Genomic DNA, 57671 nt, shown 5'->3' on the forward strand with positions numbered 1-57671 from the left:
TGGTTCCGCCAGTTCAGCGCGTAGAGCCGGGCGCACTCAGCCAGTTAAAAATACAGACCTTGCCTGCGGTGAGCCAGTTGGCGCAAGACCGTGAGACGCTGTACTACTTTAACCTGCGTGAAATTCCACCACGCTCGGACAAAGCCAACACCTTGCAAATTGCACTGCAAACTCGCATCAAGCTGTTTTACCGTCCAGCCGGCATCGTGCCACAAAAGGCTGATATGGCGACACCTTGGCAAGAAAAAGTGCAGTTGACCCGTCAGGGCGATCGCTATCAGGTGAATAACCCGACGCCGTATTTCATCACGCTGGTGGATGCCAGTGAGAGTAAAAATGGCAAAACAGCCGCAGGCTTCAAACCGCTGATGATCGCGCCAAAATCTCAAGGCATGTTGGATGTCAGCGCGGGCGCACTGGGCAGCAAACCGGTACTGACTTACGTCAATGATTTCGGTGGCCGACCAAAAATGATCTTTGGCTGTACTGGCAGCACCTGCTCAGTGGTCGAAAGTATTAAATAACCACTGTATTTCGAAATAACAATGTATCTCGGTACGGTTTTAGCTGAGCACATGAGCCGACAGCGCGGATGTCAGACTGAACGATGAAAAAGGAATATGGGATGACTGTTGTTTTTAGTAGCTCAATTTGTCGCAACTCAGTTTGTCACAACACGGCTATCCGGCTGGCACCGATGGTTATGATGGCTTTCATCGGCGCGACGACATTATTCAGTAGCTCTGCATGGGCGCTGAATAAAGTGGCGACGGTCAATGTCACGGTCAATATTTTTGCTGCGCCACCTTGTGTGATTAACAGCAACAGCATGATTACCGTCGATTTTGGTGATGACCTGCTGACTTCGCGTATCGACGGCGTGAATTACATGAAGCCGGTGAACTATAGCTTGAACTGTACTGCGGCAGCATCCAATGCCATGAAAATGAGTATCAAGGGCGACGGTGCCACGCTTGATGCCAGCTACTTAAGAACCAGCAATACCGGTTTAGGGATCAAATTGATGAACAGTGGGCAGCCATTTGCCCTCAATACGGCACTCAACTTTACCTATCCGGCTGTCCCTGTGTTGCAGGCTGTACCGATAAAACAGACCAGTGCTGCGCTGGCGACCGGTCTTTTTACCGCAGCGGCCACCATGGTTGTGGAGTATCAATAATGAAAAATAGCGCATTGATATCGCACATTTCTGTTGCGGTGGTACTGGCACTGAGTAGCTCACTGGCCTATGCCGAGAATATGACTTTTTCGGGCACATTGATTAATCCTCCACCTTGTGTGATCAGCGGGGGGAGCACCATCGATGTGGCTTTCGGGGAGAATCTGGGGGTGAACAAGATTAATGGCATCAATTACACCCAGAATGTGCCTTACACCGTTATCTGTGATACGCCTGTGGGCGGTTCGGCATTGGGCCTGACGATCATTACCGGGTCAGTGACCACCTTTGATCCCGCAGCGGTCCAAACAGACACCCCGGATCTGGGTATTCGAATCCTGAAAAACGGCACCGCTTTTACCCTGAATACGCGTGTTGCCTATGACAATCATAACCCGCCAGTGCTTCAGGCGGTGCCGGTTCAAGCGCCGGGTGCGACATTAACTGAAGGTGCCTTTGAGGCCACCGCTACATTATTAGTGGATTATCAATAGGATCAAATGATGGCTAATTTAAATCTACTGATACGCCCTGACCGAATTATTTTTAGCATTTTGATGCTGACTATTTTTGGGGCTATGCCGACATGGGCCGTGGATAATATGCGCTTTCACGGCGCATTAGTTGCCGAGCCTTGCACAATACGCCCCGGCGACGAAGCAATTAGCTTGAACTTTGGTACGGTGGTCGATAAATACCTGTATTCGAATCAACGTACTTTAGGTAAGCAATTTCAAATTCATCTGGTTGATTGTGATATCAGCTTGGGTAATACCGCCAAAATCATGTTTACCGGTAATAACAACCTTAAATTACCGGGGTTATTAGCGGTCACTGATACCGAGATGGGTATCGGCATTGGTATCGAAACATTGGCGGGTAGAGCTTTACCACTTGACCAAGCCAGTGAAGATATTTCGCTTAATGCGGATAGCAATATTATTACGTTGAAAGCCTATGTTCAGGGTGAGCCAGAGGCGATTACTCAGCGCACAATTAAGCGCGGTGAGTTTAATGCTGTTGCCACCTTTAGCTTGCAATACTATTGAGCGGTGAATTACCCCGCCTGATTTATTTCAATACCAATGTGTTACTACGGAAACTTATTATCAACAGCACCAATGCTGATAGGACAATGGAACTTAAACAGATGGAACAGCCTAATATGCGATCCAATAATGGATATTTCTGGCTAATAGCTTGCGTGCTGTTCTTATTGCCGCTCTATAGTCAAGCCAGTGCCTGGGTTTCGACCCAAACGCGCGTGGGAAATCAATATCAAGGGACATTTTCTTGGCCGAGCGAGGAGATGCAGGGGGTACTTTGTACTGCTGCATCTTGCTCTGTAGCAATATGTCACTACTCGACAGCACCCAATGCCGAAATATGTGGTAACCCATCGAGTGCTTTGACGCGCGTTATTGTCCCTCAGGGGGCGACGGCGGAGATGATGAGAACCGCTTTTGTGGCTAAAAATGGAGTTTCAAAGGATTGGGCCACGGTGACACTTGATCCATTACGTGCTGTGGGTAGCTGTTTTGGCGTGATGTATTGGCAAGGGGCAAATGACGGGAATACCACTGGTAGGGTTATTCCTGGTTCCTACTGCGGCGCGGTTCCTCCTACACCAGAAACCTGTGAGATTACGGGTGATGTCAATATCAACTATGGCTCACTGAGTCAGCAAGCGGTTGATGGTGCTATAAAAAGTGAGCCACTGAACATTAATTGCACCCTCAGAACCTCAGTGATATTGACACTGGTGGGTGGTAAAAGTATCAACCTTGGACAAAATGGGAACCTGACGTCGACATTGAAAGTGGCTGGGCAAGACCTTGCCAGCACCAACGGTGTCACGGTAACTCCTAATGCGGGGAATAACGCCTTCCCGATTGAATCAACACTGCATTCGGTAGGATTACCTGACGCGGGAACATTTAGCGGCAGTGGAGTTGTGATTATGTCATACCTCTAAATAGAAAATAATATGCACTTTAATCTGAGTGCATGATTATTATGAAGATAAAATAGCGTTTTAAAAACGCTATTTTAATATTCATAAATAGAGATGTTTTACTGTTATTTAAATATAGCAGCGAACTCTCTCGGCATTTATTTATATATTATTTTAAAATAAATAAATGTTGTTTTTAGGTTGTAATTTGTTGCGTTAATATAGTATAAATCCACTGTGTTTTGGTGGTGGATTATTAAGGTTTAAATCTATAACTAAAAACGCATACTTCAATGGGCTATTAAATAATAGGCTGTAACTTTTTATTTTCTCTTTAAGGAATTTATCATGAAAAAAATGAATATGGCTGATGCCAATACAATCGTTGGCGGTACTGGTGTTACTTGTAAAGATACTTACGAGTGGTTGACTGGTAGCACCACTTTAACTTGTCAGGCAATCACTACTTGTACTGACAAACACGGTAAAGTGACTAGCCGTACTGTTGCACCTTCTAATGTTGCTAACTGCAAATAAGAAGTCAGTTTAAGTATCTGTTAACTTATCTTGATATTTAACGATACCTTGGCAAGCACAGGGTGAATAACTGTGCTTGCCTGCTTTAATTTGATTAATACGAAATTGATTTTAAGATTCAAGAATTTTCGCATTAACTGAATGTTAAACAATACGTTTTTAAGTGGGCATAAATGTGATTTAACATTTGTTTATGTCTTTACCTGAACCCTGAATGTGAATACACCTTTATGTCTATCAAAAACGAGATGTCGATAAAAAACAGTATATTTAGAAATAAGGGATTTTTTATCGGTTACACACTGTTGGTTATCCTTATTTCTTCACTGATAACAACAGCCTGTTTCCACTATTTCGTGCTTAATCAGGACACACAGGAAACGCTGTTTTCTGTCAGCGACGGTGAAATCGCCAACAGCCCGATCAAAGACGACAAAACAATTATTGAGATCTTCTCTTACGGTTGCCACTACTGCGCCATCAACGAAGAGAATGTCGCTCAGTTAGAAAAGCGCATGCCAGAGGGCAGCCGCTTTATCCGCCTGCATATTAGCAGTGATAGAACCAGCGGATTAGGGCGCTTCGCCCCGATGTTTGCCACATTATCGGTGATGGGCATTGAGTCGCAGCACCGCCAAAGTGCCTACAAAGCGGTACTCGAAGATAACGTCGATTTTAGTGATAACAGCCAACTTGAGAACTGGTTAAAAGCCAATGGCATTGATGTCGCCAAATATCAGCAAGCGAGCCAGTCAGCGGAAGCTAAAGCGCTGATCGCCTATATGACGGCCGTCACGGCGCACTACAAAATTGATGCCACCCCGACCTTTATTGTCGGCAAGAAATGGATCGCGTTACAGGATCGTGAATTCCCTGCGTTCTCCGATCACCTCTTATCACTCCTCGAACACGATAAGGCGCTGGAGAAATAATGAGACTGCTAGCCGTATGGAGTTATTTCGCCTGGAGAAATCAGCTGGATAAGCTGGCATTCAGCGGGCGAGCACTCATTCGCTGGCAGGCCCAACTGGCTATCTGGCTATTACGGTACGGTGATTATCGCTTCTTACTGATGCTCGGCGCTTTGCGCCGGGCTTTCGGTTTGGTGTCACGGCGGCAGAAGAATCTGGCGCGGGTGGCGGCAGCCAATAGCCAATGTTTGTTGGGGGGCAAAAACAGCCCGTCGGCACGGAGTTTTATCCGCACCGCACAACGGCGTCAGGTGCTGGAGTTGGCGGCAACTTATGGGCAGAGTCGGCGCGTTTTAGCACAGTTGGCCGCCTGTACTCAGCAGTTGGACAGTCATGTCAGCGCACTGCACGATGCCGGCTCGGCGGTTGTTTTAGCGCCACTGCACATGGTCTCTGATGTGCTGGCGGGCATGGTCGGTGCAGGGGCTTATCCGGGGCAGGCGACGGTGGTGGTTTCGGCCAGCGCCGAGGTGTATGAGGAGCAGGCGCGGCAAATGGGCGGAGTGAATATCTCTTACTGCTCCATTCATGCTGATAGCCGCGCGATTGCCGGTAACCTGATGGATGCCATTATGGAAGCGGCTGAGCATAAGCGAAATATCATTGTTTTTCCGGATATTACGCCTGATTACACCGTCAATAACCAGATGGCGGAAACGGCCAAAATGTCCTGCCAACTGTTTAACCGACCCGCCAATTTACACAGCGGCATTATTCGCATCGCCAGAGCACTGTCGGCGCAGGTGGTTTTTTATTACCTGTATTACGACAAAGGGATAAAAATTCATATTTACCCTGCACTTAGCGCGCGAGAAGTGAAAAAACAATTACCCGAATTGATTGAAACATCAATGACGCAGCATCCACAAGATTGGCTGTTATGGCACTCGCATTCGTTATTTTTTATTAATGAATAAAGTCACTCATCAAGAATAGTAGACAATGGAAAAGATAATCCCGACACAAGTTTTTCAAAGCGAAACCAATGAATGCGGCTTGGCCTGTATCTCGATGCTGGCCCAGACGCAAGGCATCAACGCGCCCTTGGAAAGCTTGCGGGAGCGCTATCCTGCCTCACAGCATGGCACCTCACTGGCCACGTTGTGCACTATTTTGTCTGAGCTGGCGATCCCGGCTTACCCGGTGGTATTTGAACATCAAGAGCTGTCGGCCATCCCGTTGCCGGCTATCTTGCATTACGGTGCTAACCACTATGTGCTGCTCGCTTACCGTAAAGGTAACTACGTCTGTGTGATGAATCCGGCGATCGGGCAGCAGTTGTTGCCGATGGATGCGCTAAAAGCCGAGATCAGCGGCTATGCGCTGGTGTTGGACCCTGAAACCCCCGCCGATCCTGATGCCGTGAAGAAGATGGAGCACAGCAAGCGGCTCAGCGCGCTCGACTGCATGAGCCTGAAAGAGACCGCGAGTGTGCGTGGCATCTACTGGCTGATGACCTTGGCGTTTTTGATCTCGCTGACGCTTTTTATCATGCCGACCATGGTCAGCAGCGCGATCAATGACGTCTTCTCCTCGGTGGGTGATAAAGATTTCCCCTATTTCTATTTTTTGCTGGCCTTTGTGGTCTCCACCTCACTCGCTTTTTGTGTGCGCTACATCACCGAGCGCTACATCAAGCAATTTGTGGTGCTCAATAGCGTCGCGGGTTTTGCCCGCTTGCTCAGCCATTCGCTTAACTTTTTTGATAAGCGCGCGCCCGGTGACATCTTTAGCCGCTTCTCGAACTGGCAAATGGCCGCCACCCAAAAAATTGAGCTGGATAACGGCCTGCGCACCGACTGGATTATTGGCGCGATTGCGCTGGCGGTGATGTGCTACATGAGTCCGCTACTGGCGATGGTCTCTGCGGTTGGCGTGATGCTGATGGGACTTATCAGTATTTGGGCCATCTACCGCGACCGCTATTACACCCAGCAGTTGCAGGTCAAAGGCGCTGAGCAGAGTGATTTCATTCTTGAGACCATTCAGGGCTTCTCGACCATCAAATCTGCTGGTTTAGCCAGCCAACGCCAAGGGGTGTTTGCCGGGCTGGCGCTGTCACTGTTCAGCGCATTACAGAAGAAAAAAATCTACGATCAGGTCAAAAACAGCCTTTATCAGCTGATCGGCAGCCTCGAAATGGTGTTCTTTATGCTGCTGGCGCTGCCGATGTTGAAGCAGGGAACACTCAGTCTGGGCGAGTTTTTTGCTTACAGCTTTGTACGCGAAATTTTCACCTCGTATATCACCAAGATTTTCTATGCGATCTTGCAGAAAAACCAACTGCATGTGATTGATATTCGTGCTCGCGATCTGTTCCCGGCCGGGCAGCCGACGCCGCCTGAAAACAGCTCGGTGATCCCTCCGGCGATCCCAGCGTTTACCCGCCAGTTGGAGTACCAGAATATCCGTTTTGCCTACGATGCCAGCCAGCCGGTCCTGCGCGATTTGTCGCTGTCACTGACCCGTGGGCAGAGTGTGGCGATCATCGGCGAGTCCGGTGCCGGGAAAAGTACCTTGCTGAAAGTGATGGCCGGTTTGATGCCGCCACAGCAAGGGCAGGTGTTGGTGGATGGCGAGCCGGTTGATTTTCAGCAGGCCCACGCGCTGTTCTTCCTGCAAAGTCAGGAGGACATCCTGTTCAACGCCTCGGTACTGCAAAATATCACCCTGTTTGATGGGCAGTTGGATGCCGAGAAGCGCCAGCGTATTGAGCGCTCCCTGCAAGGGTTGCAACTCACCTCGGTCATCGACAAATTACCGGGCGGCCTCAGTGCGCTGGTGCGTGAAAGTCATGCCGCGCTCTCTTTGGGACAGCGCCAACGGTTATTACTGGCCCGCGCGATGTACAGCGATTGCCCGGTTTTGGTGCTGGATGAACCCACGGCCAATCTGGATGAAGAGACTGCTCATCAGGTGATGCAGACCTTATTGGCCCATTGCCGTGAATACCAGAAAACGCTGATCACCGTGACCCACAGTGAGAGCGTGTTGCCGATGTTTGACCGGGTTTTCCGCTTGAACGACGGCCAACTGGTGCGTTTTTCTCAGTCGGTGACAGCCCATCACCTCACCCCTGCGGCGGTTAACTGATGCGTATCAACATGACGAGCAGGACTCGACGTTTATCACTTCTGCTGCTGATCACCCTACTGTTGGTGATTGGCGGTGGGGTGGCGCTGTGGTTATCGGATAGCCAGCAAGATGCGGCCCCCGTGACTGAAATCATTGGTCGCGGTGATATTGAAAATAATGTCATGGCAACCGGCAGCTTAAAACCCTCATTGCAGGTCAATGTCGGTGCGCAGGTCAACGGGCAGCTAACCAAGCTTTATGTGAAGCAGGGTGACCGCGTGACCCGAGGCCAATTGCTGGCAGAAATCGACCCCACGCTACAGCAGAACGAATTGCGTAAAACCGGGGCTGAATTAGAGAGTGCGCAGGCGCAGAAGCAGGCCGCGCAGGCACTGTTGCGCCAATACTCACTGGAACTTCGCCGCCAGCAGACTTTGATCAAAGAAGGCTCCGGTATGCAGAGCACACTGGAGAAAGCGCAGGCGCAATATGAGAGCCAAGTGGCGCAGGTACGTGTGAATGACGCCTTGATTGTGCAGAGCCAAACGGCGATGGAGACCGCCAAAGCTAATTTGGCCTTTACCCGCATCATGGCACCCATTGATGGTGAAGTGCTGGGCATCGTCACCAAAGAGGGGCAGACCATTGTCTCCTCACAAAGTGCACCGACGATTTTGGTCTTGGCGAATGTCGATACCATGACGGTACACACCCGTATTTCCGAAACTGATATTCTCAAAGTCAGTGTCGGGCAGCCGCTATGGTTCTATGTGGTGGCCAATCCTGAGCGCCGTTACGACAGCCAAATGGATGCCATTCAGGAAGCTTCGGCGGAGAGTTTACGTGAAGATAATGCCGGACAGCAGGCCAACCAGCAGCCCTCCGCCATCTATTACAACGGCATGTTTAACATCGCCAACCGCGAGCGGCTGTTGCGCACCTCAATGACGGCGCAAGTGTTTATTATCACCGCGCAGGCGAAGAATGTGCTGCGGGTACCTTTGTCCGCACTGGGTGAACAGCAGCCGGATCAGCGCTATCGAGTGCAGGTGATCAACGGCAAACAGACCGCGATCCGCTGGGTCTCCCTTGGCCTGCGTAATGGTCAATATGCCGAAGTGAAAGAGGGATTAGCGCAGGGCGATCAGGTGGTGCTAATGGCTGCGCCAGCAGGGGCGGCCAATGAGCCATAACACGACTCATGTTGGCATAGCTGATGTTGACACGGCTGATGCTGAGTCGCGTCCGCTGATCCAGCTTAAGGGCATTTATCGCCACTTTGCATCTGGCGCACAGTCTGTCGCGGTGCTGAAGAACATCTCACTGTCGATTCACAGCGGCGAAATGGTGGCGATCATCGGTGCATCGGGTTCGGGCAAATCGACACTGATGAACATAATCGGCTGTCTGGATAAGCCGACACAGGGCGAGATGTCGATTCATAACATCCCGACAGGTGAAGCCAGCAGTGAACAACTGGCGCAATTAAGAAGCCAGTACATCGGTTTTATTTTTCAGCGCTACCACCTGATGCCCTACTTAACCGCCAGCGAAAACGTGGTTATTCCGGCACTCTACACCGCGATGACCGCCGCCGAGCGCCAAGAACGTGCCGTTTACCTGTTGCGCCGTTTGGGGCTGGGCCAGCACCTGTTGCACAAACCGGCGCAGCTCTCCGGCGGACAACAGCAGCGGGTGAGTATTGCGCGCGCACTGATGAATGGCGCGGGCATTATTCTGGCGGATGAGCCGACGGGGGCGCTGGATCGCGCCAGCGGGCAGGAGTTGATGGGGATTTTGCATGGCCTGCATCAGTCCGGCCACACCATTATTATCGTGACCCACGATCGCAATGTTGCTAATCAGGCCCAGCGCATCATTGAGATCAGTGACGGCGAGATTATCGCCGATCGCCAAAACGATGTGGCCGAGAGTGCCGCCGTTCATGCGGCGTTACCCGCTACCGTGGCCACTGGCCGCCCCCACTGGTGGTTGAGTGTCAGAGAGGCGATCAAAATGGCGTGGCGCTCACTGCTTGGGCACCGCATCCGCGCCTTTTTATCGATGCTGGGCATTATTATCGGCATCTCCTCAGTGGTCTCCTCGATGGCCGTGGGAGAGGGGGCACGCCAAGAGATCCTCAGCGAAATCAGCCAGCTAGGAACGAGCACACTGGATATTCGCCCCGGATTGGGCTGGGACAAACCGCGCCCGGATCTGGAGCGCTCCCTCACGCAGGCGGATGTTGAGTTACTCAGTCAGCAGCCTTACGTCGATAGCTTGTCACCGGTGGTCAGCAAAATGGTGAGCGCAGTACGTGGCGAGAAAAAAGTGATGGTCAATCTGGCGGGCGTCGGCAGCGGCTTCTTTCAGGCGGAGGGGCTGAGTTTTATCAACGGCGCGGGGTTTAACCCCAACCATGTCAGCACCCGTGAGCCGGTGGTGATCCTGCAACCGGAACTCAGTGACACCCTATTTGCGGGCGGGCAGAACCCGATTGGCGAGATTGTGCAACTCGACGGTATTCCGTTACGGGTGGTCGGGGTGGCTAAGCGCGCAGGGATGCAATTCGGTGGATTACTCAGCGCGTGGATGCCCTACACCTCGCTGACGGAGCGCATCTCCGGCGATATTCCGCTGGAGTCAATCACCCTGCGGGTGCGCGACGGTTACGAGCTGAATGCGGCGCAACGTCAGGTCGAGGTGCTGCTGGATCAGGCCCATCGTCAGCGCGACTTTTTTATTCTGAGCAATGATGAGATGAGCAAAGCCATCCAGAAAACCTCTGATTCGATGACGCTACTGATCACTGCCATCGCCGCTATTTCGCTGCTGGTCGGCGGGGTGGGCGTGATGAATATCATGCTGGTGTCAGTGACCGAGCGCACCCACGAAATCGGCATTCGCCTATCAGTGGGCGCACGGCAGAGTGACATCATGCTCCAGTTCCTAATTGAAGCGGTAGTGATCTGCACCCTCGGCGGTTTGATTGGCATTGCTGGATCCGCACTGGCTGGGGTGGTTTTCTCGTGGGTGACACAGACCTTCACCATGATTTTTACTTGGCAGCCGTTGGCGCTGGCTTGCGGTTTCTCTGCACTTATCGGGCTGGGATTTGGTTTTTTCCCCGCTCGCAATGCCGCCCGTTTGCATCCGACCGAGGCGCTGGCTCGAGAATGAATAAATTAATTAATGCCGGGCTTATCACCCTGCTGCTCACCGGTTGTGGCTCGCTGCTGAAAAGTGATTATCAGCGGCCAATGTTGTCGGTGCCTGACGAATGGCGAGTGAAAGAGAGTGGCGGCGGCTACCTGAAGCACAGTGTGCACTGGTGGGAGAATTTCGATGATCCGCAACTCACTGACAACATCAACCGCATGTTGGTCAGCAATAACGATCTGGCGGCGGCTGGGCTGAAGTTACAGCAAGCGCGGCTTACCGCAGGGCTGACCAATACCAATATGACCCCGAATGTCACATTGACGGGCGGGGGCAGTAACACGCGTTCGCTGAATGAAAATACCGAACCGCGAGAGAATTACAGCACCTCGCTGGGCTTGAGCTACGAGCTGGATCTGTGGGGCAAACTGGCCCGCGCCCGTGAACAATCGGCGTGGCTAGTGAATGCCACTGAACAGGATCGCCAAGAGACTGCGCTCTCGATGATTGGCACCACGGCGGATCTCTATTGGCAGATTGCCAAATTCAATCAGCAGTTGAGCTATCAACAGGCGGCATTGGCTATCTCGCAAGACACTCTAAAGATGGTGCAATCACGTCAGGCGGCAGGGGATGCCAGTGAGATTGAGCTGTTGCAGGCGCAGCAGACATTATTGGATCGCCAAAACCAGCAGCAGAATCTCGAACAGCAGCGGGAAGCAGCACGTAATGCCATGGCACTGCTGTTTAACCGCGCGCCTGATTATCGTCAGGCAGAACGCAACTCATTGGATCTTCAGCAGCAAGTACCGATAGCTGAAAGCTTGCCGCTACAGGTGATTGCCCAACGGCCCGATGTGCAGGCCGCCGAGTGGCGCTTGCGTGCCGCTTTGGCCGGATCGGATGTGGCTAAACTGAATTTCTACCCAACACTTTCACTGGGTGCCACGCTGGATGCCGGAAGTGCGGTGTTCTCACAGTGGTTTAGCAACCCGAGCCGCACCTTAAGTGCCAGCGGCGCGTTGCCTTTCTTACAGTGGAATACCGTGCAGCTCACCATCGACCAGTCGAAGGTGGAGGTGCAACTGGCCGCCGTCGATTTTCGCCGCAAGGTTTACAGCGCGCTCAAAGATGTGGATGACGCCATGACCCAGCGGCTGAGTTACCAGAAACAGAAACAGAATCAGTGGCAGAACCTGCAACTCAGCCAACGTCGGTTGAGTCTGACTAACAGTCAATATCAGGCGGGTGCCATCTCATTTCAGACCTTGCTGGACGCGCAGGATGCCCTGCTCGCCAGTGAAACCAGTTTACTCGAACTTCAATATAACTACCTGAATGCCACCATGAAATTGTGGCTAGCCCTCGGCGGTGGCGTGGTGAACAGTGAAGTTGATAACAGTAAGGACAGTAAAGGAACTAAATCATGACGAAGACAGAAAAGCAGCGCCGGGTAGTGGTAACAGGTTACGGCAGCGTGACCCCGATGGGCATGACAGCCAAAGAGAGCTGGGCCGCCATTATGGATTACCAATTGGGTTACCGTTATTACGATAAGTCTGAGCAAGGCATTAAGTCGCGCTTTTTTGGCTTACTTGACGCTGAACCCAATCTGAAATCGGTCCCTGCGGCCATTCGCCGCCGCCTACCACGCTATGCCCGACTGGCACTGGCAGCAGCGCGAGAGGCCATGGGGATGGCGTTCGGCGAGCAATCGCCTGAAGCCTATTATGATTTGCTGGACTGCGGCACCATCATCGGCAGCGGCTGGGCCGGGCAAGATGAGACCCATGATAACTACGAAGGCTATCTGGAAACTGGGCTGGGCACCCCTTTCGGCTGCTTCCTGTCCATGCCGAATGCCGGTACCGCCGCCTGTAGCTTGTACTGGGGATTGCGCGGTTATCAGAACTCACCGATCGCCGCTTGCGCCACCGGAACGATTGCCATTGGTGATGCATTTGAAATTATTCGCAGTGGTCGTGCATCCATGATGCTGGCCGGGGCGGGTGAATCCCTGCGCAGTGATGCGGCGGTGTGGAATATCGACATTCTAGGCGCACTGGCGCGCGAGCAAGAGGATGTCACCAAAGCCAGCTGCCCATTCAGCTTGGACAGAAACGGTTTTGTGCTCTCTGAAGGCGCAGCCGTATTGTGCCTCGAAGAGCGCGAAGGGGCGATTGCCCGTGGCGCGACTATCCTCGGCGAGATCAAAGGCTACGGCAACTACTCCGATGCTTTCGACTTTACCGCACCAGCAGAAGATCGTGTGGCGCGCGTGAAAACCATCCGCCACGCCTTGCAGCAGGCGGGTTTGAGTGCCGAAGAGATTGATTACGTTAACCTGCACGGCACCTCGACTCAGCTTAACGATCTGAATGAAACTCAATCCATCAAGCAGGCATTTGGGGATGCAGCCTATACCACGCCACTCTCCAGTACCAAATCCTACTCCGGCCATTTGATTGCGGCGGCGGGCAGCTTTGAGTCGATTATCTGCCTGCAAGCTCTTGAGCATCAGATCATGCCGGCGACCTGCAATCTGAAAAACGCGGATCCGCAGTGCGATCTGGATTACATCAGCGAAGGGCATCGGCCAAAAGCCTTGCGCAATACACTCAACCTCAGCTTCGGCTTTGGCGGGGCGAATGCGGCACTGGTTATCGGGCTGGATTGAGCATGATCTTTAACTACACGCTCAGCGATGCTGAGCGCTGGGCTAAATTCTCCGGCGATGACAACCCGATCCATTTTGATCTGCAACATGCGCAGCGTCTGGGTCAGCAGCAACTGACGGTCCACGGTATGCGCGCCATGCTGGATATCAAATATCAGCTCAGTGCGGCGCTATTGCCGGTGATGCCGAAGGCGGATTTTCTGCGCTTTAATGCCCGCTTACGCCAACCGGTGCTCTGTCACACGGCCTATCAGCTGCAACTCAGTGAGGCGGTGGGGCAGGTCAGCGGCAGTCTGTTGGATATTGGCACTGGCGAAAGCTGCTTTAACAGCAAATTACGCAGCGGGCCGACGCTGGCAATGGTGGAGAGTGATCACTGGCATTCGCTATCGGCGGAAAATGTCCATCAGCTCAGCCAGCAATTCCCCGGTAATGCATCAGAACCCGCTGAGTGCTGGGGATTTTTCGACGCGCTGCTGTTTAAGTTGTTAGTGGCCGCCCCTGAAACCTTGGCAAGCGCTAAACAGGTGTTGCCGGGGATTGAGGCTGACACCTTGATTGATGTTTTCAAACATGTGCCGGTTATCCAGACGCACCATGACGTGCATTTCAGTGCGGATTTACTGCGCACCAACCCGCATTTATTTGTCCGTAGCGCGCTGCAATATGCCATTGAACCGACGTTAATCATCGGCAATGCCGAAGATGGCTGGGTATTGCGCACTGCGATTCAGGCCCGGTCAGATGCCGGACCTCTGATCACCACCGCCGTAACATTAAAAACGTGGCCAGTGGCCGCGAACTAATTAAAGGATAAGACCATGGAAAAGTATCAACACGTTTATGACACCGTTTGCGAAATGCTGTGTGACGCCAAAGATCTGGAAATGTCGGATCTGTCGCCAGAAATGTCGCTGCATCAACTGAAACTCGACAGTCTGGATTACGTCGAACTGATGGTGCTGGCAAAGCGCGAATTCGGTGCCACGCTGAGTGCCGAGATGTTTATGGAAAACCCAGATATGACATTAGGAGAGCTTTGCCAGAAGTTGGCCGAGCAGAAGAAATAATATTATGAGCAGGAAATGGGTATTCATAACGGGCGGTAGTCGCGGCATTGGCCGCGCCTTGGTCGAAGAGCTGGCTAAAGAGTGGGATGTGGTTTTTACCTGGCGTAGCGGTGAGCAACAGAGCAGCGAAGTGATAAAAAGCTGCGAAGGACTACCCGGCTCAGTGACCAGTTACCGCTGTGATGGCAGCAACGAAGCGGATGTTGACCAATTGGCCCCGCTGCTGCTGGAGAAATATGGCCCGCCGGGAGCGGTAATTCATAATGCGGGCATTACCGGTGACAGTTTGCACATTCAGCAAAATGGCGATAACTGGCGCAGTGTGCTGGACACCAATCTGAACGCGGTCTTCTACTGGAATAAACATCTATTGCCGCAGATGATGATGCAGGGCGAAGGCGCAGTACTGCTGATGTCCTCGGTCACTGCCATCAAAGGCAATATCGGGCAGAGCGCCTACGGGGCCAGTAAGGCGGCGATGATTGGCCTTGGCCGCTCACTGGCGCTGGAGATGGGGCGCTTTAATATTCGCGTTAACTGCCTGCTGCCGGGGATCATCGACAGCGACATGACGCGCGCCATGCCTGCCGATGCCTTAAAAGGGCTGCGTAAACAGATCCCGCTTCGGCGTTTAGGTGACGTGCAAGAGGTCGCCCGCGTCAGCGCCTTTATGATTGGCGATGATAGCCGCTACATGACCGGCCAGACACTGGTGCTTGATGGTGGGTTAACGGCGTAAGTCTGGCACTGATAGATCTTGGCTTTCCATTCAGTGGAAATGGTCAGCCATGAGGGGCGGTGGGTCACCGAGGGAACTTTGGGAGGGCGATCTGAAATCTCCTTTTTTTGCTTGGTCTGGGTTAGATAAAAAAGGCAGTATGTATTATACGTAAAAACGTATAATATGGACAGGGAATGACCAAACCGATCAGCTTTGTGGAGAGTAGTTTGGATGACTTACGCCAATTTCCTGACGACGCTAGAAAGGATGCTGGCTATCAGCTCGACAAAGTGCAGCATGAGTTAGAGCCTGATGATTGGAAACCTTTTACAGCGGTAGGTTTCGGTGTGAAAGAGATTCGTATCAGGGATAAAAACGGTACTTACCGTGTGATGTATGTGGCTAAATTTGAAGAAGCAGTTTATGTACTCCATTGCTTTCAGAAGAAAACGCAAACTACCAGTAAAAAAGACGTGGCTTTGGCAAAGGTGCGGTTTAGAACACTCATTCAGGAGAGGAATAAATGAATATTCAGACTTTTGACAGTGTATGGGATGCCATCAGCGAAACACCTGAGCAAGCTGAGAACATGAAAGTGCGCTCAATGTTGATTCAAGCTTTGAATGCTTGGATCGCACGGAAAGGGCTTACCCCAGCAGAAGCAGCCAATGCACTCGGAATCACTCAGCCTCGAGTTTCTGAACTGATGCACGGTAAAATCCAGCTTTTCAGTATTGATAAGCTGGTTTCTATTATGGCAACGGCCGGTCTGCATATCGGCAGTATCGAAATTAACGAGTCTGCTGCTGCATAATAAGCTTAGATGCCGCATCGTCGTTATTTCCAATATGCGGCTCTCCGGAACATTTTGAGCTAAAGACCAAAATACTCAATTTCACCCTACTCAGAGATATTCCACTTATGCGCCAGAGTGGATTTTGTCTCGCCAGTCAGCCATTGGTTGACCTCATCGAGCAGCGGTTGGTTATCTTTTGCCATCATATAGACTTTGTAGCTGCCGGTGCCGGGTAATATTTCCGGTGTGGCGACACAAAATATGCCCGGCTCTTTACTTTGGTAGTAATCCCCCTCGATCAAGTCGGTAAACATAATATCTGCGCTTTGATCTCGGACACCCTGCAAATTGGCGACATTATCTTTGGTGCGGATAATCTGTGCTTTCTTGATATTGGCATCGACAAAGGATTGGTTGGTGCCGCCGGGATTCACAATGACTTTTACCGCTTCGCGATCAATAGCCGCCAGCGTTGGGAATTTTTTGGCTTGCTGGCAGTTGGCGAGGGCAATTTTACCGTTCTTGACCACGGCGCTGGATAGGGCAAATTGTGCTGCGCGGCCCGGAGTCTCTGTCACGCCGCCCATGGCAATATCAAATTTATCGGCCACCAGATCGTCCGACAGTGTTGGCCAGCTTGTGGCTACAAATGTGACATTAAGCTTCAGGCTATCAGCCAGAGACTTTGCCATATCAACATCATAACCCACTAATTGGCCCTGCTTATCGTGGAAGGCCAAAGGGGCATAATCGCCGGGCACACCAATGCGTAACTCCCCACTCTGCTTAATTTCCTGCCAGCTTTTAGCCAATACAGGCTGGCTACCGATTAACACCACGATCATGATTCCCAGAGATAACTTCTTCATTTTCATTCCTGTTCTTTTTATAAAAGCGTTTGTAGGATAATTAGGGGGGAAATAGTACCCCCCTTTATCAGCAGATGTCATTGAATAACGACTCTCTTGTCGCTTAACTGTTTACATCGAGGATTTACAATTGCTGGCGACTTAGCTCTTTGCTGGTAAACCCAACATACAGGGAAAGAGCAGGGCGGGGCATTAGAATAAATATAAATTAGACGTCACTCCCCTATAAAGATAGAATATCAGCGCGCAAAAAATAGGGAGATAATGCGGTGACAGAATTAGAAATGGAAAAAAAACTGTTAGAAAACGGCTTTACCGCCAAGAATATTGAGCACATGCGGAAAATTATTTCGCGTGATGAGGAGCCAAAAGAGACTTATTTGAGTTTACTCAAAGATTTAAAGAAACGTTTTTGGGCTGGATGTTTGATTTGTGCGATTTTTCTTATTGTTTTGATTGTTTTCATCCTCAAATATTCAGTCAGTGAAACATCAAGTTACCTTATTGTCATGATTTTTAGCTTGTATGCTACTTATTATATAATACCAATGAATTTGGCATGGAAATCATACCGGTATCTAAACAAGGAGGAGTGACCCTCCTTAGTTGACTATTTTTTTCGTATTCTGAATTATCATCTAAATATGTGCTACCGATAACCCTTAATTTATTTGTAGCCTTAATCCCTTGTATCGCAAGGGCAGGTCTTCCCATGCTATTTATTTTTCTGTAATAATCAGCAGGTAAGTATCTATACAGTCTCCATACGTCAGCTTTTAACGATAATTTAATGACGCCATAGAAAGAGGTGCTCAAATCCGCCGCATAGTAGGCCAGCATTCCTGTTTTTCGTTCAAACCCCAAGAATTCAGCTGTCCCCATATAAGCATCCTGCATAAAGTCTATGGCATTCTCATTGCCTTTCAGTCTTTCTACACCTGCAATTGAGCTACTGGCACCATTTAATATTAAATGAACACCGATAATAGTCCCAACAACATTCCCTGTTGCTATTGAGCCAGCAATGATACCCAAACCGGCCACTACCTGCATACCACCTAAAACCACTGCTATTCCGTCAATAACATAGCCAATAACTTTGTCATGCTCTTCAATTTTGGCGGATATATACACTTTTGCTTGCTTTAATGACAGCATACTGTCTTGACTTGAAAGGTGATAGCACTCCATTTTCAAGTTATCTATCCCTTCCTTACATTCGTTGTCTGTTTTCGCACTGCGAATAAAAGTCAGGTTTCTTTCTGCGAACTCTTTTACATCACTCTCAAAGCGACTCCTCAAGAATGCATCCTGTATGTTATTAAAAGAGACTCTTCTTGAAATATTGATTAATTTATCTGCATCTATTTTTGCCATTGCATAAAAGTAATTATTATTTCTTTCTCGCGCACTTAACCCAATATCCATTTGCCCTCTCCTTTTTTATAGTTCTAATCTGATTGTATCGTTAGATTGAATCCATTTATCTATGCATTTTATATTTTAGGATTATTGCTCGATAAAAATAGGGCTTATATCCTAAGACGGTATCCATAATGATCAAAACCAGCCCGAAAGCTGGTGTTGATTTTAGGTGGGGGATAGACCTGCTTAATCGGCGATAAAGAGGTCAGTACCGAAAACGCTTAACGCAGTGCCTGAAGGATATTATAGGCCGCTTGTACACGGACAGGATTGGGGTAGTTTTTGTTAGCTAACATTACGATGCCAATATTCTGCTCTGGGATGAAAACAATATAAGCTCCAAAGCCATTGGTCGCCCCGGTCTTATGCACCCAAGATGCGCGTACCGCAGGAGGTGGCGGGAGCAACTCCTTTGCTTTACGTGGTTTCAGTGCGACATCATTGCCACTGTCGGCAATAACCCGCTGTGGGTCGATAGGCCAGTTATACATTTCCCAGCCCAAGCCTTGGAATATCTCTCCCGCTTGGAAATAGCGAGACTGGGCCGCGATAAGCGCTTGCTTTAGCTTATCGTTTTCGACAGGCAGGCTCTCTGGGTTCATATTGGCCTGCATAAATCTCACCATATCTTTGGTGGTGGATTTCACGCCATAGGCTTCCTCACCCAACATGCCCAAGGTGACGCGCATCGGCTGACCCTCTTTATATCCCCACGCATAGTTTGGCAGCATCGATTCAGGGACAGTGATAAAAGTATGATTCAGTTTTAAAGGCTGGAACACACTCTTCTTCATGTACTCTTCGAAGGTTAACTGACTTCTTTTTACCGCCAGCGCACCGAATAAGCCAATGCTGGCATTGGAGTAATTTCGCATCTCCCCCGGTGCCCACTCGGGTTGCCACTGTTGATAATATTGCCATAGTGATTTCTGGTCGGTAACCGAATCAGGCAGTTGAAGAGGAAGCCCGCCCGCCGTGTAGGTCGCCAGATGCAACATTTTCACCGCTTTCCACTGACTCCCCGTCAGCTCAGGGGCGTAATCCGTCACGGGATCATTCAGGTTCATGATCCCTGTTTGCATGGCATATTCCCCGGCAACGCCGGTAAAGGTCTTACTCACCGAACCGAGTTCAAACAGCGTATTTTCAGTCACGGGAGTGCCTGCTTTGATATCCGCTACGCCGTAGTTAAAAAATTGGGGTTTTCCGTCATAAAATACAGCGACGGCCATACCGGGAATATCTTGCTTTTCAATCAATGGCTTAAGGGTGTCATTGACGATAGCGGCAACCTGCTGTTCCGTCAGTTTGGTTTGTGCCGAGGTAGAGAGTGGGGAGGCGGCGATAGCGGTTAAGACCAAAGTGGTGATTAGAGACTTTTTCATCATTAGAGAATCTTCCATAGACGGATAAATAGTAAGCAGTGTGGCTCCTTCTGCGCCACAGATTTTGCAGTGATTGATTACGGATGGCAATCAATTCCATTTAACCTATAGTAAGAGAAAATGTAACAAATCCCCTGCCGTGCAACGTTATCTGCTGCTCGGTGCTGTTCGCCCCAATTTTGTGATGTATGACACTCTCCCTCGATTTCATCGTGATATGGCTCACAATAAACTGGGCATTTGCCTAAAAAACCTCGCCTTTTCTGCTGCTTTTGCAGCGATTTTCCTAATGACTATTCGATGGTTATCTTCAATACTGAATAAGTGAAATAACATTCCATTTTAAAAGATCCAATGTTCTACTATTTGATGCAATTAAATCATTATTAAAAATAAGGGATTAGTGTTTTCGCGCCGAGGGACAAGGGTGATTGAGTCAGATAACAGTCGCGAAGCGGCCCAGACTAATGACAAACCCTGATGACGCGATCTTAAACGGTGAGGACAGTCGGAAGAGTAAAGCGTCCGCGCCAGGGAGGGCGCGGCTCGAGCCATCAGGGACGCTTATTCTTACGAAGGGAATACGGCGTCTTTACGATCCGCCTGTTTTCACCGCCGCTGGCATTTTGTCAACAACCTCAGTCGCGAAGCGACCCCAGTTTCGATTGAAAACGAGATGAACATTAAAGGCAGGTAATCAGGTGAAAATAATCTCAGTAGATGTAACCGTTTTTTCTTATCCCACCCGGCGTGTTTCCGATACCGCAGGGCATTCGCATCCCGGCGAAGAGTCGCAGGCCAAAATGGCGATGCTGACCTTGACCACCGATGAGGGCGATTGTGGTTATGCCTTTGCGCCCCCTGAAGTCATTCGCCCGCACATTATCAACAGTTTCTTTAAAAAAGTGCTGATTGGGCAGAACCCCTTTGACCGTGAGCGGCTGTGGAATGATTTGGTGCATTGGCAGCGGGGGAGCGCCAACCAGCTCACTGATCGAGCGCTGGCAATTGCCGAGCAAGCGATCTGGGATCTGTTGGGCCGCAAGCTGGGCCAGCCGGTTTATAAGTTACTCGGTGGCTATCGCGACAAAGTGTTGGCCTATGGCAGCACCATGTGTGGTGATGAGTTGGCGGATGGCTTATCCACGCCCGACGAGTATGCGCGCTTTGCCGAGCAACTGGTCGCCAGAGGCTACAAAGGGATCAAGCTGCATACTTGGATGCCGCCGGTCTCCTTTGCGCCGAGTCCACAAATGGATGTCCGTGCTTGTGCCGCCGTGCGCGAAGCGGTGGGGCCAGATATCGCGTTGATGCTTGATGGCTACCACTGGTACAGCCGCAGCGACGCACTCTATATTGGCCGCGAGTTGCAAAAGCTGAATTTTAGCTGGTTTGAAGAGCCGATGGAGGAGCAGAGCATGGCTTCCTATTGTTGGCTGCGGGAGAACCTACAGATTGACATCATTGGGCCTGAAAGTCTGGCGGGTAAATACTTTAGCCGCGCCGACTGGGTGAAAGCGGGGGCTTGCGACATTCTCCGCGCTGGCGTTCAAGGGGTAGGCGGCATTACTCCGTGCTTGAAAGTGGCACATTTGGCGGAATCTTTCGGCATGGATTGCGAGATCCACGGCAATGGCGCACCTAATTTGGCGGTGGTCGGGGCGATCCGCAATTGCCGTTGGTATGAGCGCGGGCTACTGCATCCGTTCCTCGATTACGATGAACCTGCCGCTTACCTCAATAGCATTATCGACCCGATGGACAGTGAAGGTTATGTCTCACTGCCAACCCGTCCGGGCTTGGGTGAGGATATTAATTTCGACTATATCGAAGCCCATACTATTCACTCTTAACCCATACGGTTCACTTTTAACCCATTGTATCAATTATAAAAATAAGCATTCAGATCTAGCCTTTTCTTACCGGAGATGGTCCATGAACGCGATAATAACAGTTAGAACATCAATAGCAGTTAGAACATCAATAGTAGTTAGAACACTCCTCCTTACCCTAATGGTCACCCTGACGTCGGCTGGCGTCAGTGTGGCTAAAACGCCCGATGACCAACTGATTGTTGGCATGAATATGAATAACCTGCTGTCTCTCGATCCGGCGGCAATGACCGGCAATGATGCGGTTTCTATCATTGTTAATCTGTATGACTCACTGGTGGAGCTAGACCCACACACGCCGAGCAAAGTGCTGCCCGGTGCAGCTACCGCATGGAACATCAGTGATGACGGCAAGTTAATTACCTTTACCTTGCGTGACGGAATGAAGTTCCACTCCGGCAATCCGGTGACGGCGGCCGATTTTGCTTGGTCGATGAATCGCCTGATGCACCTCAATCTGGCGCAAGCCACCACGTGGAAATCCTACGGTTTCACTGCCGAGAACGTCGAGCAACTGATCCGCGCTAAAGACCCGTTAACCGTGGAGATAGAACTGCCTAAACCCACTGACCCGAAACTGGTGATCTACTCACTGGGCACCTTGGGCAGTGGTTCGATTCTGGATCGCGCCACCGTGATGCAGCATGAGAAAAATGGCGACTGGGGCAATGGTTGGCTGACCACTAACGAGGCGGGTTCTGGCCCCTTCAAGCTGGATGTCTGGCAGGCAAAAGATGTCCTGCGCATGAGCCGAGTAGAGAACTACTGGCAGGGGGATGCCAAGATCAAGCGGGCGATATTCCGCCATATGACCGAGTCACAAGCGCTGCGGTTAATGATCGAAAAAGGCGATATTGATATTGCCAGCGGCATGTCGGTGCCGGATATCAATGCGCTGAAAACTAACCCAGAGATCAAGGTCGATGAAGTCCAACGCGGCACGATTTACTATGTCGCCATGAGTCTGAAAGAGCCGCATTTCGCCAATCCGAAAGTGCGCGAGGCGGTGCGCTATCTGATTGATTATGCTGGGATCAATAGCACCATCATGCCGGGCTACGGGATTTTCCATCAGCGCCCGATTCAGAAAGGGATGGAGGTCACTCTGCCGGATCCGGGCTATACATTGGATGTGGCAAAAGCCAAGGCGCTGTTAGCCGAAGCGGGCTACCCAGAGGGGTTCACCACCACACTGCGCGTGCTCTCTGATCCGCCATTTATCAATGTGGCGACTTCCGTGCAATCCACACTGGCACAGGCAGGGATTCAAGCCAAAATTCTGACTGGCACCGGCAATCAGGTGTATGGCGCGATGCGCGATCGTCAATTCGACATGCTGGTTGGTCGGGGGGGCGGTGGCGTTGACCCCCATCCTCACTCTAGCCTGCGCTCCATTGCCTATAACCCAGATAACAGTGATGCCGCCAAGCTGACCAACTTTCAGGGCTGGCGCACCTCTTTCTACGATAAACAACTTAACGATTTGATTGATAACGCGTTAATCGAGAAAGATCCGGCCAAGCAAAAGCAGATGTATATCGAAGTTCAGGAGCGCTATGACGCGCTCTATCCCGCTATTTTGCCGATCTCACAGATGGTTGATTCTGTGGTGGTGCGCAAAGACGTGATGGATTACGTGCCGCATCCGTCCACCACCACCCGTCTGCTACAGGTCTATAAGCAGCGATAATTCACTGCACGCAACCTAAGGGGCAGGGCAGGGTGTGCCTTGCCCGTCTCGGGAGGATAGCATGAAGGTTTCAGACTGGTTTGCTCCACATGGTGTTGCACGGCGTTTATCAAAGCGCCTTTTGCAAGTGGCGGTGACCTTATTTGGCTTATTGATTCTGACTTTTATTATTGGTCGGGTGATGCCGATTGACCCGGTGCTGGCGATTGTCGGTCAGGATGCGGATCAAAGCACCTATCAGCAGGTTTACCTGCAACTGGGGCTGGATAAGCCGCTATGGACACAATTCTTTATCTATTTTAACTCGCTGATCCACGGTGATCTCGGCAATGCCTTGCTGACCGGGCGGCCGGTGGTGGATGACATCATCCGCGTCTTCCCTGCCACCATAGAGCTTGCGACCATGGCGATTTTGGTGGGTGCGGGGCTGGGTATTCCACTGGGTGTGATGGCGGCGGCGCGGCGCGGCAAATTTGCTGACTATGTGGTGCGCTTTATCAGTCTGGCGGGCTACTCAACCCCCATTTTCTGGGTGGGCATGATGGGGCTGCTGGTGTTCTATGCCTGGCTAAACTGGGTCGGTGGGGCGGGGCGGGTGGATATGGCCTATGACGGTCTGGTGGATCGCCGCACGGGCCTACTGCTGATTGACTCGGCGCTGGCGGGGGAGTGGGAGGTTTTCCGCAGCGCACTCAATCATCTGGTGCTGCCAGCCACTATTCTCGGCTTCCACTCACTGGCCTATATCAGCCGCATGACCCGCAGTTTTATGCTGGCGCAGTTGTCGCAGGAGTACATCATCACCGCCAAAGTGAAGGGCTTATCCGAGTTTCAGGTGCTGTGGGGCCATGCGTTCCGCAATATTCTGGTGCAATTATTGACGGTGGTGGCGCTGGCTTACGGCTCACTGCTGGAGGGCGCGGTACTGATCGAAACTGTCTTCTCGTGGCCCGGTTTTGGCTCCTATCTGACCGGCAGTCTATTGCTCGGTGATATGAATGCGGTGATGGGCTGTGTCTTGCTGGTGGGGCTGATCTTCGTTTCACTGAATTTACTCTCTGACATGCTGTATCAGATCTTTGACCCGAGGACGAATCAATGATGCTTTCCTCTGAACCTGATAACACCGTGGCACGCCCTGAGCGCAACCGTCAGGGCTGGCAGCGCGGGTTATGGCGGGTGCTGAATTTCATGCGCACCTTAATGAAAAATCCGCTGACCGCCATCGGCGTCTCCATCATCGGCTTGCTGTTAGTGGTGGCCTTCTTTGCCCCGTGGTTGGCAACTCATGATCCGCTGGTGCAGGATCTCGGCAATGCTTTGCAGGCACCCGGTAGCCAGCACTGGTTTGGCACCGATGAGTTTGGCCGCGATCAATACAGCCGGCTGATTTATGGCGCGCGCACCACCCTCTATATTGTGGCGCTGGTGTCGGTCACTGTCGGGCCAATCGGCCTGTTACTCGGCGTGGTCGCGGGTTATTTCGGCGGTAAAGTCGATAGCATCCTGATGCGCATTACCGACATTTTCATCTCCTTCCCTAGCTTGGTGCTGGCGCTGGCTTTCGTCGCCGCCCTCGGCCCCGGTCTGGAGCATGTGGTGATCGCGATCACTTTAACCGCGTGGCCACCGATTGCCCGTCTGGCAAGGGCCGAAACCCTCTCCCTGCGCAATGCCGATTTTGTCTCTGCGGTGAAATTGCAGGGGGCATCGCCGCTGCGCATCTTGCTGCGCCATATCGTGCCTCTCTGTCTGCCGTCGGTGATTATCCGTATCACCATGAATATGGCCGGGATTATTTTGACCGCTGCGGGTCTGGGCTTCCTCGGCTTGGGCGCTCAGCCACCGGACCCAGAGTGGGGGGCGATGATCTCCAGTGGCCGCCGCTACATGATGGAGTGCTGGTGGTTAGTGACCATTCCCGGTCTGGCGATTCTGCTGAACAGTCTGGCGTTTAACTTCTTAGGAGATGGCTTACGTGACATCCTCGATCCCAGAACAGAATAACGCAGTGCCCTTGCTGGAAGTGGACGACCTGCGGGTCAGCTTCGTCAATGGCAAACAGGTGACTGATGCGGTGCGCGGGGTCTCCTTTGCGCTCGGCAAAGAGAAACTGGCGATTGTCGGTGAGTCTGGCTCGGGTAAATCGACCGTCGGCAGGGCGCTGCTCAAGCTGCATCCGGGCAGTGCGCAGATTCACGCCAACACTCTGCGCTTTGCCGAGGTGGATTTATTGCGCGCCAGTGAAGCCAAAATGCGCGAGGTGCGCGGCAAGCGGATGTCGATGATTATGCAGGACCCGAAATACTCATTGAATCCGGTGGTCTGTGTCGGCGATCAGGTGGCGGAAGCCTATCTAGCGCACCATAAAGTCTCACGCCAAGAGGCGCGGGATCGGGTGCTCGCCATGTTTGAGGTGGTCCGCATCCGCCAACCGCAGCGCGTGTATCACCTCTATCCGCACGAAGTCTCTGGCGGCCAAGGGCAGCGCATCATGATCGCGATGATGCTGATTACTGGCCCGGAAATGGTGATTGCCGATGAGCCAACCTCGGCGCTGGATGTCTCGGTGCGGTTACAGGTGCTGGCGATGCTCGACGATCTGGTGCAAGAGCGCGGGTTGGGGCTGATTTTTATCAGCCACGATATCAATCTGGTGCGCAGCTTCTGTGATCGGGTGCTGGTGATGTATGCCGGGCGGGTGGTGGAGTCCATCGCGGCTTGCGATCTGGATCATGCGCAGCACCCCTACACGCGGGGCTTGCTCAATGCGCTGCCGGATCTGAATAACCGCCGTGACCGTCTGCCCGTGATGGTGCGCGATCCCGCTTGGATGAATAGCTAAGGAGCCAGTGATGTCTGCAAACGCGATGATTGAGATCAATAATCTTAACCTGACTTTTGGCGAGGGTAGCCAGCAAAATCAGGTGCTATTTGATGTCAATCTGGCAGTAAAAAATGGCGAGATTTTTGGTTTAGTGGGGGAGTCCGGTTCCGGCAAAACCACGGTGTTGAAGTGTCTTGCCGGGCTGTTCAACCACTGGACCGGGCAGTTAACTCTCAACCAAATTCCCTTGGCGCACCGGATTGAGCGCGATCGTTGCCGCCATGTCCAGATGGTGTTCCAAGACCCCTATGGGTCGCTGCACCCACGCCATACCATCGAATACATTCTTGCTGAGCCGCTGATGATTCACGGCATCGGGGATCGCGACTCGCGGATTGATACTATTTTGGAGAAAGTGGGCCTCAACCCGCTGTTTCGCCAGCGCTATCCTCATCAGCTCTCCGGCGGTCAGCGCCAGCGTGTTGCCATTGCGCGGGCATTAATTCTGGAGCCGCGTGTCTTGCTGCTCGATGAACCTACCTCGGCGCTGGATGTCTCGGTACAGGCAGAAATTCTGAATCTGCTGGCGGAACTGCAACAGCGGGAGAAGTTGACCTATCTGATGGTGACTCATGATCTCGGGGTGATTGCCCACCTTTGCCATCGGGTGGCGGTGATGCAGCATGGCCGAATTCTGGAAACCCTCAACACCGCCGATTTAACCACCGACTGCGAAAAAACCGCCTATACCCATATGCTGGTGGACGCCAGTCGCCAATACAGCCGAGATTTGGCACAGAAAGCGGCTGAAATGTCGTAATTAGCTGCCATCTTTAACAACACTGTCATCATCAACTCTGGCGCTTCTTGCGGGAAGCGCCAGTAATTTTTTGCGCTATCACCCTAAGCCCGCGAGGGCATTCATTATGGGTTCAAGCGCGAGAGCATAAGCAAAGAACATGACTATCGCGGCGATCGGCACGAACAGGTGGCGGCATCGGCTGATGATGTACCAGGGAGAATTAATCACCGCAGTCACCACCGCGGTTGGCAGTAATAGGAAGCTGCTACTCTTCAATGCCATTCGCCATATGAACGCGGTGAGCACCAGCGTTAATAGGACACCGGGCCGAATTTGCGTGGTGATATCCGCCGCTGCAAACACGGTTTTGAGGTAGATAAGTGCAATCAGGCTCCCGCCGACCAGCAGAGAAAAGAGAAACGCCAATAGCAGAAATGGACTCAACAGGCGCGTTTTCTGTAGGCCAAAACAGAGCAGATTGTGCCCATATAAATAGTAAGCCATCACCGCCGCGAGTAGGCCAATCGGTAAAACTCCGGCGTGTGAAGAGCTTGCCGCCAGTGCGCCCGAGGCTATCCAGAACAGGGTGAGGAATAGACTCTGCCAACTGGCATATAAGTGCTGATTCTGAAAATAAGCAATGGCGTGAGGATTTATCTTTTCCCGCAGAGTCGGGTTGTTCTGCAACAGTGTCGCTAATTTTTGGCGTAATGAGGGCAGAAAATCGGGCACTAATCGCACCCAAAAAGGGATCTCTTTTTGCGGATCGCTGAGCAGGGTGGCGATCATTTTATCCTTCAGCGAATGATTTTTGCTTAAGACGATCTCTTGCCATGCGCGCTCATCTTCTGTGGTGGAGACTTGCTGATAGAGGCGCTGGGCGACCTCATCAGGGAGTGCGTGTGCCGCATATTGCTCCAAATCCCAATGCATTAAAGCGGACACTTGCATTAAGCCCGCTTCATGCAGCCCTGACTGTTCGCTCAGCGCGTTAGCCAAATCCAGACTAAATCTCTCGCGCACCGCCAATGTTCTTTGATCCAACTGCTGCAATAGCTCATCCAGCGCCTTCAGCCCCTTTAACTCATCATTTACCAAGCACTCCGCTAATGCGGTCACTTGCTCAAGTGGAATATGGGGGGGGGCTGCTGGCGGCACATCCGGCGAAGTGGCTTGCTCGAACGGCACCCATTCGGCTGTTGGGGTCAATGCACTGTCTATGGTTTTACTGAAATCAAGGGGTTGACTGAGATCGACGGCTTGACTGTGATGCTCTGCATAATGGCGGGCATCATCGAATGCTTCCCTAAGCTGTTGGTAGCCTGCGGGGTCGCTGTCGGGGCGATGCTGTTTGAGCTGAGTGGCATAGGCCCGCTTGATGTCACTGAGATTGGTGGTGGGGGAGATATCCAAAATCGACCAGATACTCATGCTTATAGCCTCTCGTCGCTAAAATGAGCAATTGCTGCTTTAAGCTCATCACGTGTGGTGGCGATGCGGCGGACATTTTGTGAGTCCAGCGCCAACTCAAAATAGCTGATATAGGCATCCAATGTGGTGCGCTCCTCGGCCAGACAGCGCTCATACAGTTGCGCCCCTTGTGCGAGTAATAACTTGTTTTCCTGATATTCACGCGGATGTTGCTTCATGGCGGCCAGTTTCAGCAGACTGGCGTGAATCTCCTCTTCACTCATTTGGCCGGGCACTCTTTCGATAATCATGGATGTCACCTGATCTGAATCGGGCAAGCGGCACTCCACTTCCAATATTCCGTCCAAGGTATAAGTGAAGCGGATATCAATCGAAACCTCTCCCGCTTTGCGGCGCGGCACGGGCAGATTGAGTTGGCCGAGCAGGATATTTTCAGCTACTTTGCGGGCTTCACCTTGGTAGATATGAACATCGACCTGCTGCTGATGATCATAAACGGTATTCACACGTTGCACGGTGCTGACCGGAACAAAGGAGTTACGCTCAATGAGCGGCAGGAAATAACCTCCTTCAATAGATTCATTATTTTGGCGGGCGACGCCGATACCTAATGAGTAGGGCATCACATCGGTCAATATGATGTCTTCGACGGCTTGGTCCATCAGCACCATGCCGGCCTGAATCCCGGCCCCTAGCGCGACGGCTTCATCGGGGTTTAATTCGGTGCGCGGGAAGTGACCAAACATCCGCGTGACGGCCTGCCGGACTAATGGCATCCGGGTTGCTCCCCCCACCAGCAACACATGATCCAGTTCGTCGCTGCTGAATCGGGCATCCCGCAGGGCTTGTAAAACGGGCTTTTTCAGCCGATTTAATAACTCCTCACAGATTTCCGCCAGCAATGTTTCATTTAGCTGCCATTCATAAGTTTGCCCCTGCCACACTAATTGGGCGCGGGCATGCGCCGAAAAAGTCAGGTCACATTTCATCTTTTCAGCTAACAGTGTCAGGCGGGCGCTCAGCTCAGACGCCTCGGGCGAGGAGAGTGGGTGGACTTGCAGCATCCACTGATAAATTTGGCGGGTGAAGTCATCGCCGCCGAGAAAAATATCCCCGCAGCTCGCTCTGACCTCAATCACCCCCTCAAACATATCAATGACAGACACATCAAATGTGCCGCCGCCCAAGTCGAAGGTGAGGTACTTTTGCTGAGTATTATTGAGCAGGCCATAGGCCAGTGAGGCGGCGGTCGGCTCATTAAGCAGCCGTATCACATTGAGTCCGGCAATTCGGCCCGCAGTTTTTACCGCTTGCCGCTGCACATTATTAAAATAGGCGGGGACAGTGATAATGGCATCACTGACGCCATAGCCCAGATAGCGCTCAGCATCCGCCTTTAGCTGCTGCAATAAGAGGGCGGAAAGCTCTTCCGGGCGCAGCTTATTTTGGCCCAAATGGAAGGTATAATCCGCGCCCATTTGGCGTTTGAAACTGGCTGCTGTCAGTTGCGGGTGGCTTTGTAGCCGCAATTTTGCTGCCTGACCGACGATAAACTGCCCATGATCATCAACGCCGACCACCGAGGGGGTTAAATGATCACCCTCCGCATTGGGGAGTAAAATGGCTTGCCCATCCTGCCAAAGGCTGACGGCACTGTTTGATGTGCCGAGATCGATACCTATCAAGGCGTTAGCTTGAGCAACATCGGGTGATGGCATGTTTATCCTCCTTCCGTGAGACGTAAAACTGGCTGAAATAATGGATTTTGTTATGACTTATCGGCCGTTTTCTTAATTCATTGAGCGAATGTTTCACCGCAAATTAATTGACTGAATTCCCCTTGCTGCGGCTCCCGCCCCGCCATGTTATCGCGATGCACAGAAAGAGCGCAATTTTGCACTGTGACTGTGCGTTAACTGTGCACTGAAACCCCACCCCGGCTGATTTTCCTGCCACTCTGCTGTTTTCGTCATGGTTGTCATCAATTGAGAACGAAAAATATATCCTTTTTATTACAGCGCGTTGTGCGCCCTGATCTCATTTTAGGACTCACTTTTTTGCGAGTGGCATAGTTCATGCTTATGTCATTACATTCAAGTCACTTGAATACACTTCACACTACTTTAAATAGGGCGGCAATCATGACACGACGTAAACAGGCGATACCTCTGTGCTGGGCAATGCTGTGTGCTGCCAGCGTATTCTCTGCGACGGCTCATAGCGCAGATTTGCTGGAACGCATTAAAACCGATAAGGCGATAACTATCGCCACAGAAGCGCGCTATGCACCATTCGAGTCAGTCGAGAATGGCAAAATAGTCGGCTATGACGTTGATTTAATGAATCATATTTTGAGTAAAAGCCTGCCGGGTGTGAAGGTCAAACAGCTCGATCTCCCTTTTCAGGGCATCTTACCCGGTCTGGATGCTAAAAAATTTGATTTCGTGGTGACCGCCGTGACGGTGAACAAACAGCGCATGGACCACTTTGCCTTCACCGTGCCGATTGCCGAATCGACCGTGGCCCTGCTCAAACGCGATAATGACAGCTCAATCAGTAGCTTAGACGATCTGAGCGGCAAGGTTGTCGGCTCGCAAGCCGGTTCCGGTCAACTTCAAGTGCTACAAGAGTTTAACGAAAAGCTGAAAGCCAGCGGTAAGCCGGGCATCAAAGAGATCAAACAGTACGTCTCTTTCGATGAGGCTTATGCCGATTTGGCGAACAAGCGCCTTGATGGTGTCGCTCAATCACTGGCGAACCTTGGCCCACTCATCAAAGCCCGTCCGGGTCTCTTTACCACACTGAAACCGATGTTAGGGCCAACCACCTATTTTGGCTGGGCCGGACGTAAAGATGACGACAGCGCCACCTTAGTCAAACTCTTCAGCGACGGCATCAGTGAGGCCAACCGCGACGGCACCCTGAAAGCGCTACAGCAAAAATGGTTTGGCTTCGAGATGGATATCCCCGCTGACCAGATGCCCGCGCCCAGTTTGTAAGAGGTGAGATGATGGGAGACTTTTTCCAGTTGCTGACGGCTTGGCTGCCGATGTTGATCGACGGCGCGGTGACCACCGCTTCGCTCTGTGTGGTCGCCATTGTGGCCGGTTTTTTTATCGGTGTGGTGATCTACCTGATGGAAAGCGGCCGCTCACGATTGGGCAGAGGGTTCGCCCGTGTCTATATCAGCTTATTTCGTGGCACTCCGGTGTTGGCACAAGTGCTGTTGTGCTTCTACCTGCCGGGTGAACTGGGGTTGTCACTGCCCGGATATCTGGCCGCCGTCTTGGCGCTCACACTCAATACGGCAGCCTATCAGTCACAAATTTTGCGCAGCGGTTTTGAGGCTATCCCACCGGGGCAGTTAGAAGCGGCGGCCATGTGTGGCTTAAGCTCGCGCCAGACCCTATGGCATATCCAGATCCCACAAGTGCTGCGGCTCACCTTGCCCTCACTGATTTCAGAGTTGATTGATGTGATCAAAGCCTCGGCAGTGGTGTCGGTGATTGCTATTACTGATTTGATGCGCGTTGGGCAGCAGTTGGCCTCGGCAACCTACCGGCCACTGGAGGTCTATGTGGCGATTGCCTTGAGTTATTTGGTGCTGACCAGCTTGCTAGCCCTGCTAGGCGGCTATGTGGAACGGCGCTGGCATAAGGAGAGCCGATGAACGATTTCTTCCTTTATCTGCCTGATTTTGCCCGCGCATTGGGGGTCACGCTGGGGATCAGCCTGAGTGCGGCGATCATCGGCGCACTGGCCGGATTTATGCTGCACGCCCTCTGTCGCCATCACCCTTGGCTCTATTGGCCGTGGCGCACTTATGTCTGGATTATCCGTGGCACGCCCTATCTGGCCCAACTGGCGGTGTTCTATTTTGGCTTACCCGCCATTGGCGTGACCTTAACGGCCGTCGAGGCCACGGTGATATCACTCGCCATTTACAGCGCCGCTTATTTTGGCGAAATCTTCCGCACGGCATGGAAAAGCCTGGGGCAGGGGCAGTTGGAAGCGGCGCAAGTACATGATATTTCAGCTTGGAACAGTTTTTGGCACATTCAGACGCCGCAGGCGCTACGTTTTAGTCTGCCGCTATTGGGCAATCAATTCATTTTGACCATTAAAGAGAGTGCGGTGGCCTCCATTATTACCGTGCCTGAGCTGACCATGACCACCGGGCAAATTGTCGCCAATACCTATACCTACATTGTGCCTTATACCTTGTTGATCCTCAGTTATTGGCTGTTGGCGCAAGGCATCAGTGTCAGTGTGCGCTTACTCAGTCGTCAGGCCGTGGAGGGATAACATGATGAGTACTGGACCTATTATTGAATTACGAAATGTGGGCAAATCCTTTGCCGCCAATCGGGTGCTGACGGGAATCAATTTGACGGTCAATACCGGGGAAATTGTCACCTTGATTGGCCCCTCCGGCTCAGGAAAAACCACCGCATTGCGCTGCATGAATTTTCTCGAAGCCTATGACCAAGGGGAGATCCTGATCAAAGGGCAGTTACTGGGCTACAGCAGTACCGGGCGCGAGGTGAAACACCGCGACAGCGCCGCCTTGATTGCCGAAGTGCGCCGCCCGCTGGCGATGGTGTTCCAGCAATTTAACCTGTGGCCCCATATGACGGTGCTGGAAAATGTCTGCGCCCCCTTGGTGCTGGGCAAAAAGCTGCCACGGGATCAAGCTCGGCAAAAAGCGGCCGCCGCACTGGCGCAGGTCGGGATGTCAGACAAGGCGCAAGCCCGCCCATCACGCCTCTCCGGTGGGCAGCAGCAGCGCGTGGGGATCGCCCGCGCCTTGGCGCTGGAGCCGGAATTACTGTTGCTCGATGAACCCACCTCCGCACTCGATCCTGAGCGCGTAGAGGAGGTGCTCGACGTGATAAAAGCCTTGGCGAACAAGGGGATGACCATGGTGATGGTCACCCATGAAATGTCATTTGCCGCCAAAATCTCCTCCCGCGTGGTGTTTATGGCGGATGGCGCGATTGTTGAAAGTGGCGCACCCGCCACGATGTTCCGCCAGCCGCAGACCGCCCGCCTGCAAGCCTTCCTGGCCCCGTGGTTTAAGCGCCCACTGCAACTGGATGAGCTGGAGGTAGGGCATGCTTGATTCCGCAGGTGTACAGCTCGCCAGCTATATTAGCCAGCCACGGCTAATGGGGCGATTGGCGCAACTGGCTGAGTTTGGCGCGCTGGAAAATGGCGGTGTGAATCGGCAGGCGCTCTCCGCCGAGGAGCTAGATGCCAGAGCTTGGTTGATTGATTGGGCGTTCGCATTAGGGTGCGAAGTGATGACCGACGACTGCGCCAACCTGTTTATTCGCCGAGCGGGTCGCGAAGATCTGCCGCCGGTGGTCACTGGCAGTCACATTGATACCCAGCCCTGTGGCGGCAATTTGGATGGCTGTTATGGCGTGATTGCGGGCATGGAGTGCTTGAGCGCCTTAGTTCAGGCGGATATCACCACCCTGCGCCCAATTGAGGTGGCTATCTGGATGAATGAAGAGGGCAGCCGTTTCTCCCCCGGCGCGATGGGGTCGAGCGCCTTTGTGCAACCGCAGCGGCTGCCCGACTACCTGAATAATCAGGATGCGCAGGGGATCACTCTCCAGCAAGCGCTGGCGAATTGCCATCAGCGGTTTCCACAGCTCCCCCGACGCGCCACAGTGCCGATGGCGGCGTTTATTGAGCTGCATATTGAGCAGGGGCCAGTGCTAGAGCAGGCCAATCAACCCTTGGCGGTGGTGCAAGGCATCCAAGGGGTGCGCTGGTATCAGGTGAGCTGCCTCGGGCAATCAGCCCATGCGGGGACCACCCCGATGGTGGATCGCAAAGATGCTATGTCACTGGCACGGCAGGTCGTCCAGCAGCTAGAGAATCTGACCGCGATGCTGCCCGCCGATCAGTTACGGCTGACCTTTGGCAGATGGGAAATCGAACCCAATGCCATCAATACCATCGCGGGGCGCGCCACTTTCACCTTGGATTTTCGCCATGCCGATCCGGCAGTCTTGGCGCAGTTTGATGATTGGATGCAACAAATTGCGGCTGACAATGTGGTGGTTGAGCCTGTTTTCAGCCATCCACCCGTGGCTTTTAATCCTCAACTGCTGGCCCAGCAATATGCTTGCGCGCAGGCGCTAGACATTGATACCGCAACTCTGACGTCCGGTGCATTTCATGATGCGATGCATCTGGCCACCCATTGCCCCACCAGCATGTTTTTTGTTCCTAGCCATAACGGCATCAGCCATAACCCGGCTGAATATACAGACCCTCAGTATCTGTACCTTGGCGCGAAGGCATTAGCCTGTTGCCTGACAGAACTGGCCAATCAACCCATAGGAGTTACCCATGAGCACCCACACTTATCCTGCTTGCTGTGAAAAAGACAATGGTAGCGCGCTGGGCACCAATGCCACCCTATCTTCCCCTATCTCTGCTGATGGCACGCCAGTGATTGGCGAAGTCTACACCGTGCCAGCCCGCTGTGGCCGAGCGGTGAAACTGAGTAAAGGGCAGGTGATTCGCATCATCAATACCCCCGGCAGTCAGGTGTGTGACACTTGGCTATTCAATAGCGCCGATCTGAGCGAGTTCTCATCAATGGAACATACGCGCGCCTTTATCGATAAAATCATTCCACAGCCGGGCGATGCATTGGTCACCAATCAGCGCCGCATTATCGGGACACTGCTGACCGATACCTCGCCGGGGGTGCATGACACCTTGATCGCGGCGTGCGATCTTTATCGCTACAGCAACATGGGGATCACTGAATATCACGACAGTTGCGCCGATAATATGCGTCTGGCGCTCAACGCCATTGGCTTGCGGGCGCGTGAAGTACCACAGCCCTTAAATCTGTGGATGAATACCCCAGTGAATCCGGATTACACCATCTCTTGGCTGCCGACAGTGAGTAAAGCGGGGGATTATGTCGAGATCCGCGCTGAGCTGGATTGTATTGTGGTGATGTCTGCTTGCCCGCAAGACATAGTGCCAATCAATGGTTGTAACCCGCAGGATGTGCATTTTAGTGTGACCGAGTAAACGGTCGCTCTCTTTGCGCCGATGTAGCGAATGTGGCCCGGTAGGGATACGCCGGGCGTTTGAGCCTCTTTTAGCAGCAGATATCAACTTATGAAAAAAAACGGCGATAACGGCGGTTTTGCTTTATCTGATTTGGGGATGCGTTTACGTCATGCTCGTTTGGCACAAGAGATCACGCTAAAACAGTTGGCGCAAAAAGTTGGCTGCTCAGAGAGTTTGCTCTCCAAACTGGAAAACGAAGTCGCCTCGCCCTCCCTTGCCATGCTGCATCGGCTGGCGAGCGCACTGGAAACCAATATTTCAGATCTGATGGCGGAGAGCTGGGTGGCAGACTCGCCGGTATTGAAACCAGCGCAGCGCAGCCGTAAGCGCTTTGTCCACCGCAGCAAGCAAGGCGGCATTGAGCTGGAAACCCTGACCCATCACCACAAAGGCGGGTTGCTACAGGGGAACATTCATATCATTGAACCGGGCGTCGCCAGTGATGGGCAAATCGAGCATCATGGCGAAGAGATGGGCTATGTGCTGGAAGGGGAGATCGCGCTCTACCTAGGCGAAGAGAGTTACATACTCAGTGTGGGCGACTCATTTTATTTCCCCAGTAATGTGCCCCACGGTTATCGTAATGTCGGTGAGATTACCGCGAAGGTGTTGTGGGTGAATACGCCAGTCACCTTCTAATTCTCCGTCATCTTTCGCGCCGCAGGTGTGTTGGCTGCGCTCGAGCACCCGAATCACTGACTTGTGTCAGCTCATCGGGATGCCCTCACTTGCCGCCTTCCTGCACCCCGAAAGCTATAGGAGAATCAAGTGATCCGTCATCTTTCGCGCCGCAGGTGTGTTGGCTGCGCTCGAGCACCCGAATCACTGACTTGTGTCAGCTCATCGGGATGCCCTCACTTGCCGCCTTCCTGTACCCCGAAAGCTATAGGAGAATCAAGTGATCCGTCATCTTTTGCGCCGCCTGTTCTCTCCGTCGCTGGCACTTTGTCAACAATATCAGTCTCGTCATCTTTCGTGCCGCAGCCAATAAAAAGCCGCCAATGGAGGGGTTCCAATGGCGGCTGGGTTTGTAGCTTAACTGCGGCGGTTAGCTTCTGGTGCCTCGTGCCGCAATAATTGCATCGGCAACATTGCGTGGTGCTTCGGCGTAGTGCTTGAACTCCATCGAGTAGGTGGCACGGCCTTGTGACATCGAGCGCAACACGGTGGAGTAGCCGAACATTTCGGAGAGCGGCACTTCTGCGCGGATAATCTTCCCGCCGCCAATCATCTCCTCCATACCCTGCACCATCCCACGGCGTGAAGAGAGATCGCCCATCACATTACCGGCGTACTCCTCCGGAGTTTCCACCTCGACACTCATGATTGGCTCCAGAATCACCGGTGATGCCCGTTTGACAGCCTCTTTGAAACCAAAGATCGCCGCCATTTTAAACGCCAGCTCGGATGAATCGACCTCGTGATAGGAACCGAATGTCAGGGTCACTTTCACATCCACCACCGGATAACCGGCTAATACCCCGGTATTGGTGGCTTCGAGCACGCCTTTTTCTACCGCCCCGATAAACTCACGGGGAACCACGCCGCCTTTGGTGGCATCGACAAAGGCAAAGCCGCTGCCCGCAGGCTGTGGCTCAAGGGTAAAGACCACGTGACCATATTGCCCTTTGCCACCGGACTGGCGCACAAATTTGCCCTCAACATCAGTCACGGTTTTGCGCACCGTCTCACGGTAAGTCACCTGCGGCTTACCGATATTGGCTTCCACGCCAAACTCGCGCTTCATGCGGTCAACAATGATCTCCAGATGCAACTCACCCATGCCGGAGATAATGGTCTGGCCGGACTCTTCATCCGTGCGAATGCGGAACGATGGATCTTCCGACGCCAGCCGTTGCAACGCAATGCCCATTTTCTCCTGGTCCGCTTTGGTCTTCGGCTCAATCGCCTGCGAAATTACCGGTTCAGGGAACTCCATCCGCACCAGCGTAATCACCGCATCCGGGTCACACAGGGTCTCCCCGGTGGTGACATCCTTCAAGCCAACACAGGCGGCGATATCCCCCGCACGTATTTCGTCCACCTCAATCCGGTTATTGGCATGCATCTGGACGATACGGCCAATGCGCTCTTTCTTACCGCGAATTGGGTTGTAAACACTGTCGCCTTTGCGCAGTACACCAGAATAGACGCGCACGAAAGTCAGTTGGCCGACATAGGGGTCAGTCATCAGTTTGAACGCCAGCGCCGAGAACTTTTCATTATCGTCGGCCTGACGGCTCACTTCGTTACCGTCTTCGTCGGTGCCACTGACAGGCGGAATATCCACTGGCGAAGGCATCAGTTCAACCACTGCATCCAGCATCCGCTGCACACCTTTGTTTTTAAAGGCGCTGCCGCACATCATCGGCTGGATTTCACCGGCAATGGTACGGATACGCAGACCTTGGGTGATCTCATCCACCGTCAGGTCGCCAGTTTCCAGATACTCCGTCATCAGCGCCTCAGAGGCTTCAGCCGCTTCGGAGACCATCTTCTCGCGCCACTCATTGGCGGTCGCCAGCAAGTTTTCCGGGATTGGCTCGTAGCTGAAGGTCATGCCCTGTGAGGCTTCATCCCAGATGATGGCGCGCATTAGCCGCAGATCCACCACGCCAGTAAAGTGATCTTCGCTGCCGATCGGAATCACAATCGGCACCGGATTGGCTTTCAGGCGATCAATCATCATCTGCCGCACGCGGAAGAAATCTGCACCGGGGCGGTCCATTTTGTTGACGAACGCCAGACGCGGCACCCGATATTTATTGGCCTGACGCCAGACGGTTTCTGATTGCGGCTGTACGCCACCGACCGCGTCATACACCATGACTGCACCGTCGAGTACCCGCATGGAACGTTCCACCTCAATGGTGAAATCCACATGCCCAGGGGTGTCGATAATATTGATACGGTGCTCCGGTAAGGTATGGTCCATCCCTTGCCAGAAGCAGGTCACGGCAGCCGATGTAATGGTAATGCCACGTTCCTGCTCCTGAGCCATCCAGTCGGTGGTCGCGCCGCCATCATGCACTTCACCCAGCTTATGACTGACGCCGGTGTAGAACAAAATACGCTCAGTGGTGGTGGTTTTACCGGCGTCGATGTGGGCTGAGATACCGATGTTGCGATAGCGCTCGATAGGAGTTTTACGTGCCATATGAAGTCCTTAGTAGATAATGGCAATTTCGGGGCGGGCGGTTTGATGCTCTGCCGGGAAGTTGTTGGGTTATGTGCCACGTGACTCTCAATAATCACGTGATCGCGATCAGTATAATCTCATTGTACGAATATACACGTACAATTTAATTATTTGTTCTGAAAGTGTGCAATAATAGCTAGAGGCAATGGTAGAGGGCGTTTCCATCATTGCGCTAGAATTAAAAGTAGGGTCGACAAGGAGTATAGGCTATATTGCCGCCCGTTAAGGGCCGGTGAATCTGGCCGAATCAGGCAGCTTTGGCCCATTGGCTGTCACTGACTAATAGGAACACTATGATTGCAAATCACCCTGAGCGTGAGCAGATACGGTTAGAAAATGTGCTGACGGCTTTAGGTAATCCGCTGCGGTTAGCGGTGGTTCGTCGGCTGGCCGCGGGGGGCGAACAGGCATGTGGCACCGTGGTGCAGGGGCTGTCTAAATCGACCCTGACACACCATTGGCGTGTGTTGCGTGAAAGCGGCGTTATCTGGCAGCGACCCTGTGGGCGCGAGAGTTTATTGTCGTTGCGACGTGAGGATATTGATGCCCGTTTCCCCGGTCTGCTGGATGTGTTGCTGAGTGCGGTGGAGAATGATGCGAGCACCGATCAGTCAACGGCGAAGCATCTGCCGGAAGATCAAAGTCTCTCTTGAGGGATTAAAGGGGAGGTGCCTCGATAGCCCCTCTCCCTTGGGTTTTATATTAGGGCGCGATGAGCATCATCAAATCTCTTCGGCGTAAGCCAACACAAAATCTTCCGCCTCTTTCGACCATAATCCGTCAGTTTTGCGCAAAATCGCCTGTAGCTCCTGCAACAGCGGCAATGTTTGCGGTTGACTCATTAATTCGCTCAATGAGGTTAGCGGGATATTTTTACCGGTATACACCAACTTTTTGCCGCCAATAATTTTCGGCAAATTCAGGGTGGTTTCCGCAGCATCATTGAGTCCCAGAATATGGGAGACCACTTTCCCCGCATTTACTTTTTTCGCTTCAATTAATGTCACTGCTTCGCGCATATCGTCGGTATTACCGCCAGAGGTACCGACATAATGGGTAAACGAATAGTGAATATCGTAGAAATTAACCGATGCCATAAAATTCTTATCCTGCGGACCGGCAAAGAAATTAAAGCAGCCATCGGGGGCGAGCAGACGAGACGCCAAGGTCACTAATTCGGCTGAAGGCACGAACACAAATATATCGTCATAGCCTGCACCTTGGGTCAGCGCCATTAAACGCTCGAACTGGTCGTCGGTGTGTTGGGTATTAAGGTAATGCACTTGAGTCTGCGGCTCGCTCGGATAGAGGCGGGCGGCATAATCTAATTTCTGCTGGTGGCGATCAGTCACCACCAATAGTGTCGGATTTACCGGCCCATGCAGCGCATAATCAATGGCTAATAATCCCATTGGGCCAGTCCCGCCCAGAATGAGCACATTACCACCGGGTTTGATCCCCATTTTATGTTGATAAGTGCCGGGAACCAGATGGTAATTGGCATTAAATGCGCCGATAACGCAAGATAATGGCTCCACCAGTGACCCCTCGAAATAGCTCTCACCTTCATAAGGCAGTAGGCAATCTTGCTCCATCACCTCATTGGGGATCACCACATGGGTGGCTTCACCGCCGATATAGGGGAAAGAGTAGCCGGGGCAGTCGGGGCGGTCAGGTAATTGTAAATTAGCCTGAATCACATAACGGCTGCCGGGTTTAAATTTATGCTGCCACTTCTTGCCCACTTGCAAAATATCGCCGCAAAACTCATGGCCGATAATAATCGGGTTCTCCGCCACATCATCTGGCACCTTTTTATGGTCAGCGCCCAAATTGGCCTCTTTCCATGAAGAGAGGCAAATACTGTCGGTCACTACTGTGGCCAGAATTTCATCGTCACCTATTTCCGGCAGAGTGAAGCTCTCCAGACGCAGGTCATTTTTGCCATATAAACGTAGTGCTTTGGTTTTCATGTGGAACCACCTCAATCATATTTAAATATAAAAACAGCAGAGCGAATAAAAAAACTCCCCGGCATTAATTAGGAAAGAATGCCAAGCCATGAGCCTACAATTCCGAGGCCAAACAGGGAGAAAATAAGCCAGATAGGGTTAATTTTGCGCTTAAGCAGACGCATCATTAATAGGGTTAGCGCCAGTGCTAACAGACCGGGGCAGAGCTGATCCAGAATGTTCTGCACGGTCATGGTGACAGTGCTGCCGTCATGTCCCGGCGTTTTCGAAATCACCAGCGGCACATTGATACTGGTCCATTTAGTGACCAATACCCCCATGATAAACAGGCCCAGAATGGATGCGCCTTCGGTCAGCTTTTGCAGCAGATTCCCGCCAAGATCTTTCACGATATTGACCCCTTTGGTGAAGCCGTACTGCAAGCCAAACCATTTCAGGGCCAGACGGACCGAGTTAAACGACAGGAAGAACAGAATCGGCCCCAAGACATTGCCATTCAGTGCCAACGACGCCCCCAAGGCGGCGGTGATGGGGCGCAGAGTGCCCCAAATCAGCGGGTCGCCGACCCCGGCCAGTGGCCCCATCAGCCCCACTTTCAAGCTATTGATTGCACCTTCATCAATGTCGGCACCATTGGCACGCGCCTCTTCCATGGCGGCGGTGACACCAATTACCGGGCCGCAGACCGCCGGAGTGGTGTTGAAAAACACTAAATGACGTTTTAAGGCGGCAATCTGATCTTCTTTCAGCGGATACAAGCGCTTAATGGCGGGCACCATGTCATAGCAGAAGCCCAGGCCGTGGATGCGCTCATAGTTAAAAGAGGCTTGCTGTAAGTTGCTGCGTAAGAACATTTTAAACAGATCAGAGCGGGTTAATTTTTTGCTGGGTGTGCTCATGTCGGCGTCTCCTAATCTTCTAATTCATCAAGTTTGGCGTGATTGGCTTGGGCTGCGGGAGCCGCCGGTTTTTGATAAAGCGGATTTAACTGGATGTAGAGCAAGGCAATAATCAGGCCGATGCCACCGAACGCGAGCAGACTGAAACCGAGGTAGCCACCGACAATAAAACCGAGGAAGAAGAAGGGCATCAGGTATTTCACGCCCATCATATTGAGCACCATGGCATAACCGACCACCACGATAAATCCACCCGCGATTTGTAACCCATGAGTCACCACGGTCGGAATGGCACTTAACATGTGGCTAACGGTGTCGGCACTGACAAAAATAGAGACGATCAGTACTGGTACGGCGACCCGCAGAGCTTGGACCAGCAGGGCCGAGACATGCATTAAATCAATCATCGCAAAATTGGCTTTCTCTGCTGCTCGGTCTGCCGCGTGCTGGAAAACCACGGTGATGGTGCGCGCAAAGACGGTCAGTACTTGACCTGCTGCTGCCACGGGCAGGGCGATGGCAATCCCGGTGGCAATATTTTGGTGGCCGACAATCACCAAAATGGTTGAGATAATACTGGCTAGCGCAGAGTCGGGGGATTGCGCAGCCCCCACATTCATCCAGCCGAGGGCGATCAACTCCAGCGTCCCGCCGAGGATAACCCCGGTGGTCATATCACCGAGAATCAGACCAGTAATGGTACAGGCGATTAAGGGGCGGTGAGTTTGGAATTCATCCAGCACACTACCGATACCGGCGACGCAGGCGAAAATAAAGATTAAGACTATCTGTACTAAGCTTATTTCCATGGTGGACCCCTTTCGGCAATATGCCCCTATTTCCCCATGGCTGAGAGAGCCGTGGAGTTTCATTAAATAGTGTCATTGCCCAGGTTAATTAATCGGATTTTTAATGTTTTAATAAGGCATGAATAATGTTTTTTTCTCTTATGTTTATTCGCGTTATTTTGACTCCAGCTCGCGTAATTTTTTAATCACATCCACCTGTGGGTCGGAGGCGACTACCCGCAAATCTAAGTGAACGCCACGTTCACCTAATGCATAAAAGGCATTAATATCATTCTGATCCACCGAGACGGCTTTGGTTAATTGCCTTTTCCCTTGTTTAAAGGCCATGCCACCAATATTAATGACATCAATTTTTACGCCCTGATCCACTAATCGCAAAACATCGGTCGGATTAGTAAATAGATAAAAAACAGTATCATTGAGATAATTGGGGTTGTGATAAACCGCCACGGCTTTTTCGATATTGACCACATTGACTTTGATGCCCGGTGGTGCTGCTTGTTTTAATAATGTTTTGCGAATCTCATCGTTATAGACTTCATCGCTACAGATAATAATGCGCTCGGCTTTGGCCTCTTTGGCCCATACCGTGGTGACCTGACCATGAATGAGCCGGTCGTCAATTCTTGCCAGATTGATTTTCATATAAAGTCAGCCTCTTCTTCTACGATATTCTGTTGGTGGCGGAATGACTGCACGCACTGCGCACCAATTTCCAGTAAATAGTCGGTTAGCTCTTCTGCCGCCATGCTGTGCTGGTTATCGGCAATCTCTAGCGCCAGTGGCAGTGATAACCCACTGACTACCTGAATATGACTTTCACTAAAGGCCAAACGCGCGGCGGCGTTATAAGGACTTCCACCCTGTAAATCGACTGCAATTAGCCAAGGGGCATCGCCATTATTTGCCATGACCGCCTGCATCTTATTAACCAAATCTTCGGCATTCTCACCACGATTAAAGAGTAATGGGGTGATATTTTGTGTTTCGCCATACACCATATTGACGGAATTCAGCATTGAAACCGCCAAATCGCCATGAGCACAAAAAATGACATTTACCATTCTGTTTTCCCCGCCGATATTGTTCGAGTTTTTATTGATGTTATTACTGTTATTAATATGATTTATGCCGTGAACTTGAGTATCTCCTCGGCGGTCTCTTTCGTCGTCACCAAGCTATTAATATACTTCCCTTTAATGGCCCCAATAATTCCACTGATTTTTTCATGAGAGTGAGCAATGCCAATGGAGTAACGAGCTTTTTTTATTTTCTCTAATTCAATGGTAATAGTTTTATCCGAAATATAGGTTTCAACGGGGTTACCCTGTAAATCATAAAAACGCGAACAGATATCTCCGGCAACTTGACGATCATTAAAATGGTCAATTACATCACTGCCGTAGAAAGCCCCCCAAGTCGAGTTGCCGGAAATATTGGGTGAACCAATGCCGAATATGGCGATATCTAGCCGCTGCCAATAATCAGCTATCGCCTGATAATGCTGGGATTGCACAATACCGTCGCGAATGACACTCTTCTCCAGAATGGCGGGGAAATCAATTAGCAGGGATTCGCCTTTTAATTTCATGGCCGCGCTGTAAACCAGCGTATTAACATGATAGCGGCTCTCTAATTTACCCGAAGGGCCACCGACCATTGGGATACAGGTTAATTGGCGTGATACTGGCGAGGTCTCCATCTGCTCAACCAGCGTGGCAATAGCGCTGCCCCAAGAGAACCCCAGAATATCGCCATTTTCAATAATTCGGTTCAGTAGTGCGCAGCAATGTTTCGCCATTAATATCAGTTGATGCTCTGGCGATTGATCTTCTTCTGAAGAGACGACAATTGCCTCACGTAATTTAAAGCGCGATTTCAACTGCTGTTCCAGCAATAAATTCTCGTTATAGTTGTAGTTGATTGAAATCGTCACGATGCCTTGTTCGCGCACTTTTTTGAGCATCCGGCTGATACTGGTGCGGTAAATTCCCAGCGCCCGCGCTATCTCAGCTTGCGTGAAATCTTGCTCGTAATACATTTGTGCAATTTTCACCATCAGGCGTAGATCATCGCTCTTTTCCATTTCAGCCTCTTGCACATTTGTGCAGATGTCATTAGGTTATCTATGAGTTGATATAATCACTTTCCTTTTTTTAAGTCAAAAGCATGAAATAACGAATCCCGCCAATATCCCGCGATAATAAGCCAAGAAAAATAGCCTAATGAATTCGAGATATTGCACAGATGTGCCTAATCATTTAATGGATTGATTTATATTAAATAAATGGAAACGTGTTTTTTGTGTTGGCTGTTATTATTCTGGACAAATTTTGGATTGCGATCACATTTTTATTTTGCGCGATGTGGTGGCACTTGCACATATGTGCAGGCTAGGCATAAAAAAGCCCCGATAACATAATCATCGGGGCCTATATCTTTATCATCTCTCTATCAGCAGATAAATTTAACCGCAGCGGTTACATCTTGATGCCTGAATCTGCTGGAAGAAGTCATTGCCCTTATCATCAACCAAAATAAAGGCCGGGAAATCTTCCACTTCAATCTTCCAAATAGCTTCCATACCCAGTTCAGGATATTCCACACACTCCAGACTCTTAATGCTGTTTTGTGCCAACACCGCCGCTGGGCCGCCGATACTGCCCAGATAGAAGCCGCCATGTTTGTGGCAGGCGTCGGTGACCTGTTGGCTGCGGTTGCCTTTTGCCAGCATGATCATGCTGCCACCGTGGGATTGCAGCAAGTCAACATAGGAGTCCATGCGGCCCGCTGTGGTTGGCCCCAGTGATCCTGACGCATAGCCTTCCGGTGTTTTCGCTGGCCCCGCGTAGTAGATCGGATGGTCTTTAATGTATTGCGGCAAACCTTCGCCATTATCCAGCCGTTCTTTTAATTTGGCATGGGCAATGTCGCGACCAACAATAATGGTGCCGCTCAATGACAGGCGGGTCGAAACCGGATATTGCGACAGCTCTTTCAATATTTCCGGCATTGGGCGGTTAAGGTCGATTTTAACCACTTTGCCTTCATTGCTCTGGCGCAGATGCTCTGGGATATATTTCCCCGGATTTTGCTCCAGTTTTTCCAACCAGATACCCTTGCGGTTAATCTTGCCTTTGATATTACGGTCAGCGGAGCAGGAGACCCCCATGCCGACAGGACAAGATGCGCCGTGGCGTGGCAGACGGACGACACGCACATCATGGGCAAAGTATTTGCCGCCAAATTGCGCGCCCAAACCCAAGTCTTGTGCGGCTTCCAGCAACTCTTGTTCCAGTGCGATATCACGGAATGCTTGCCCGTGCTCATTCCCTTCCGTTGGCAGGCCATCATAATATTTGGTTGAGGCCAACTTGACGGTTTTCAGGGTGCTCTCGGCCGAGGTACCGCCAATAACAAACGCGATATGGTAGGGCGGGCAGGCCGCGGTGCCCAAGGTGCGCATTTTCTCCACCAGATACTCTTTCAACTTGCCCGGTGAGAGCAGCGCCTTGGTCTCCTGATAGAGATAGGTTTTGTTCGCCGAGCCGCCGCCTTTGGTGACGAACAGGAATTTATAATCTTCCCCTTCGGTGCTGTAGAGGTCGATCTGCGCCGGCAAGTTGGTGCCGGTGTTCACTTCCCGATACATATCCAGTGCCGCATTTTGCGAGTAGCGCAGGTTATCTTCGATAAAGGTGTTATACACGCCACGAGAGAGCGCTTCGGCATCATTACCGCCGGTCCAGACGCACTGGCCTTTTTTCCCCACGATAATCGCAGTGCCGGTATCCTGACAGGTCGGTAAAATCCCTTTTGCGGAGATTTCCGAGTTACGCAGGAATTGCAGGGCCACGTATTTATCGTTTTCGCTGGCCTCTGGGTCATCCAAAATCGCGGCGACCTGTTTTTGGTGAGCGGGGCGAAGCAAGAATGAGGCGTCGTGGAAAGCATGTTGGGCGAGGAGGGTCAGGGCTTCTGGCTCGACTTTTAGAATGTCGTGACCTTCAAACTGGGCAACCGAGACGTGATTATTACTGACAAGGTAATACTCAGTATCGTCTTCCTTTAGTGGGAAGGGATCCTGATAGTGGAACGGTTTGTTTGACATATTTTTCTCACATTCAACATCAGTTAGCGAAAGCGTTCGATAACAGAAACAAGCAGTAGCAAAACTAAGCCGATATTTTTTATCTATCCCCTAAGGGGACTTTGATGATGATCTTACTATAGATTGCGATGGCGAAGCGACGTCCCCACCCTCGTTATAAAGGGTGGATCTCATTTTCCGCACTTATCGATGGCTCTGGCAGCATCACAGTGGGAAACTGGCCGACCGCCATGATATATCACTGCAATCAGCCCGCTTTTCCCCGCTAAATTCTAAATGTTGAGATGTTTCATCTCCGTGAGTTTCTCATGCATATCGACCAATTTGTGACCGGCTTCTACTTTCCTTGCTCTCATATTGGACAAGCCGATAGGGGTTTGTATTATTAGATTGAATATAAATTTAATAGTGAATATATATTCAATGCGGAGAAAAATAATGAAAAATACCCTACTGAAATCCTGTCTTACCGCAGCATTGATCTCCATGGCGGGTGTTGCTGGTGCCGCCAGCAATGGCCTGATCGCCATTATCACCCCCTCCCACGACAACCCCTTTTTTAAAGCTGAGGCCGAAGGTGCCAAAGCCAAAGCGACGGAGTTGGGATACACCGTGCTGGTGGCCTCTCATGATGACGATGTGAACAAACAGAACCAACTGCTGGAGACCGCTATTGCCCGCAAAGCCAAGGCGATCATTCTGGATAATGCCGGTTCTGATGCCACTATCGGGCCACTGAAAAAAGCCAAAGCCGCTGGGATTCCGACCTTCCTGATTGATCGTGAAATCAATGAAACTGGAATTGCGGTCTCGCAGATCGTCTCCAACAACTATCAAGGTGCACAACTGGGCGCAGAGAAATTCGTCACCCTGATGGGCGGCAAAGGCAAATATGTTGAATTGCTGGGCCGTGAATCCGATACCAATGCCCATGTGCGTTCACAGGGTTATCACGACGTGATCGACGAACATAGCGACATGAAGATGGTCGCCCAACAGACTGCAAACTGGAGCCAAACTGAAGCTTTCAACCGTATGGAGTCCATTTTGCAGGCTAACCCCGATATCACTGGGGTCATCTCCGGTAATGACACCATGGCATTAGGTGCTGAAGCCGCATTGAAAGCCGCAGGTCGCAATGACGTGATCGTGGTGGGTTTTGATGGCAGCGACTATGTCCGCGACTCCATCATCAATAAAGGCAACATCAAAGCCACTGTCCTTCAGCCAGGTTGGGCACAGGCCCAGATGGCGGTTGTTCAGGCGGATAAATACCTGAAAACCGGTTCAACGGGGCTGGAAGAAAAACAGTTGATGGACTGCGTATTGATTGATGAAAACAATGCCAAAAACCTGAATGTCTTTGCGCTGAAAGAGTAATCCCCATAAGCGGGTTTGCTAAAACGCGCGTTCAAAAGGCAATGAGGGGCGTCACGGCCCCTCCTGACAGGAGGCAGTATGTGGTTCAGTGCTCTATCGAAAGCAGGCGGTTTGTTGGTGATCAGCTCGCTGCTGGTGGCTTGCACCGTGGTGGATTTGGATGAAAACGGCAAACCGATTCTGCCCGTCGATCCCAATGCGGTCATCAGTGACTATAACCAGCCCTCGGATAAAGTCGCCTCCACTATTTGGGGGAGCAAAGTAATGCCGTTTGCCAACAGCAATGCGCTCAGTTGGCAACAAGTGAAACAGCAGCAAGGTCAGCCAGCAACAGGGAAAAATAGCCAAAGTCGTTTTGTCCGCTTCAGCGGCAAAGTGGTGGCGGTAAACACAGAAGGGCGGGAGGGGGCGATCACATTGGCGGTCGATGGCGATGAACAGGTACTGCAACTGGGGCCAATCGTCAAAGGCAATGCCATCCGTGATGCATCAACCTTTATCCGCTTCGAAGATTTTAAAAATCAGGTGCAATACGCCCAGCTCTCTAAGGCGCTCAGCAAACGTGCTTTACAGGATGTGGCAAAACCCGACGCCAGTTGGGTGGGTCAGCCAGTTGAGGTCTTGGCGGCGGTGACACTAGCCCCGGCGGGCCTGAGCAATGCGGTGCCGCTCAGTTTGAATAAGGAGAGCCACTAATGGATCACAGACCTGACATTGTCATGCGTGCTGAGGATATATCGATGCGTTTTCCCGGCACATTGGCGCTAGATACCGTCAGTTATCACGTTTATCGCGGCAAAGTGAATGTGATCATTGGTGAAAATGGCGCGGGCAAATCGACGCTGATGAAGATTCTGGCGGGGGTGCAGCAACCGACGTCTGGGCAGATCTACCTCAACGGGCAGTCGGTGACGATCGCCAATACTCGTGAGGCCGCTGCGCTGGGGATTGGCATGGTGCATCAGGAGTTGAATCTGTCGGAAAACCTCAATGTCGCGGAGAACATCTTTTTGGGGCGCGAGATCCAGCAAGGTTTGAAGCCGATTAATCAAGCCGCACAAGAGTTGATCGCCGAACAATTGATGGTGCGTCTGGATCAGGCTATCTCGCCGAAAGAACGGGTATCAAACCTGAAAGTGGGCCAGCAGCAATTGATTGAGATTGCCAAGGCGCTGGCAGAACAGGCAGACATCTTGATTTTGGATGAACCGACCTCGGCGCTGAGCAAAACCGAAGTCGATATTCTGTTTCGGGTGATTCGTGAACTGACGCGACAGGGGGTTTCCATCGTCTACATCTCCCATCGGCTGGAAGAGTTGATGGCGATTGGTGACTACATCACCATTTTACGTGATGGCCGTTTTCAGGCCGAAGCGGCCGTCAAAGACATTGATGTGCCGTGGATTGTACGCGAAATGCTGGGCAGTGATCCGGTCTCCAGCTTTCTTCATCCCGACCGGACTTTCGGCGCACCAATGATGGAAGTGGATAACGTCACACTAATCAATGAATCTGGCAACACTGTGGTGAACCAAGTCTCACTACAAGTGCGGGCGGGGGAGATTGTCGGCATCTATGGGTTGATGGGCGCGGGGCGTACCGAGCTATTTGAATGCTTGTTGGGCACGCAACAGAACTATCTCGGCACCATCCGGCTCAATGGCACGGCGATCAGTGGCAAAACCTCCACCGCAGAACGTATCCGTTTGGGCATGAGTCTGGTGCCGGAAGATCGTAAGAAAACCGGTATTTTCCCCGTGTCATCGGTGGCGAATAACCTGACGATCTCCAGCTTGTGGCGGCGGCTAAAACATCGTTTCGCTATCTGGCAGGAGAGTGAGTCACAGGTGGTGGCGTCGGTGATTGGCGACCTGTCGATCAAAGTCTCTTCGCCGCAAGTTGAGATTCAGGCACTCAGTGGCGGCAATCAGCAAAAAGTGGTGATTGGCCGCTCACTGCTCACCAGCCCGAACATTTTGCTGCTGGATGAGCCTACGCGGGGGATTGATGTCGGCGCAAAAGCCGATGTATTTGAAATGATGGTGAAACTTTCTGAGCAGGGGATCGGCATTCTGTTCTCCACCTCGGATCTGAAAGAGATTATGGCGGTATCCGACCGCATTTTGGTGATGTCGAATGGCAAACTGACCGCGAATGTCTTGCGCCAGTCGGCCAATGAGTCGGCATTGGTTACGGCAAGCGCACAAGGGTTTGAATGATGAAAGCAACAACTGGCACTGCGTTGGCGAGTCACCAGCCCGGTGGAGCGTCGTGGTCACGGGAAAATATGCTGCTGCTTCTGCTCAAGATGCGCACCTTTATTGCCCTGTTCCTGATTCTTGGTTTCTTCTCCGTGATGGTTCCGGGGTTCCTGGCGACCGGTAGCTTGATCATTATGGTGAAGCATATTGCGATCAATGCCTTCCTCGCCTTGGGCATCACTTTTGTCATTATCACGGCGGGTATTGACCTCTCTATTGGAGCGACCTTGGGGCTGTGCGGCATGATTGCCGGCTGGATGATCACCCAAGGCATTGTTTTACCGATGTTTGGCATTGCCATCTTCCCCAGTGTTTGGGTCGTGGTTCCTGTGGTGTTGGTTATCGGAGCACTAATTGGTGCGGTCAATGGTTGGATCATTACCCGCTATAACGTCGCGCCCTTTATCTGCACCCTCGGCACCATGTATGTGGTACGCGGTGCGGCGATGCTGATCTCTGGCGGCGAAACTTTCCCCGGTCTGCAAGGGAATCCGCAACTGGGCAATACCGGTTTTGACCTGTTGGGCTCCGGCACACTGCTGGGGTTGCCGATTGCCATCTGGATCATGTTTATTCTGGCGTTAGTGATTGCTTATGTGGCACGCCGCCTGCCTTTTGGCCGCCATGTTTACGCCATTGGGGATAACGAACGGGCCGCAGAGCTGTCTGGCGTCAAAGTTCGGCAGGTCAAAGTGTGGGTCTACACCATCTCGGGTTTCTGTGCCGCCATTGCCGGGATCATCGTTTCTGCGCAATTAGTGGCGAGCCATCCAGCCAATGGCAGCGGCTTTGAGATGAATGCGATTGCCGCTGTGGTATTGGGCGGAACCTCTCTGGCGGGGGGGCGTGGCACCATTCTCGGGACGCTCATTGGCGCATTTGTTATCGGCATTTTGGCTGACGGACTGGTCATGATGGGGGTCAGCGAGTTCTGGCAAATGGTCATCAAAGGCATCGTGATCATTGTGGCGGTCATTATCGACCAAATGCAAAACCGGATGCAGCACAAAGCGGCGATAGTCTCACAAAAATCCAGTGCGGTGCCGCCAGTGGGGAAAGTCGAGCAGCTAAAAAGCGAATAATCAGTGAGTGAATAGAGTCAGCGAGTGAATAGAACATTCGTAAGTGAATAGAGAGTCAGTCAGTAAATAGATAATCAGTCAGTAAATAGATAGAAGCGCGTATTGCGGGCAAACGGGGTATGTCGCGACCTGTGGGGCCACAGAACACTGAAGATGTCATGCCGGAGGGCGTTTTCCGGACAGGCTTGATGAAAGCTATTTTTTAGTGTCATCAGGAATAAATATTCGGTAATGAGTAAAAATTCATTGGCGGATGAAAATTTAAGAGAGGTAATGTCATGAATCCGTATTCACTGTCAGTCGATGAGCTGGTGAGAAAGGCGCGCGCTATCCGCCGCCGGATCATCCTGCTTAATGCGAACAGCCCCGCAGGGGGGCATACCGGTGCTGATCTTTCGCAGGTAGAGATTCTGACCGCACTCTATTTCCGCCTCCTCAATTGCGCACCGGATCGCATTACAGATCCTGATCGCGATATCTACGTGCAGTCCAAAGGCCACGCGGTGGGCGGTTATTACTGCTGTCTGGCTGAGGCCGGTTATTTCCCCGAAGCTTGGTTGGCGACTTACCAGCACGCAAACTCCCATCTACCCGGCCATCCGGTAAAACATAAAACACCGGGGATTGAGCTGAATACTGGGGCCTTGGGCCACGGCCTGCCGGTCGCAGTGGGGATTGCGCTGGCGGCAAAACGCGCCAACAGCAAACGTCGGGTCTTTGTCCTGACGGGGGATGGTGAACTGGCGGAGGGCAGTAACTGGGAGGCCGCGCTGGTGGCGGCGCACTATCAGTTAGATAACCTGATCATCATTAACGACAAAAACAAACTCCAACTGGCGGGCAGCACAAAATCCATTATGAACACCGATCCGCTGGCAGATAAGTGGCAGGCATTTGGCCTACAAGTCACGGAATGTCGTGGCAATGATATGCAATCCGTGGTGGAAACTCTCGAAGGGCTGCAACAAAACGGCAAACCCAATGTGGTGATTGCCAACACCGAAAAAGGGGCCGGAATCTCCTTTATTCAAGGGCGTGTGGAGTGGCACCACCGGGTGCCGAAAGGTGCTGAAATTGATCTGGCACTGGAGGAATTAAATGATGAGTAACGCAGAACATTTGGCTTCAGTGATGGTTGAGCAGTTTATCAAGGCGGTTGATAACGGCGTGGATCTGGTGCCTGTGGTGGCAGACTCCACCTCGACGGCCAAAATCGGGCCGTTTATGACCCGCTTCCCCGATCGGGTGGTGAATGTCGGTATTGCCGAGCAAGCGATGGTGGGCACGGCGGTGGGCTTATCCATGGGCGGTAAAGTGGCGGTGACCTGTAATGCCGCGCCATTCCTGATTTCACGCTCCAACGAACAGCTTAAAATCGATGTTTGCTACAACAACAGCAACGTCAAACTGTTTGGCCTCAATTCAGGTGCCAGCTATGGGCCGCTGGCCAGTACCCACCACTGTATCGACGATATTTCAATTTTGCGCGGCTTTGGCAACATCGAAATCTATGCGCCCTCTGACCCGCAAGAGTGCCGCCAGATAATCGATTATGCACTGGCACATCAGGGGCCGGTCTATATCCGTCTCGACGGAAAATCCCTGCCGCAACTGCATGATGAGCACTACCAGTTCGTTCCCGGTCAAATTGATGTTTTACAGCAAGGGCAGGATATTGCTCTGGTCGCGATGGGTTCTACAGTGCATGAGGCTGTGAGCGCGGCGGCAGTGCTGGCGGACAGCAACATTTCTGCTGCGGTGGTCAATGTTTCTTCGATTCGTCCGTGTGATACTCAGCAGCTCTTAGCTATCCTCCAAAACAGCCAGCGGGTGATGACTATCGAAGAGCACAATATTAATGGTGGTGTGGGCAGTCTGGTGGCTGAAGTACTGGCCGAAGCGGGCAGTGGTATTCCGCTGGTAAGGCTCGGTATTGCCGATGGCAGTTATGCCATTGCGGCTGATAGAGCAGAGATGCGCGCCTACCATGGCTTTGATACGGCAGGCATTGTGGCTCGTGCTCTGCGGTTTTACCGAGGAGCATAACTATGCTAACGCCGATTATTTTGGCTATTGATGAAGGCACCACCAATGCTAAAGCCATCGCGGTGGATACGGCAGGGCAGATTCTGGCGAAATCTTCGCTGCCACTACAGTTGGACCACCCGAAGCCCGGCTGGGCGGAGCAAGATCCGCTGGCTATTTGGCAGGCGGTTTCGCTGGCAATTGAGGGTTGTCTGAGTCAACTGTCTGGCGCACGGATTGCGGGTGTGGCGATCAGCAATCAGCGTGAATCGGTGCTGATTTGGGAGCGGGCAACTGGCAATCCACTGACGCGAGTGGTCAGTTGGCAGTGTCGGCGCTCGGAGGCTTTCTGCCATACCCTGAGTCAGTTGCCAGAAGCGGCAATGATTGCTGAACGCACTGGATTGCCAATTGATCCCCTGTTCCCCGCCGCCAAAGTCCACGGCCTGTTAGCCGACATTCCACGGGGCGTGGAACGGGCAGCGCACGGCGAGTTGTGTGTCGGCACCATTGATTGCTGGCTTACTTGGCAACTCACTGGCGGCCAAAGTTTCTCTACCGATTTCTCCAATGCGGCCCGGACTCAGCTATTTAATATCCATTCGGGGCAATGGGACCCTGATCTGCTAGCGCTATTTGGTATCCCCAGCCTCTGCCTGCCAGCGGTCTTGCCCTCAGCGGCGATTCACGGACACACCGGAAATACTGGCATTGTTGGCTTGCCGCAAGGCATACCGATAGTGGCGCAAATTGGCGATTCACATGCCGCACTCTATGGGCAGGGCGGAGATCGCGCGGGTGAAATCAAGGCCACCTATGGCACCGGATCCTCCCTGATGACCACGGTAAAACAGGCGGTGACACAGAGCCACGGCCTGAGTACGACTATTGCTTGGCATGACGGCGAATTACGTTATGCCCTCGAAGGCAACATCACCCATACCGGCTCCGGTGTGGCGTGGGTTTCGCGTATGTTGGGCATCACTGATTTCGCGCGTCTGACCGAAATGGCGCAAAGCCAAGCGGGTAACCAAGGGGTCTATTTCGTCCCCGCACTCTCTGGATTAGGTGCTCCTTATTGGGACTCTCAGGCGCGCGGGCTGTTTTGCGGTCTGACCGATGCAACCACCCCGGCCGTGCTGGCTCGGGCAGGATTGGAGTCGATCGCTTACCAAATCGCGGATGTCTTTTTTGCCATGGAGCGGGCGGGCCATCATCGTCTTGAACAACTGCGGGTGGATGGTGGCGCGACCAGCAATCACTGGCTGATGCAATTTCAGGCCGATTTGTTGCAACGCACCTTGATACGCAATCACACCGCAGAAGTATCGGCGCTGGGGGCGGCTTATTTAGGCGGGAAAACCCTTGGCTGGTGGCAGGATAGCCAGCAGCTCGCGGCACTGCCCCGTGAAGTGGAGTACATCGAACCGCGCGCTCAAAGTGCGGAGATGCAAGATAACTATAGCCTCTGGCAAACGGCCATCGCGCGTGCGCGTTTTCAGCCGAAATAACCCACACTAGGAGTAAGCATATGTCAGCAATACCTCGTAAGTTAACTTTCGCGGTGATTATCGGCAACCGGGGCTTCTTCCCCAGCTATCTGGTCGCCGACGCGCGCCGTGATGCGCAGGCGCTGTTCGATAGATTGGGCATCAACATCATTATGCTCAATGAAGATCAAACTCCTCTGGGTGGAGTCGAAAACTGGCGTGATGCCAAGGTGTGTGCCGAGCTATTTCGCAAGCACAGCGAAGAGATCCACGGTGTAGTGGTTATTCTGCCTAACTTTGGCGATGAAAAAAGTGTCTCGGATGCTATCCGCCTCTCTGGCCTGAAAGTGCCGGTACTGGTGCAGGCCGAAGAAGATGCGCTGGACAAAATGGGGTTGGCGACCCGTCGTGATAGCTTCTGCGGTAAAATTTCGCTGTGTAATAACCTGCGTCAATATGGCATTCCGTTCACTTTGACCAAACAGCATGTGTGCAGCCTGAACAGCGACATATTCAGTCATGACGTAGAGCAATTTGTGCAGTTGTGCCGCGTGGTTCACGCCATGAAACGCGTCCGAGTGGGGGCTATTGGTGCTCGCCCGACTAACTTTAATACTGTGCGCTACAGCGAAAAATTATTAGAAAATCTGGGTATTACGGTTGAAACCCTCGATTTGTCTGAAGTGTTCTTCCGCGTCGCTAACCTCAGTGATAACGATATTCGCGTGGGTGAAAAGTTGGCGCTATTAAAAGCCAATGGCGACACCAGCGCGATCCCGCAGGATAAGCTGCACAAAATGGCGAAGCTATTTGTGGTGATCAGTGAATGGATCATTGCTAATGATATTGATACCACCGCCATGCAGTGCTGGACCTCACTGCAACAGAATCTCGGGATTAATGTTTGCTCCATTATGAGTGTGATGTCTGGGCAGTTGATGCCAAGTGCCTGTGAAGTGGATGTGATGGGCGCACTATCAATGTATGCGCTGGCCAGTTGCTCGCTGGCTCCGGCATCAATTGCTGACTGGAATAATAACTTTGGTGCTGAACGCGATAAATGTGTGCTATTTCATTGCGGCAACTTTGCTAGCGAGAGTCTGGAAAGCTCAACTATGGGCACCGCTGATATTATCGGGACAACCGTTGGCTGTGAGAATACATGTGGTGCCGTTCATGGCCGTATGAAGTCTGGGCCATTAACCTATTTCCGCCTCTCTTCCGATGATTTTACCGGGCAAGTGCGGGCTTATGTGGGTGAAGGCCGCTCCGTCAGTGACGAGCTGGACACGGTAGGCTGCCGCGCGGTGGTGGAAGTGCCACAACTGGAGAGTTTACTCACGCATATCTGTAACAACGGTTTTGAGCACCATGTGGCGATGAATCATTCAGCCACAGCTCAAGTGTTACAAGAAGCATTCAGTAAATATCTGGGGGTTGATTGCTACTGGCATGCGAAGTAGGGGACTAAAACGCAGAGTGCGAGAGCTTTGCGATGAATCATTCCGCACCAAGGAGGGTGCGGCTATTGGGGTTACAGTAATGTCTCGGCGGTTAATCGATCGGTAATCAAGACATCAATATAGTGACCGGTCAGTGCGCCACGAATTGCGGCACTCTTGCCTACGCCACCCGCCAGCGCCACGACTCGTGGACAAGCACGTAATTGTGGCAGTGACATGCCAATCACCGGATCTTCTTCGTCGCTGAGCACGGCGTGACCGGCGGCATCAAAATAGTGCAGACATAAATCCCCCACCGCGCCGCGCTCCGCCAGTAACTTCAGCATCTCTTCATGGTAGTAGTTACCGGAGTTTTTCAATAATTGTGACGGCTCCAGATCGCCAACGCCCACTAATGCGAGGTCAACTTCAGCAAATTTATTCACTACGTCGGCCACTTCGCCACTGGAGATCAGACGGGCGCGATCTTCAGTGGAGCGCTCAATGCTCTGTGCTGGCAGCAAGTAGGCCGGGCAATTCAAAATATTTGCTAGGGCTTGAGTTAACAAGGTGGCCTGCACGTTACCGTTGGGGCCAACCCCGCCTAAGAGCTGAATGACGCCACTGGTTTTGATATTCAGCGGGTGAAGATTATCAACCATCGCACGGATAGTACTGCTCCATGAGGAGATACCGACCATATCATTGGGGCGAATACTGGTTTGCATATAGTGGGCAGCAGCGGAGCCAATAGCCTGTTTTAACTGGGCTGGGCTGGCGTCATCCGCCACATCAACCACTATGGCTTGGTCAATACCATACTGTTTTTGAATCTGTGACTCGATGCCAATAAACATATTGGCGGGCTGGATGACGCTGATTTTAACCACGCCCTCCTTGACGCAACGAGTTATCGCCCGGGATACGAAAGATTGAGACAAATGCAGGCTGTCGGCAATCTCTGATTGCTTCATGCCCTCGGTGTAATACAGCGTGGCTATTTTCACCAACAACCGTTGCTCATCTTGTCTCGACATGGTTCCATCCCGCTAAATACCTAAGTCGGTATTTTTATTCAAAGCTGAATAAATAACAAGCAGTACTGAATTCTCACTTTTCGGCCTCAATAACCACTGAGACTATATACCCACAGTTGTTAAGGTCATGTGCCAACAATAACCCTCCTGACGAACAGAGGATAATAGCGAAGGCCGTTGCCTCTATTGTGGTTCGGATGCTTGCTTTTTATCCGCACCAGCAGTTGGGCTATTTTCTGCCTCTTCGGCAGTTTCTGGTTGATCGGGCGGCGGCATAATGTCGTGAATCATCTGTTCATCAAAGCTGGGGTTTAGGGCTGGAGACAGCGGTGAACTCACCAAGCTATCAGGTATGGCCATATGTGGCAGTGGCGCATCATTAACAAATTCGTCTT

55 protein-coding genes and 1 pseudogene (2 of these 56 cut by a window edge) are annotated in these 57671 nt (G+C 51.9%); 41 read left to right on the plus strand and 15 right to left on the minus strand.

Going from position 1 to position 57671, the window contains the following annotated elements:
- From HRD69_RS09685 to HRD69_RS09770, 18 genes are all read left to right on the plus strand, one after another.
- Nucleotides 1-524, plus strand: partial view of a fimbria/pilus periplasmic chaperone gene (locus tag HRD69_RS09685; RefSeq protein ID WP_004875002.1) — the 3' portion only. Its footprint begins 223 nt before the window's first position; the window shows 524 of its 747 coding nt (coding positions 224-747); its start codon lies beyond the left edge, outside the window; the stop codon is at nucleotides 522-524.
- A gap of 101 nt (nucleotides 525-625) precedes the next feature.
- The gene (locus HRD69_RS09690; RefSeq protein WP_425273791.1) at nucleotides 626-1180 is read left to right on the plus strand and encodes a fimbrial protein; all 555 of its coding nucleotides are present in this window, start codon (nucleotides 626-628) and stop codon (nucleotides 1178-1180) included.
- Nucleotides 1180-1674, plus strand: coding sequence for a fimbrial protein (locus tag HRD69_RS09695; RefSeq protein WP_004875000.1), 495 nt, complete (start codon nucleotides 1180-1182; stop codon nucleotides 1672-1674). Before HRD69_RS09690 ends, HRD69_RS09695 begins: the two co-directional genes overlap by 1 nt.
- A 9-nt stretch (nucleotides 1675-1683) precedes the next feature.
- A complete protein-coding gene (locus HRD69_RS09700; protein WP_032814223.1) occupies nucleotides 1684-2229 on the plus strand; it encodes a fimbrial protein in 546 nt (181 codons plus the stop codon).
- Nucleotides 2230-2330: 101 nt separating this feature from the next.
- Nucleotides 2331-3155 carry an MrpH family fimbial adhesin gene (locus tag HRD69_RS09705; protein WP_032814285.1) on the plus strand — a complete coding sequence of 275 codons (825 nt, stop codon included), beginning with the start codon at nucleotides 2331-2333 and terminating at the stop codon, nucleotides 3153-3155.
- 327 nt (nucleotides 3156-3482) lie between these two features.
- Entirely contained in the window at nucleotides 3483-3671 is a 189-nt protein-coding gene (locus HRD69_RS09710; RefSeq protein ID WP_004874997.1) for a DUF4762 family protein, read from the plus strand.
- Between the two features lie 305 nt (nucleotides 3672-3976).
- Nucleotides 3977-4603 carry a DsbA family protein gene (locus HRD69_RS09715; RefSeq protein ID WP_032814282.1) on the plus strand — a complete coding sequence of 209 codons (627 nt, stop codon included), beginning with the start codon at nucleotides 3977-3979 and terminating at the stop codon, nucleotides 4601-4603.
- Complete coding sequence (locus tag HRD69_RS09720; RefSeq protein WP_004874996.1) at nucleotides 4603-5559, plus strand: lysophospholipid acyltransferase family protein; 957 nt, start codon at nucleotides 4603-4605, stop codon at nucleotides 5557-5559. The genes HRD69_RS09715 and HRD69_RS09720 overlap by 1 nt, the downstream gene beginning before the upstream one ends.
- A 25-nt stretch (nucleotides 5560-5584) precedes the next feature.
- On the plus strand, nucleotides 5585-7735 hold the full coding sequence (locus tag HRD69_RS09725) for a peptidase domain-containing ABC transporter (RefSeq protein WP_004874995.1): 2151 nt from the start codon (nucleotides 5585-5587) through the stop codon (nucleotides 7733-7735).
- On the plus strand, nucleotides 7735-8910 hold the full coding sequence (locus HRD69_RS09730; RefSeq protein ID WP_032814221.1) for an efflux RND transporter periplasmic adaptor subunit: 1176 nt from the start codon (nucleotides 7735-7737) through the stop codon (nucleotides 8908-8910). The genes HRD69_RS09725 and HRD69_RS09730 overlap by 1 nt, the downstream gene beginning before the upstream one ends.
- Nucleotides 8900-10897, plus strand: coding sequence for an ABC transporter permease (locus tag HRD69_RS09735; RefSeq protein ID WP_050413196.1), 1998 nt, complete (start codon nucleotides 8900-8902; stop codon nucleotides 10895-10897). The genes HRD69_RS09730 and HRD69_RS09735 overlap by 11 nt, the downstream gene beginning before the upstream one ends.
- The gene (locus HRD69_RS09740) at nucleotides 10894-12306 is read left to right on the plus strand and encodes an efflux transporter outer membrane subunit (protein WP_032814219.1); all 1413 of its coding nucleotides are present in this window, start codon (nucleotides 10894-10896) and stop codon (nucleotides 12304-12306) included. The genes HRD69_RS09735 and HRD69_RS09740 overlap by 4 nt, the downstream gene beginning before the upstream one ends.
- A complete protein-coding gene (locus HRD69_RS09745) occupies nucleotides 12303-13553 on the plus strand; it encodes a beta-ketoacyl-[acyl-carrier-protein] synthase family protein (protein WP_032814217.1) in 1251 nt (416 codons plus the stop codon). Before HRD69_RS09740 ends, HRD69_RS09745 begins: the two co-directional genes overlap by 4 nt.
- A 2-nt stretch (nucleotides 13554-13555) precedes the next feature.
- The gene (locus tag HRD69_RS09750; RefSeq protein WP_004874991.1) at nucleotides 13556-14359 is read left to right on the plus strand and encodes a hotdog family protein; all 804 of its coding nucleotides are present in this window, start codon (nucleotides 13556-13558) and stop codon (nucleotides 14357-14359) included.
- Between the two features lie 15 nt (nucleotides 14360-14374).
- Nucleotides 14375-14623 carry an acyl carrier protein gene (locus HRD69_RS09755; RefSeq protein WP_004874990.1) on the plus strand — a complete coding sequence of 83 codons (249 nt, stop codon included), beginning with the start codon at nucleotides 14375-14377 and terminating at the stop codon, nucleotides 14621-14623.
- 4 nt (nucleotides 14624-14627) lie between these two features.
- Nucleotides 14628-15362: an SDR family NAD(P)-dependent oxidoreductase gene (locus HRD69_RS09760; protein ID WP_004874989.1), complete on the plus strand. Its 735-nt coding sequence runs from the start codon at nucleotides 14628-14630 to the stop codon at nucleotides 15360-15362.
- 176 nt (nucleotides 15363-15538) lie between these two features.
- Nucleotides 15539-15871, plus strand: coding sequence for a type II toxin-antitoxin system RelE/ParE family toxin (locus tag HRD69_RS09765; protein ID WP_004874988.1), 333 nt, complete (start codon nucleotides 15539-15541; stop codon nucleotides 15869-15871).
- Nucleotides 15868-16158 carry a helix-turn-helix domain-containing protein gene (locus tag HRD69_RS09770; protein WP_032814214.1) on the plus strand — a complete coding sequence of 97 codons (291 nt, stop codon included), beginning with the start codon at nucleotides 15868-15870 and terminating at the stop codon, nucleotides 16156-16158. Before HRD69_RS09765 ends, HRD69_RS09770 begins: the two co-directional genes overlap by 4 nt.
- 86 nt (nucleotides 16159-16244) lie before the next feature.
- Here the strand turns inward: HRD69_RS09770 and HRD69_RS09775 are convergent, their stop codons facing one another.
- On the minus strand, nucleotides 16245-17009 hold the full coding sequence (locus HRD69_RS09775) for a transporter substrate-binding domain-containing protein (protein WP_032814277.1): 765 nt from the start codon (nucleotides 17007-17009) through the stop codon (nucleotides 16245-16247).
- Between the two features lie 269 nt (nucleotides 17010-17278).
- On the opposite strand from HRD69_RS09775, the gene HRD69_RS20610 reads away from it, so the two are divergent.
- On the plus strand, nucleotides 17279-17605 hold the full coding sequence (locus tag HRD69_RS20610; protein ID WP_071984839.1) for a hypothetical protein: 327 nt from the start codon (nucleotides 17279-17281) through the stop codon (nucleotides 17603-17605).
- Between the two features lie 19 nt (nucleotides 17606-17624).
- On the opposite strand, the pseudogene HRD69_RS09780 reads toward HRD69_RS20610, so the two are convergent.
- A pseudogene (locus tag HRD69_RS09780) lies at nucleotides 17625-18200 on the minus strand (DUF4225 domain-containing protein); the annotation flags it as partial.
- A gap of 455 nt (nucleotides 18201-18655) precedes the next feature.
- Nucleotides 18656-19822, minus strand: a complete 1167-nt coding sequence (gene ampC / locus HRD69_RS09785) for a class C beta-lactamase (protein WP_004874984.1) — start codon at nucleotides 19820-19822, stop codon at nucleotides 18656-18658.
- A 698-nt stretch (nucleotides 19823-20520) separates the two neighbouring features.
- Here ampC and HRD69_RS09790 point away from each other — a divergent pair.
- From HRD69_RS09790 to HRD69_RS09815, 6 genes are all read left to right on the plus strand, one after another.
- Nucleotides 20521-21672: a mandelate racemase family protein gene (locus tag HRD69_RS09790; RefSeq protein ID WP_032815154.1), complete on the plus strand. Its 1152-nt coding sequence runs from the start codon at nucleotides 20521-20523 to the stop codon at nucleotides 21670-21672.
- A 160-nt stretch (nucleotides 21673-21832) separates the two neighbouring features.
- Entirely contained in the window at nucleotides 21833-23401 is a 1569-nt protein-coding gene (locus HRD69_RS09795) for an ABC transporter substrate-binding protein (protein WP_004876522.1), read from the plus strand.
- A 61-nt stretch (nucleotides 23402-23462) separates the two neighbouring features.
- Complete coding sequence (locus tag HRD69_RS09800) at nucleotides 23463-24503, plus strand: ABC transporter permease (RefSeq protein WP_032815153.1); 1041 nt, start codon at nucleotides 23463-23465, stop codon at nucleotides 24501-24503.
- Between the two features lie 89 nt (nucleotides 24504-24592).
- Nucleotides 24593-25408: an ABC transporter permease gene (locus tag HRD69_RS09805; RefSeq protein WP_371410622.1), complete on the plus strand. Its 816-nt coding sequence runs from the start codon at nucleotides 24593-24595 to the stop codon at nucleotides 25406-25408.
- Nucleotides 25371-26246, plus strand: coding sequence for an ABC transporter ATP-binding protein (locus HRD69_RS09810; protein WP_050144421.1), 876 nt, complete (start codon nucleotides 25371-25373; stop codon nucleotides 26244-26246). The genes HRD69_RS09805 and HRD69_RS09810 overlap by 38 nt, the downstream gene beginning before the upstream one ends.
- A 25-nt stretch (nucleotides 26247-26271) precedes the next feature.
- On the plus strand, nucleotides 26272-27048 hold the full coding sequence (locus tag HRD69_RS09815; RefSeq protein WP_004876515.1) for an ABC transporter ATP-binding protein: 777 nt from the start codon (nucleotides 26272-26274) through the stop codon (nucleotides 27046-27048).
- 78 nt (nucleotides 27049-27126) lie between these two features.
- On the opposite strand, the gene HRD69_RS09820 is transcribed toward HRD69_RS09815, so the two are convergent.
- Nucleotides 27127-28461 (minus strand): J domain-containing protein, encoded by a 1335-nt coding sequence (locus HRD69_RS09820; RefSeq protein ID WP_004876513.1) that lies wholly within the window; start codon nucleotides 28459-28461, stop codon nucleotides 27127-27129.
- 2 nt (nucleotides 28462-28463) lie between these two features.
- Nucleotides 28464-30179, minus strand: coding sequence for an Hsp70 family protein (locus HRD69_RS09825; protein ID WP_004876511.1), 1716 nt, complete (start codon nucleotides 30177-30179; stop codon nucleotides 28464-28466).
- Nucleotides 30180-30602: 423 nt separating this feature from the next.
- Between HRD69_RS09825 and HRD69_RS09830 the strand changes: the two genes are divergently transcribed.
- The 7 genes from HRD69_RS09830 to HRD69_RS09860 all read left to right on the plus strand — a co-directional run bounded on the left by HRD69_RS09830 (nucleotide 30603) and on the right by HRD69_RS09860 (nucleotide 36207).
- Nucleotides 30603-31460: a transporter substrate-binding domain-containing protein gene (locus HRD69_RS09830; protein WP_032815150.1), complete on the plus strand. Its 858-nt coding sequence runs from the start codon at nucleotides 30603-30605 to the stop codon at nucleotides 31458-31460.
- 8 nt (nucleotides 31461-31468) lie between these two features.
- On the plus strand, nucleotides 31469-32131 hold the full coding sequence (locus HRD69_RS09835; protein ID WP_004876506.1) for an amino acid ABC transporter permease: 663 nt from the start codon (nucleotides 31469-31471) through the stop codon (nucleotides 32129-32131).
- Nucleotides 32128-32766 carry an amino acid ABC transporter permease gene (locus HRD69_RS09840; protein WP_032815149.1) on the plus strand — a complete coding sequence of 213 codons (639 nt, stop codon included), beginning with the start codon at nucleotides 32128-32130 and terminating at the stop codon, nucleotides 32764-32766. Before HRD69_RS09835 ends, HRD69_RS09840 begins: the two co-directional genes overlap by 4 nt.
- Before the next feature lies 1 nt (nucleotide 32767).
- Nucleotides 32768-33583 (plus strand): amino acid ABC transporter ATP-binding protein, encoded by an 816-nt coding sequence (locus HRD69_RS09845; RefSeq protein WP_032815148.1) that lies wholly within the window; start codon nucleotides 32768-32770, stop codon nucleotides 33581-33583.
- On the plus strand, nucleotides 33576-34859 hold the full coding sequence (locus HRD69_RS09850) for a M20 family metallo-hydrolase (protein ID WP_032815147.1): 1284 nt from the start codon (nucleotides 33576-33578) through the stop codon (nucleotides 34857-34859). Before HRD69_RS09845 ends, HRD69_RS09850 begins: the two co-directional genes overlap by 8 nt.
- Nucleotides 34828-35526, plus strand: a complete 699-nt coding sequence (locus tag HRD69_RS09855; protein WP_032815146.1) for a DUF1989 domain-containing protein — start codon at nucleotides 34828-34830, stop codon at nucleotides 35524-35526. The genes HRD69_RS09850 and HRD69_RS09855 overlap by 32 nt, the downstream gene beginning before the upstream one ends.
- Nucleotides 35527-35616: 90 nt before the next feature.
- Nucleotides 35617-36207: a cupin domain-containing protein gene (locus tag HRD69_RS09860; protein WP_004876493.1), complete on the plus strand. Its 591-nt coding sequence runs from the start codon at nucleotides 35617-35619 to the stop codon at nucleotides 36205-36207.
- A 409-nt stretch (nucleotides 36208-36616) separates the two neighbouring features.
- On the opposite strand, the gene fusA is transcribed toward HRD69_RS09860, so the two are convergent.
- Nucleotides 36617-38725, minus strand: coding sequence for an elongation factor G (fusA, locus tag HRD69_RS09865; protein WP_004876491.1), 2109 nt, complete (start codon nucleotides 38723-38725; stop codon nucleotides 36617-36619).
- Between the two features lie 335 nt (nucleotides 38726-39060).
- Between fusA and HRD69_RS09870 the strand changes: the two genes are divergently transcribed.
- Nucleotides 39061-39420 carry an ArsR/SmtB family transcription factor gene (locus HRD69_RS09870; RefSeq protein ID WP_004876489.1) on the plus strand — a complete coding sequence of 120 codons (360 nt, stop codon included), beginning with the start codon at nucleotides 39061-39063 and terminating at the stop codon, nucleotides 39418-39420.
- 69 nt (nucleotides 39421-39489) lie between these two features.
- Here HRD69_RS09870 and HRD69_RS09875 read toward each other — a convergent pair whose 3' ends face one another.
- The 7 genes from HRD69_RS09875 to fumA all read right to left on the minus strand — a co-directional run bounded on the left by HRD69_RS09875 (nucleotide 39490) and on the right by fumA (nucleotide 46559).
- A complete protein-coding gene (locus HRD69_RS09875; RefSeq protein WP_004876488.1) occupies nucleotides 39490-40740 on the minus strand; it encodes a zinc-binding dehydrogenase in 1251 nt (416 codons plus the stop codon).
- Nucleotides 40741-40808: 68 nt separating this feature from the next.
- A complete protein-coding gene (locus HRD69_RS09880; protein WP_004876486.1) occupies nucleotides 40809-41639 on the minus strand; it encodes a PTS system mannose/fructose/sorbose family transporter subunit IID in 831 nt (276 codons plus the stop codon).
- An 11-nt stretch (nucleotides 41640-41650) separates the two neighbouring features.
- The gene (locus HRD69_RS09885; protein ID WP_004876484.1) at nucleotides 41651-42448 is read right to left on the minus strand and encodes a PTS mannose/fructose/sorbose transporter subunit IIC; all 798 of its coding nucleotides are present in this window, start codon (nucleotides 42446-42448) and stop codon (nucleotides 41651-41653) included.
- A gap of 153 nt (nucleotides 42449-42601) precedes the next feature.
- Entirely contained in the window at nucleotides 42602-43093 is a 492-nt protein-coding gene (locus tag HRD69_RS09890) for a mannose/fructose/sorbose PTS transporter subunit IIB (RefSeq protein ID WP_032815145.1), read from the minus strand.
- A complete protein-coding gene (locus tag HRD69_RS09895) occupies nucleotides 43090-43512 on the minus strand; it encodes a mannose/fructose/sorbose PTS transporter subunit IIA (protein WP_004876479.1) in 423 nt (140 codons plus the stop codon). Before HRD69_RS09895 ends, HRD69_RS09890 begins: the two co-directional genes overlap by 4 nt.
- 62 nt (nucleotides 43513-43574) lie before the next feature.
- Nucleotides 43575-44534: a sugar-binding transcriptional regulator gene (locus tag HRD69_RS09900; RefSeq protein WP_032815144.1), complete on the minus strand. Its 960-nt coding sequence runs from the start codon at nucleotides 44532-44534 to the stop codon at nucleotides 43575-43577.
- Nucleotides 44535-44915: 381 nt separating this feature from the next.
- Nucleotides 44916-46559, minus strand: a complete 1644-nt coding sequence (gene fumA / locus HRD69_RS09905; RefSeq protein ID WP_004876474.1) for a class I fumarate hydratase FumA — start codon at nucleotides 46557-46559, stop codon at nucleotides 44916-44918.
- A gap of 438 nt (nucleotides 46560-46997) precedes the next feature.
- Between fumA and HRD69_RS09910 the strand changes: the two genes are divergently transcribed.
- From HRD69_RS09910 to HRD69_RS09945, 8 genes are all read left to right on the plus strand, one after another.
- The gene (locus HRD69_RS09910; RefSeq protein ID WP_032815143.1) at nucleotides 46998-47939 is read left to right on the plus strand and encodes a D-ribose ABC transporter substrate-binding protein; all 942 of its coding nucleotides are present in this window, start codon (nucleotides 46998-47000) and stop codon (nucleotides 47937-47939) included.
- Nucleotides 47940-48017: 78 nt separating this feature from the next.
- Nucleotides 48018-48635, plus strand: coding sequence for a DUF2291 family protein (locus HRD69_RS09915; RefSeq protein ID WP_004876470.1), 618 nt, complete (start codon nucleotides 48018-48020; stop codon nucleotides 48633-48635).
- Nucleotides 48635-50158 (plus strand): sugar ABC transporter ATP-binding protein, encoded by a 1524-nt coding sequence (locus HRD69_RS09920; RefSeq protein ID WP_032815142.1) that lies wholly within the window; start codon nucleotides 48635-48637, stop codon nucleotides 50156-50158. The genes HRD69_RS09915 and HRD69_RS09920 overlap by 1 nt, the downstream gene beginning before the upstream one ends.
- On the plus strand, nucleotides 50158-51282 hold the full coding sequence (locus HRD69_RS09925; protein WP_032815141.1) for an ABC transporter permease: 1125 nt from the start codon (nucleotides 50158-50160) through the stop codon (nucleotides 51280-51282). Before HRD69_RS09920 ends, HRD69_RS09925 begins: the two co-directional genes overlap by 1 nt.
- A 278-nt stretch (nucleotides 51283-51560) precedes the next feature.
- On the plus strand, nucleotides 51561-52391 hold the full coding sequence (locus HRD69_RS09930) for a transketolase (RefSeq protein ID WP_004876466.1): 831 nt from the start codon (nucleotides 51561-51563) through the stop codon (nucleotides 52389-52391).
- Complete coding sequence (locus HRD69_RS09935) at nucleotides 52384-53328, plus strand: transketolase family protein (RefSeq protein WP_032815156.1); 945 nt, start codon at nucleotides 52384-52386, stop codon at nucleotides 53326-53328. Before HRD69_RS09930 ends, HRD69_RS09935 begins: the two co-directional genes overlap by 8 nt.
- 2 nt (nucleotides 53329-53330) lie before the next feature.
- Nucleotides 53331-54818 carry an FGGY family carbohydrate kinase gene (locus HRD69_RS09940; RefSeq protein WP_004876462.1) on the plus strand — a complete coding sequence of 496 codons (1488 nt, stop codon included), beginning with the start codon at nucleotides 53331-53333 and terminating at the stop codon, nucleotides 54816-54818.
- Nucleotides 54819-54838: 20 nt separating this feature from the next.
- Nucleotides 54839-56260 (plus strand): L-fucose/L-arabinose isomerase family protein, encoded by a 1422-nt coding sequence (locus tag HRD69_RS09945; RefSeq protein ID WP_004876461.1) that lies wholly within the window; start codon nucleotides 54839-54841, stop codon nucleotides 56258-56260.
- 71 nt (nucleotides 56261-56331) lie between these two features.
- On the opposite strand, the gene HRD69_RS09950 is transcribed toward HRD69_RS09945, so the two are convergent.
- Together HRD69_RS09950 and HRD69_RS09955 are read right to left on the minus strand one after the other, a co-directional pair.
- Entirely contained in the window at nucleotides 56332-57276 is a 945-nt protein-coding gene (locus HRD69_RS09950; RefSeq protein WP_004876459.1) for a sugar-binding transcriptional regulator, read from the minus strand.
- A gap of 183 nt (nucleotides 57277-57459) precedes the next feature.
- Nucleotides 57460-57671, minus strand: partial view of an MFS transporter gene (locus HRD69_RS09955; RefSeq protein WP_032815140.1) — the end only. Its footprint extends 1132 nt past the window's final position; 212 of the gene's 1344 nt are visible here — the last part of the coding sequence; its start codon lies off the right edge, out of view; its stop codon occupies nucleotides 57460-57462.

The organism is Yersinia mollaretii ATCC 43969 (genome assembly GCF_013282725.1).
Classification (GTDB): Bacteria; Pseudomonadota; Gammaproteobacteria; order Enterobacterales; family Enterobacteriaceae; genus Yersinia; species Yersinia mollaretii.

What these genes read in the sequence shown, in the direction of transcription:
- HRD69_RS09690 (WP_425273791.1), top strand. Translation starts at nt 626, where the DNA reads ATGACTGTTGTTTTTAGTAGCTCAATTTGTCGCAACTCAGTTTGTCAC.
- HRD69_RS09695 (WP_004875000.1), top strand. Translation starts at nt 1,180, where the DNA reads ATGAAAAATAGCGCATTGATATCGCACATTTCTGTTGCGGTGGTACTG.
- HRD69_RS09700 (WP_032814223.1), top strand. Translation starts at nt 1,684, where the DNA reads ATGGCTAATTTAAATCTACTGATACGCCCTGACCGAATTATTTTTAGC.
- HRD69_RS09705 (WP_032814285.1), top strand. Translation starts at nt 2,331, where the DNA reads ATGGAACAGCCTAATATGCGATCCAATAATGGATATTTCTGGCTAATA.
- HRD69_RS09710 (WP_004874997.1), top strand. Translation starts at nt 3,483, where the DNA reads ATGAAAAAAATGAATATGGCTGATGCCAATACAATCGTTGGCGGTACT.
- HRD69_RS09720 (WP_004874996.1), top strand. Translation starts at nt 4,603, where the DNA reads ATGAGACTGCTAGCCGTATGGAGTTATTTCGCCTGGAGAAATCAGCTG.
- HRD69_RS09725 (WP_004874995.1), top strand. Translation starts at nt 5,585, where the DNA reads ATGGAAAAGATAATCCCGACACAAGTTTTTCAAAGCGAAACCAATGAA.
- HRD69_RS09730 (WP_032814221.1), top strand. Translation starts at nt 7,735, where the DNA reads ATGCGTATCAACATGACGAGCAGGACTCGACGTTTATCACTTCTGCTG.
- HRD69_RS09735 (WP_050413196.1), top strand. Translation starts at nt 8,900, where the DNA reads ATGAGCCATAACACGACTCATGTTGGCATAGCTGATGTTGACACGGCT.
- HRD69_RS09740 (WP_032814219.1), top strand. Translation starts at nt 10,894, where the DNA reads ATGAATAAATTAATTAATGCCGGGCTTATCACCCTGCTGCTCACCGGT.
- HRD69_RS09745 (WP_032814217.1), top strand. Translation starts at nt 12,303, where the DNA reads ATGACGAAGACAGAAAAGCAGCGCCGGGTAGTGGTAACAGGTTACGGC.
- HRD69_RS09750 (WP_004874991.1), top strand. Translation starts at nt 13,556, where the DNA reads ATGATCTTTAACTACACGCTCAGCGATGCTGAGCGCTGGGCTAAATTC.
- HRD69_RS09755 (WP_004874990.1), top strand. Translation starts at nt 14,375, where the DNA reads ATGGAAAAGTATCAACACGTTTATGACACCGTTTGCGAAATGCTGTGT.
- HRD69_RS09760 (WP_004874989.1), top strand. Translation starts at nt 14,628, where the DNA reads ATGAGCAGGAAATGGGTATTCATAACGGGCGGTAGTCGCGGCATTGGC.
- HRD69_RS09765 (WP_004874988.1), top strand. Translation starts at nt 15,539, where the DNA reads ATGACCAAACCGATCAGCTTTGTGGAGAGTAGTTTGGATGACTTACGC.
- HRD69_RS09770 (WP_032814214.1), top strand. Translation starts at nt 15,868, where the DNA reads ATGAATATTCAGACTTTTGACAGTGTATGGGATGCCATCAGCGAAACA.
- HRD69_RS09775 (WP_032814277.1), bottom strand. Translation starts at nt 17,009, where the DNA reads ATGAAGAAGTTATCTCTGGGAATCATGATCGTGGTGTTAATCGGTAGC.
- ampC (WP_004874984.1), bottom strand. Translation starts at nt 19,822, where the DNA reads ATGATGAAAAAGTCTCTAATCACCACTTTGGTCTTAACCGCTATCGCC.
- HRD69_RS09795 (WP_004876522.1), top strand. Translation starts at nt 21,833, where the DNA reads ATGGTCACCCTGACGTCGGCTGGCGTCAGTGTGGCTAAAACGCCCGAT.
- HRD69_RS09800 (WP_032815153.1), top strand. Translation starts at nt 23,463, where the DNA reads ATGAAGGTTTCAGACTGGTTTGCTCCACATGGTGTTGCACGGCGTTTA.
- HRD69_RS09805 (WP_371410622.1), top strand. Translation starts at nt 24,593, where the DNA reads ATGCGCACCTTAATGAAAAATCCGCTGACCGCCATCGGCGTCTCCATC.
- HRD69_RS09810 (WP_050144421.1), top strand. Translation starts at nt 25,371, where the DNA reads ATGGCTTACGTGACATCCTCGATCCCAGAACAGAATAACGCAGTGCCC.
- HRD69_RS09815 (WP_004876515.1), top strand. Translation starts at nt 26,272, where the DNA reads ATGATTGAGATCAATAATCTTAACCTGACTTTTGGCGAGGGTAGCCAG.
- HRD69_RS09820 (WP_004876513.1), bottom strand. Translation starts at nt 28,461, where the DNA reads ATGAGTATCTGGTCGATTTTGGATATCTCCCCCACCACCAATCTCAGT.
- HRD69_RS09825 (WP_004876511.1), bottom strand. Translation starts at nt 30,179, where the DNA reads ATGCCATCACCCGATGTTGCTCAAGCTAACGCCTTGATAGGTATCGAT.
- HRD69_RS09830 (WP_032815150.1), top strand. Translation starts at nt 30,603, where the DNA reads ATGACACGACGTAAACAGGCGATACCTCTGTGCTGGGCAATGCTGTGT.
- HRD69_RS09835 (WP_004876506.1), top strand. Translation starts at nt 31,469, where the DNA reads ATGATGGGAGACTTTTTCCAGTTGCTGACGGCTTGGCTGCCGATGTTG.
- HRD69_RS09840 (WP_032815149.1), top strand. Translation starts at nt 32,128, where the DNA reads ATGAACGATTTCTTCCTTTATCTGCCTGATTTTGCCCGCGCATTGGGG.
- HRD69_RS09845 (WP_032815148.1), top strand. Translation starts at nt 32,768, where the DNA reads ATGATGAGTACTGGACCTATTATTGAATTACGAAATGTGGGCAAATCC.
- HRD69_RS09850 (WP_032815147.1), top strand. Translation starts at nt 33,576, where the DNA reads ATGCTTGATTCCGCAGGTGTACAGCTCGCCAGCTATATTAGCCAGCCA.
- HRD69_RS09855 (WP_032815146.1), top strand. Translation starts at nt 34,828, where the DNA reads ATGAGCACCCACACTTATCCTGCTTGCTGTGAAAAAGACAATGGTAGC.
- HRD69_RS09860 (WP_004876493.1), top strand. Translation starts at nt 35,617, where the DNA reads ATGAAAAAAAACGGCGATAACGGCGGTTTTGCTTTATCTGATTTGGGG.
- fusA (WP_004876491.1), bottom strand. Translation starts at nt 38,725, where the DNA reads ATGGCACGTAAAACTCCTATCGAGCGCTATCGCAACATCGGTATCTCA.
- HRD69_RS09870 (WP_004876489.1), top strand. Translation starts at nt 39,061, where the DNA reads ATGATTGCAAATCACCCTGAGCGTGAGCAGATACGGTTAGAAAATGTG.
- HRD69_RS09875 (WP_004876488.1), bottom strand. Translation starts at nt 40,740, where the DNA reads ATGAAAACCAAAGCACTACGTTTATATGGCAAAAATGACCTGCGTCTG.
- HRD69_RS09880 (WP_004876486.1), bottom strand. Translation starts at nt 41,639, where the DNA reads ATGAGCACACCCAGCAAAAAATTAACCCGCTCTGATCTGTTTAAAATG.
- HRD69_RS09885 (WP_004876484.1), bottom strand. Translation starts at nt 42,448, where the DNA reads ATGGAAATAAGCTTAGTACAGATAGTCTTAATCTTTATTTTCGCCTGC.
- HRD69_RS09890 (WP_032815145.1), bottom strand. Translation starts at nt 43,093, where the DNA reads ATGAAAATCAATCTGGCAAGAATTGACGACCGGCTCATTCATGGTCAG.
- HRD69_RS09895 (WP_004876479.1), bottom strand. Translation starts at nt 43,512, where the DNA reads ATGGTAAATGTCATTTTTTGTGCTCATGGCGATTTGGCGGTTTCAATG.
- HRD69_RS09900 (WP_032815144.1), bottom strand. Translation starts at nt 44,534, where the DNA reads ATGGAAAAGAGCGATGATCTACGCCTGATGGTGAAAATTGCACAAATG.
- fumA (WP_004876474.1), bottom strand. Translation starts at nt 46,559, where the DNA reads ATGTCAAACAAACCGTTCCACTATCAGGATCCCTTCCCACTAAAGGAA.
- HRD69_RS09910 (WP_032815143.1), top strand. Translation starts at nt 46,998, where the DNA reads ATGAAAAATACCCTACTGAAATCCTGTCTTACCGCAGCATTGATCTCC.
- HRD69_RS09915 (WP_004876470.1), top strand. Translation starts at nt 48,018, where the DNA reads ATGTGGTTCAGTGCTCTATCGAAAGCAGGCGGTTTGTTGGTGATCAGC.
- HRD69_RS09920 (WP_032815142.1), top strand. Translation starts at nt 48,635, where the DNA reads ATGGATCACAGACCTGACATTGTCATGCGTGCTGAGGATATATCGATG.
- HRD69_RS09925 (WP_032815141.1), top strand. Translation starts at nt 50,158, where the DNA reads ATGAAAGCAACAACTGGCACTGCGTTGGCGAGTCACCAGCCCGGTGGA.
- HRD69_RS09930 (WP_004876466.1), top strand. Translation starts at nt 51,561, where the DNA reads ATGAATCCGTATTCACTGTCAGTCGATGAGCTGGTGAGAAAGGCGCGC.
- HRD69_RS09935 (WP_032815156.1), top strand. Translation starts at nt 52,384, where the DNA reads ATGAGTAACGCAGAACATTTGGCTTCAGTGATGGTTGAGCAGTTTATC.
- HRD69_RS09940 (WP_004876462.1), top strand. Translation starts at nt 53,331, where the DNA reads ATGCTAACGCCGATTATTTTGGCTATTGATGAAGGCACCACCAATGCT.
- HRD69_RS09945 (WP_004876461.1), top strand. Translation starts at nt 54,839, where the DNA reads ATGTCAGCAATACCTCGTAAGTTAACTTTCGCGGTGATTATCGGCAAC.
- HRD69_RS09950 (WP_004876459.1), bottom strand. Translation starts at nt 57,276, where the DNA reads ATGTCGAGACAAGATGAGCAACGGTTGTTGGTGAAAATAGCCACGCTG.